At 74.7% G+C, this 56571-nt stretch carries 51 protein-coding genes and 1 pseudogene (2 of these 52 cut by a window edge); 32 read left to right on the top strand and 20 right to left on the bottom strand.

The window, feature by feature from the left end; translation table 11 throughout:
• Positions 1-311 carry the 3' portion of a TetR/AcrR family transcriptional regulator gene (locus tag FHX32_RS17880; RefSeq protein WP_167184171.1) on the top strand. Its footprint begins 277 nt before the window's first position, so 311 of the gene's 588 nt are visible here — the last part of the coding sequence; its start codon lies off the left edge, out of view; it ends in the stop codon at positions 309-311.
• A gap of 16 nt (positions 312-327) precedes the next feature.
• Here the strand turns inward: FHX32_RS17880 and FHX32_RS17875 are convergent, their stop codons facing one another.
• Complete coding sequence (locus tag FHX32_RS17875) at positions 328-984, bottom strand: response regulator transcription factor (RefSeq protein ID WP_208419033.1); 657 nt, start codon at positions 982-984, stop codon at positions 328-330.
• Entirely contained in the window at positions 981-2264 is a 1284-nt protein-coding gene (locus FHX32_RS17870; RefSeq protein WP_167184164.1) for a sensor histidine kinase, read from the bottom strand. Before FHX32_RS17870 ends, FHX32_RS17875 begins: the two co-directional genes overlap by 4 nt.
• 133 nt (positions 2265-2397) lie before the next feature.
• On the opposite strand from FHX32_RS17870, the gene FHX32_RS17865 reads away from it, so the two are divergent.
• The 5 genes from FHX32_RS17865 (at position 2398) to FHX32_RS17845 (ending at position 6144) form a co-directional block, all read left to right on the top strand.
• Positions 2398-3087: a DUF998 domain-containing protein gene (locus tag FHX32_RS17865; protein WP_167184161.1), complete on the top strand. Its 690-nt coding sequence runs from the start codon at positions 2398-2400 to the stop codon at positions 3085-3087.
• 25 nt (positions 3088-3112) lie between these two features.
• Entirely contained in the window at positions 3113-3994 is an 882-nt protein-coding gene (gene sigJ / locus FHX32_RS17860) for an RNA polymerase sigma factor SigJ (protein ID WP_167184158.1), read from the top strand.
• A gap of 192 nt (positions 3995-4186) precedes the next feature.
• Positions 4187-4600: an RlpA-like double-psi beta-barrel domain-containing protein gene (locus tag FHX32_RS17855; RefSeq protein WP_167184155.1), complete on the top strand. Its 414-nt coding sequence runs from the start codon at positions 4187-4189 to the stop codon at positions 4598-4600.
• Positions 4601-4616: 16 nt separating this feature from the next.
• Positions 4617-5213: a cell wall protein gene (locus tag FHX32_RS17850; protein WP_167184152.1), complete on the top strand. Its 597-nt coding sequence runs from the start codon at positions 4617-4619 to the stop codon at positions 5211-5213.
• 64 nt (positions 5214-5277) lie between these two features.
• Positions 5278-6144 carry a MauE/DoxX family redox-associated membrane protein gene (locus FHX32_RS17845; RefSeq protein ID WP_208418844.1) on the top strand — a complete coding sequence of 289 codons (867 nt, stop codon included), beginning with the start codon at positions 5278-5280 and terminating at the stop codon, positions 6142-6144.
• 93 nt (positions 6145-6237) lie between these two features.
• Here the strand turns inward: FHX32_RS17845 and FHX32_RS17840 are convergent, their stop codons facing one another.
• Positions 6238-6810, bottom strand: coding sequence for a DoxX family membrane protein (locus FHX32_RS17840; protein WP_167184148.1), 573 nt, complete (start codon positions 6808-6810; stop codon positions 6238-6240).
• Between the two features lie 191 nt (positions 6811-7001).
• On the opposite strand from FHX32_RS17840, the gene FHX32_RS17835 reads away from it, so the two are divergent.
• On the top strand, positions 7002-8012 hold the full coding sequence (locus tag FHX32_RS17835; protein ID WP_486481162.1) for an ornithine cyclodeaminase family protein: 1011 nt from the start codon (positions 7002-7004) through the stop codon (positions 8010-8012).
• Positions 8013-8121: 109 nt separating this feature from the next.
• Here the strand turns inward: FHX32_RS17835 and FHX32_RS17830 are convergent, their stop codons facing one another.
• The gene (locus FHX32_RS17830; RefSeq protein WP_486481161.1) at positions 8122-9381 is read right to left on the bottom strand and encodes a glycoside hydrolase family 183 protein; all 1260 of its coding nucleotides are present in this window, start codon (positions 9379-9381) and stop codon (positions 8122-8124) included.
• Here FHX32_RS17830 and FHX32_RS35180 point away from each other — a divergent pair.
• Entirely contained in the window at positions 9362-9721 is a 360-nt protein-coding gene (locus FHX32_RS35180) for a hypothetical protein (protein ID WP_486481160.1), read from the top strand. The two genes, FHX32_RS17830 and FHX32_RS35180, sit on opposite strands and share 20 nt — an antisense overlap.
• Positions 9722-9802: 81 nt before the next feature.
• On the opposite strand, the gene FHX32_RS17820 is transcribed toward FHX32_RS35180, so the two are convergent.
• The 3 genes and pseudogenes from FHX32_RS17820 to FHX32_RS35170 all read right to left on the bottom strand — a co-directional run.
• Positions 9803-11284 carry an alpha-lytic protease prodomain-containing protein gene (locus FHX32_RS17820; RefSeq protein ID WP_167184142.1) on the bottom strand — a complete coding sequence of 494 codons (1482 nt, stop codon included), beginning with the start codon at positions 11282-11284 and terminating at the stop codon, positions 9803-9805.
• A gap of 307 nt (positions 11285-11591) precedes the next feature.
• Positions 11592-12644, bottom strand: coding sequence for an ABC transporter ATP-binding protein (locus FHX32_RS35175; protein ID WP_486481159.1), 1053 nt, complete (start codon positions 12642-12644; stop codon positions 11592-11594).
• Between the two features lie 145 nt (positions 12645-12789).
• Positions 12790-13236: pseudogene (locus tag FHX32_RS35170) on the bottom strand (ABC transporter transmembrane domain-containing protein); the annotation flags it as partial.
• 208 nt (positions 13237-13444) lie between these two features.
• On the opposite strand from FHX32_RS35170, the gene FHX32_RS17810 reads away from it, so the two are divergent.
• Complete coding sequence (locus tag FHX32_RS17810; RefSeq protein ID WP_167184139.1) at positions 13445-14017, top strand: TetR/AcrR family transcriptional regulator; 573 nt, start codon at positions 13445-13447, stop codon at positions 14015-14017.
• Positions 14018-14060: 43 nt separating this feature from the next.
• On the opposite strand, the gene FHX32_RS17805 is transcribed toward FHX32_RS17810, so the two are convergent.
• The 3 genes from FHX32_RS17805 to FHX32_RS17795 form a co-directional block, all read right to left on the bottom strand.
• Positions 14061-15530 (bottom strand): P-loop NTPase family protein, encoded by a 1470-nt coding sequence (locus FHX32_RS17805; RefSeq protein WP_208418842.1) that lies wholly within the window; start codon positions 15528-15530, stop codon positions 14061-14063.
• Positions 15527-17374: a dynamin family protein gene (locus tag FHX32_RS17800; RefSeq protein WP_167184136.1), complete on the bottom strand. Its 1848-nt coding sequence runs from the start codon at positions 17372-17374 to the stop codon at positions 15527-15529. The genes FHX32_RS17805 and FHX32_RS17800 overlap by 4 nt, the downstream gene beginning before the upstream one ends.
• Before the next feature lie 103 nt (positions 17375-17477).
• A complete protein-coding gene (locus tag FHX32_RS17795) occupies positions 17478-18386 on the bottom strand; it encodes an IniB N-terminal domain-containing protein (RefSeq protein WP_167184133.1) in 909 nt (302 codons plus the stop codon).
• A gap of 300 nt (positions 18387-18686) precedes the next feature.
• Between FHX32_RS17795 and FHX32_RS17790 the strand changes: the two genes are divergently transcribed.
• The 6 genes from FHX32_RS17790 (at position 18687) to FHX32_RS17765 (ending at position 26340) form a co-directional block, all read left to right on the top strand.
• On the top strand, positions 18687-19985 hold the full coding sequence (locus tag FHX32_RS17790; protein ID WP_167184130.1) for an Hsp70 family protein: 1299 nt from the start codon (positions 18687-18689) through the stop codon (positions 19983-19985).
• 2 nt (positions 19986-19987) lie between these two features.
• Positions 19988-22528, top strand: coding sequence for a LuxR C-terminal-related transcriptional regulator (locus tag FHX32_RS17785; RefSeq protein WP_208418841.1), 2541 nt, complete (start codon positions 19988-19990; stop codon positions 22526-22528).
• 32 nt (positions 22529-22560) lie between these two features.
• A complete protein-coding gene (locus FHX32_RS17780) occupies positions 22561-24753 on the top strand; it encodes a nitrate- and nitrite sensing domain-containing protein (RefSeq protein ID WP_167184127.1) in 2193 nt (730 codons plus the stop codon).
• Entirely contained in the window at positions 24750-25199 is a 450-nt protein-coding gene (locus FHX32_RS17775) for a roadblock/LC7 domain-containing protein (protein ID WP_486481158.1), read from the top strand. The genes FHX32_RS17780 and FHX32_RS17775 overlap by 4 nt, the downstream gene beginning before the upstream one ends.
• Positions 25177-25554, top strand: a complete 378-nt coding sequence (locus tag FHX32_RS17770) for a DUF742 domain-containing protein (RefSeq protein ID WP_167184124.1) — start codon at positions 25177-25179, stop codon at positions 25552-25554. Before FHX32_RS17775 ends, FHX32_RS17770 begins: the two co-directional genes overlap by 23 nt.
• A 72-nt stretch (positions 25555-25626) precedes the next feature.
• Positions 25627-26340 (top strand): cellulose binding domain-containing protein, encoded by a 714-nt coding sequence (locus FHX32_RS17765; RefSeq protein WP_167184122.1) that lies wholly within the window; start codon positions 25627-25629, stop codon positions 26338-26340.
• Between the two features lie 133 nt (positions 26341-26473).
• Here the strand turns inward: FHX32_RS17765 and FHX32_RS17760 are convergent, their stop codons facing one another.
• From FHX32_RS17760 to FHX32_RS17750, 3 genes are read right to left on the bottom strand one after another with little or no spacing between them, the layout of a single operon-like run.
• Positions 26474-26707, bottom strand: coding sequence for a hypothetical protein (locus FHX32_RS17760; RefSeq protein WP_167184119.1), 234 nt, complete (start codon positions 26705-26707; stop codon positions 26474-26476).
• A gap of 19 nt (positions 26708-26726) precedes the next feature.
• The gene (locus tag FHX32_RS17755; protein ID WP_167184116.1) at positions 26727-27569 is read right to left on the bottom strand and encodes an ABC-2 transporter permease; all 843 of its coding nucleotides are present in this window, start codon (positions 27567-27569) and stop codon (positions 26727-26729) included.
• Positions 27566-28534 carry an ABC transporter ATP-binding protein gene (locus FHX32_RS17750; RefSeq protein ID WP_486481157.1) on the bottom strand — a complete coding sequence of 323 codons (969 nt, stop codon included), beginning with the start codon at positions 28532-28534 and terminating at the stop codon, positions 27566-27568. The genes FHX32_RS17755 and FHX32_RS17750 overlap by 4 nt, the downstream gene beginning before the upstream one ends.
• A gap of 551 nt (positions 28535-29085) precedes the next feature.
• Here FHX32_RS17750 and FHX32_RS17745 point away from each other — a divergent pair.
• The 9 genes from FHX32_RS17745 to FHX32_RS17705 all read left to right on the top strand — a co-directional run bounded on the left by FHX32_RS17745 (position 29086) and on the right by FHX32_RS17705 (position 40964).
• Positions 29086-31191 (top strand): TOMM precursor leader peptide-binding protein, encoded by a 2106-nt coding sequence (locus tag FHX32_RS17745; protein WP_167184110.1) that lies wholly within the window; start codon positions 29086-29088, stop codon positions 31189-31191.
• A gap of 53 nt (positions 31192-31244) precedes the next feature.
• Entirely contained in the window at positions 31245-31427 is a 183-nt protein-coding gene (locus tag FHX32_RS17740; RefSeq protein ID WP_088993325.1) for a hypothetical protein, read from the top strand.
• 185 nt (positions 31428-31612) lie between these two features.
• Positions 31613-31831 (top strand): thiazolylpeptide-type bacteriocin, encoded by a 219-nt coding sequence (locus FHX32_RS17735; RefSeq protein ID WP_255562352.1) that lies wholly within the window; start codon positions 31613-31615, stop codon positions 31829-31831.
• A 75-nt stretch (positions 31832-31906) separates the two neighbouring features.
• Positions 31907-32092: a thiazolylpeptide-type bacteriocin gene (locus FHX32_RS17730; protein WP_088993326.1), complete on the top strand. Its 186-nt coding sequence runs from the start codon at positions 31907-31909 to the stop codon at positions 32090-32092.
• Between the two features lie 87 nt (positions 32093-32179).
• Positions 32180-34135 carry a TOMM precursor leader peptide-binding protein gene (locus FHX32_RS17725; protein ID WP_167184107.1) on the top strand — a complete coding sequence of 652 codons (1956 nt, stop codon included), beginning with the start codon at positions 32180-32182 and terminating at the stop codon, positions 34133-34135.
• A 10-nt stretch (positions 34136-34145) separates the two neighbouring features.
• On the top strand, positions 34146-35882 hold the full coding sequence (locus FHX32_RS17720) for a nitroreductase family protein (protein ID WP_167184104.1): 1737 nt from the start codon (positions 34146-34148) through the stop codon (positions 35880-35882).
• A gap of 29 nt (positions 35883-35911) precedes the next feature.
• Complete coding sequence (locus FHX32_RS17715; RefSeq protein ID WP_167184102.1) at positions 35912-38689, top strand: lantibiotic dehydratase; 2778 nt, start codon at positions 35912-35914, stop codon at positions 38687-38689.
• A complete protein-coding gene (locus FHX32_RS17710; RefSeq protein ID WP_167184099.1) occupies positions 38686-39735 on the top strand; it encodes a thiopeptide-type bacteriocin biosynthesis protein in 1050 nt (349 codons plus the stop codon). Before FHX32_RS17715 ends, FHX32_RS17710 begins: the two co-directional genes overlap by 4 nt.
• The gene (locus FHX32_RS17705; protein WP_167184096.1) at positions 39732-40964 is read left to right on the top strand and encodes a M50 family metallopeptidase; all 1233 of its coding nucleotides are present in this window, start codon (positions 39732-39734) and stop codon (positions 40962-40964) included. Before FHX32_RS17710 ends, FHX32_RS17705 begins: the two co-directional genes overlap by 4 nt.
• Before the next feature lie 34 nt (positions 40965-40998).
• Here the strand turns inward: FHX32_RS17705 and FHX32_RS17700 are convergent, their stop codons facing one another.
• The 6 genes from FHX32_RS17700 to FHX32_RS17675 form a co-directional block, all read right to left on the bottom strand.
• Positions 40999-42042 (bottom strand): T3SS (YopN, CesT) and YbjN peptide-binding chaperone 1, encoded by a 1044-nt coding sequence (locus tag FHX32_RS17700; RefSeq protein ID WP_167184093.1) that lies wholly within the window; start codon positions 42040-42042, stop codon positions 40999-41001.
• Positions 42029-42388 carry a hypothetical protein gene (locus FHX32_RS17695; protein ID WP_167184090.1) on the bottom strand — a complete coding sequence of 120 codons (360 nt, stop codon included), beginning with the start codon at positions 42386-42388 and terminating at the stop codon, positions 42029-42031. The genes FHX32_RS17700 and FHX32_RS17695 overlap by 14 nt, the downstream gene beginning before the upstream one ends.
• Positions 42389-42566: 178 nt before the next feature.
• Positions 42567-43559: an ABC transporter permease subunit gene (locus FHX32_RS17690; RefSeq protein WP_167184087.1), complete on the bottom strand. Its 993-nt coding sequence runs from the start codon at positions 43557-43559 to the stop codon at positions 42567-42569.
• Positions 43556-44446: an ABC transporter ATP-binding protein gene (locus FHX32_RS17685; protein WP_167184084.1), complete on the bottom strand. Its 891-nt coding sequence runs from the start codon at positions 44444-44446 to the stop codon at positions 43556-43558. The genes FHX32_RS17690 and FHX32_RS17685 overlap by 4 nt, the downstream gene beginning before the upstream one ends.
• Before the next feature lie 11 nt (positions 44447-44457).
• Entirely contained in the window at positions 44458-44868 is a 411-nt protein-coding gene (locus FHX32_RS17680) for a GntR family transcriptional regulator (protein WP_167184081.1), read from the bottom strand.
• Positions 44869-45047: 179 nt separating this feature from the next.
• Positions 45048-47090: a glycosyl hydrolase family 28-related protein gene (locus FHX32_RS17675; RefSeq protein WP_167184078.1), complete on the bottom strand. Its 2043-nt coding sequence runs from the start codon at positions 47088-47090 to the stop codon at positions 45048-45050.
• 361 nt (positions 47091-47451) lie between these two features.
• Between FHX32_RS17675 and FHX32_RS17670 the strand changes: the two genes are divergently transcribed.
• The 7 genes from FHX32_RS17670 (at position 47452) to FHX32_RS17640 (ending at position 54445) form a co-directional block, all read left to right on the top strand.
• On the top strand, positions 47452-48186 hold the full coding sequence (locus FHX32_RS17670; protein ID WP_167184075.1) for a YqjF family protein: 735 nt from the start codon (positions 47452-47454) through the stop codon (positions 48184-48186).
• Positions 48187-48346: 160 nt separating this feature from the next.
• On the top strand, positions 48347-49240 hold the full coding sequence (locus tag FHX32_RS17665; protein ID WP_167184072.1) for a poly(ethylene terephthalate) hydrolase family protein: 894 nt from the start codon (positions 48347-48349) through the stop codon (positions 49238-49240).
• A gap of 266 nt (positions 49241-49506) precedes the next feature.
• Complete coding sequence (locus FHX32_RS17660; RefSeq protein WP_167184069.1) at positions 49507-50292, top strand: ATP-binding cassette domain-containing protein; 786 nt, start codon at positions 49507-49509, stop codon at positions 50290-50292.
• A gap of 46 nt (positions 50293-50338) precedes the next feature.
• Positions 50339-51061 (top strand): ABC transporter ATP-binding protein, encoded by a 723-nt coding sequence (locus tag FHX32_RS17655; RefSeq protein WP_167184066.1) that lies wholly within the window; start codon positions 50339-50341, stop codon positions 51059-51061.
• Between the two features lie 25 nt (positions 51062-51086).
• Positions 51087-51965, top strand: a complete 879-nt coding sequence (locus FHX32_RS17650) for a branched-chain amino acid ABC transporter permease (protein ID WP_167184061.1) — start codon at positions 51087-51089, stop codon at positions 51963-51965.
• Entirely contained in the window at positions 51962-53077 is a 1116-nt protein-coding gene (locus FHX32_RS17645; protein ID WP_167184058.1) for a branched-chain amino acid ABC transporter permease, read from the top strand. The genes FHX32_RS17650 and FHX32_RS17645 overlap by 4 nt, the downstream gene beginning before the upstream one ends.
• An 84-nt stretch (positions 53078-53161) precedes the next feature.
• Positions 53162-54445, top strand: a complete 1284-nt coding sequence (locus FHX32_RS17640; RefSeq protein ID WP_167184055.1) for an ABC transporter substrate-binding protein — start codon at positions 53162-53164, stop codon at positions 54443-54445.
• A gap of 66 nt (positions 54446-54511) precedes the next feature.
• Here the strand turns inward: FHX32_RS17640 and FHX32_RS17635 are convergent, their stop codons facing one another.
• A complete protein-coding gene (locus tag FHX32_RS17635) occupies positions 54512-55732 on the bottom strand; it encodes an acetyl-CoA C-acetyltransferase (protein ID WP_167184052.1) in 1221 nt (406 codons plus the stop codon).
• Positions 55733-55864: 132 nt separating this feature from the next.
• Between FHX32_RS17635 and FHX32_RS17630 the strand changes: the two genes are divergently transcribed.
• Positions 55865-56571, top strand: the 5' portion of a protein-coding gene (locus tag FHX32_RS17630; RefSeq protein WP_167184049.1) for an SDR family oxidoreductase. 64 nt of this gene lie beyond the right edge of the window; only the first 707 of its 771 coding nucleotides appear in the window; it begins with the start codon at positions 55865-55867; its stop codon lies beyond the right edge, outside the window.

Here is a 56571-nt window from a genome sequence, read left to right as displayed (position 1 = left end):
TCACCGCGCTGCTGCCGCTGACCGAGGAGTCGCGCGCCGACGGGCGGGTCGCGCTGGCCTTCCTGGCGTACACAGCGGTACGCCCGGAGGCCAACGCCGGCACGCGCGAGGAGACCGGGCAACTGGTGGACTTCGTCGCCGGCCTCCTGCCGGCGTCCCGCCGGGACGCGGCCGCCGGGGTGCTGGCCCTGATGGAAGGGCTGGGCCTCTACCTGCTCGGCGGCCAGTACAGCGCGGAGCAGGCGCTGGCGGCCCTCGACACCCACCTGGACAGCCTCTACGGCCCGGCGGACGGACCAGCGGGCCGCTGACCCCGGCCCGGCCGGCTCAGCCCGCCGGCTCGGCGCGCAGGTAGGTGAGCACCGCCAGCACCCGGCGGTTGGTGTCGTCGCTGGGCAGCAGGCCGAGCTTGGTCAGGATGTTGCCGACGTGCTTGCCGACCGCCGCCTCGGTGACGTGCAGCCGGGCGGCGATCGCCGCGTTGGAGCGGCCCTCGGCCAGCAGCGTCAGCACCTCCCGCTCCCGGGGCGAGAGCGCGGCGAGCGGATCCCGCGGGCGGTGCAGCAGCCGGCGTACCACGTCGGGGTCGACCACCGTGCCGCCGGCGACCACCGTGCGCAGGTTGTCGACGAACTCGGCCACCTCGACGACCCGGTCCTTGAGCAGGTAGCCGATCCGGCGGCCGTCGCCGCTGTCCAGCAGCGCGGCGGCGTACCCGGCCTGCACGTGCTGGCTCAGCACCACCACCGCGAGCCCGGGCCGGTCGGCCCGCAGCGCGACGGCCGCGCGCAGACCGTCGTCCCGGCCGTCCGGCGGCATCCGGATGTCGGTCACCACCAGGTCCGGCTGGTGCGTACGCGCCGCCTCCAGCAGCGCCGGCGCCGAACCGACGGCGGCGACGACCTCGAAGTTGAACCGGGTCAGCAGGGCGACCAGCCCTTCCCGGAGCAGCACCTCGTCCTCGGCGAGCACGACCCGGGTCAGCGGCACGGCAGCTCCACCCGCACCAGGGTAGGGCCGCCGGGCGGGCTGGCCAGCAGCAACCGGCCGCCGGCCGCGGCCACCCGGTCGGACAGGCCGGTCAGCCCGGTGCCGCGGGCCGGGTCGGCACCACCCCGGCCGTCGTCGTGGACCTCCACCACGAGCTGGTCGCCGGTGCGGGTGAGCCGCACCTCGGCCCGGCCGGCCCGGGCGTGCCGGGCCACGTTGCCGAGCGCCTCGGACACCACGTAGTAGGCGGTCGTCTCGACCGGCTCGGGCAGCGGCTGCCCGAGCTCGGCGTGCACGGTGACCGGGACGGTGGCCTCGCCCGCCAGCTCCCGTACCGCGCCGGCCAGACCGAGATCGGTGAGGCTCTGCGGGCGGATGCCGTGCACGATCTGCCGCAACATGACCATCAGGTCCTTGGCCTGGTCGTGCGCGATGGCCAGCGGCCGGGCCGCGGGGGAGTCCGCCGGCACGTCGAGCCGGGCCAGGCCGAGCTGAAGGGTGAGGCTGGTGAGCCGGGGCTGCGCGCCGTCGTGCACGTCCCGTTCGATGCGGCGCCGCTCCGCCTCGTACGCGTCGACCAGCCGGGTCCGCGACCGGGCGACCTCCCGCAGGGCCGCCCCGTCGTCGGGGCGCCCGAGCAGCCACCGGGCCACCGCCGCCTGGCCGGCGGCGAGTGCCCCCGCGCCGTACCAGAGCGCCGGGACCGCGAGGACGCCCAGGATCGCGTACGGGACGGCCTGGCCGGGGGTGTCCACGGTGGCCCAGACCACGATCACCTCGTCGGCGTCCCCGGCCAGCCAGGGACTGGCCACCAGCGTCAGGTCGAGGAGAACGACCAGCGCGAACACCCAGTACGCGATCGGCACCACGGTGCCCAGCCAGCAGGCGTACGCGACCTCGCGCCAGGCCGCGGCGGTGGTGAACCGGGCGGTCAGGCCCGACCAGCGCGCCGGCGGCGGCCGCTCGTCGACCATCCCGAGCCGCCACCGCTCGACGGCGGCCACCGGGATGCTCACGACCGGCGCGAGAGCCAGCGTGACCAGGCTGCCGACGGTCAGGAACAGCACGAGCGGAAGCTCGACCGGGCGGCCCTGTCGCACCGCGTTGACGGCCGCCAGCAGCGGCGCCCCGACGACGAGCAGCCCGACGGCGAGCGTGCCGGCGATCGGCACGGTGGTGAGCAGGTAGGCCAGCGCCCGCCAGGGCCACCAGGAGAGCAGGTAGCGGGGTCGGCGCAGCGCCTCGGCCAGGTACGGCGGGTCAGCCGGTGTCATGCCGCCGACGCTAATCGGGGGGCGGAGCCGGCCCCAGCCGGCTGGGCGTACCTTCGGGGTGTATCCAGCCCTACCTCCGGTCGACCGGGCAGGCCCAGTGCGCCGTCGGTCGACCTCCGGTGAGCTGGACCGCATGTCGATCAACCGCCTGGGCGCTCTCTTCTGGCTGCTCGCCGCACCCCTGTTCCTCGCCGCCACCGTGGTCACCGCGCTGGCCTGGCAGAACCCGTCCTTCAGCTGGGCGGCGCACAACATCAGCGACCTGGGGAACGTGACCTGCGGCCGGTGGGACACCACCCGGCCACGCGAGGTCTGCTCGCCGTGGCACCCGGTGATGAACAGCGCCATGATCACCACCGGCGTCCTGCTCGCGCTCGGTGTGCTGCTCACCTGGTCGGTGCTGGGCCGGGGCGCCGCCGTCCGGGCCGCGCAGCTGCTGACCCTCGCCGGCGCGGGCGGGTACGTGCTGGCCGGCGCCTACCCGGCGGACGTGGACGAGAACCGGCACTTTCTCGCCGCCCTGCTGATCTTCGTGCCGGGCAACCTCGGGATGCTGCTGGCCGCCCTGGCCCGGCGCGCCACGGTGCTGGGCGCGGTGCGCTGGTGGAGCCTCGGGTCGGGTCTGACCGGCACGACCGGCACGGTACTGTTCCTGGCCCGGGTCGACCTCGGCTTCGGCGTCGGCGGCATGGAGCGGGTGGCCGTGTTCCCGCTGCTGGCCTGGACTGCCGGGGTCGCGCTCCGGGTGCTGGCGGCGCATCCACCCCGGACGAATTCCGCTCCGTCGGTCACATCGGCCGGGCGCGGCGGGTCCACCTGGTAGGACCCCGGCGAGGAAGGCGTGACAGGTGGACGAGCGCGAGTGGCTGACGGAGCGGTTCGAGGAGCACCGGAGCCGGCTGCGGGCGGTGGCGTACCGGATGCTCGGTTCGGTGAGCGAGGCCGACGACGCCGTCCAGGAGGCCTGGTTGCGGGTCAGCCGCGCCGACGCAGGCGGCGTGGAGAACCCGGCGGGGTGGCTGACCACGGTGGTGGCCCGGGTGTGCCTGAACATGCTGCGCTCGCGCGGGTCGCGGCGGGAGGAGCCGCTCGACGTACGGGTGCCGGACCCGGTGGTCGGCCCGGACTCCGGCCTGGACCCGGAGCAGCAGGCGGTGCTCGCCGACTCGGTCGGGTTGGCGCTGCTGGTGGTGCTGGAGACGCTGACCCCGGCCGAGCGGCTCGCGTTCGTGCTGCACGACATGTTCGCGGTGCCCTTCGAGGAGATCGCGCCGCTGGTCGACCGGTCACCGGCCGCGGCCCGGCAACTGGCCAGCCGCGCCCGCCGCCGGGTACGCGGGCAGGCGCCGGCGCCCGACGCCGACCTCGCCCGCCAGCGGAAGGTGGTCGACGCCTTCTTCGCCGCCGCCCACGACGGTGACTTCGACGCGCTGGTCGCGGTGCTGCACCCCGAGGTCGTGCTGCGCTCCGACGGCGGGTCCGCCCGCCCGCGGCACACCGTGGTCGTCACCGGCGCCCGGGCGGTGGCCGGGCAGGCGGTCACCTTCGGGCGGCTCTCCCCGTTCGCCCGCCCGGCGCTGGTCAACGGGGCGGCCGGGGCCGTGGTGGTGGCCGACGGCCGGCCGCTGTCGGTGATGGGCTTCACCGTCACCGACGGCCGGATCGTCGCCATCGACGTGCTCGCCGACCCGGACCGGCTCGCCGCGCTCGACCTGACCGTGGCCGACTGACCGGCAGCCGCCGGAGCGGCGGCGATGCCGGGGCGGCGGTCGGGATCCGTTCCGGTCGCGCCGGCACCGCCGGTCTCCGCGCCTGTAGGAAAGCTTCCAATCTTCCGTTGACTTCGGTGATTTGTGACACAACAATCAGTGTCTATATAGACACTGATCGTTTTCGATCACGTTCCTGGAGGGGAGGTACCCATGGCAGCTCTGCGAGGTGAGGTGTCCTGGTTCTGCTGCGGCAGCGCCTGGGGTCCCTGCGGCTCGGCCGGCGGTGGCGCCTGCGGCACCTGCAGATCCGGCAACTACCAGCACGCCTGGCCGAACACCTCGGACGCGTGCCTGGCCATCACCCGCCCGCACGCCTGCGGGATCACCGGGATGAGCCGCCGCGGCTGCGGCTTCCGGCACTACACAACGAACCTGTGCAACGGCGCCCGGATCGGCACCACCATCGCCGACTGCGGACCGCAGACCGACCTGTTCTGCGGCGAGCGCACCTGCTGCGGCTCGGCCTGCGGCAGCAACCGGGTCATCGACCTGACGCCCGCCGCGTACAGCGCGATCGCCAGTCTCTCCACCGGGCTGCGGCCCTGCTCGGTCGACACCGTCTGAACGGGAGGGCACCACCATGGACCAGACCCTGGACCGCCGGCGGCTGCTCGCCACCGCCGCGCTCGGCGGCGTGGTCGGCGCCACCGCGCTCGGCTCGCTCGCCCCCGAGGCCGCCTTCGCCGCCGAGGCCACCGCCGTCGAGCCCGGCGCACCGGACCCGAACTTCGCCGAGGGCCGGATCACCAGGATCTCCGGCAGCATGCTCCTGGTCACCGGCTCGGACACCGTGCTGCACTCGATCCGGATCACCGACGGCACGAGCATCTGGAAGCTGCACCCGACCACCTTCGACCGGGTGTCCGTCGGGGACGGCCTCTACGCCCGCGGCGTCCGCCTGCCCGACGGCACGCTCGCCGCCGACTCGGTGTGGGTCAACATCGTCAACCTGCACGGGCACATCGCGGCGGTCGGCCGCAACGTGCTGCACCTGGACCACAAGGGCCAGCGGATCGTCGCGCACGTGGTGCCGGACCGGTCCGCGGCGGTCTACAAGGGCACCCCGGCGGTCAGCGACCTGTCGCTGCTGCGGGTCGGCCGGCACGTCCAGGTGCTCGGCGCCTGGCACCCGGACACCAACGAGATCGACATCGCCACCGTCTACGCCGCCGCCTGACCCGCGCGGCGCCCCGGGCGGCACCCGGCCGCCCGGGGCGCCGCCCGCCCTGAGGGGAGAACCCATGATCGACATGATCGCGGCGCTGCAACCGCTGGTCGTCGGTGCGGTGCTGATCTGGTCCGCCCGGGTCAAGCTGGTCAGCCGGCACGCCGCCGCCGCGGCCCACCGGTCGGCGCTCGTCCGGCTGGTCGGTCAGCGTCGGGCGCTGCCGGCGTACCGGCTGCTCGGTGGCGTCGAGCTGACCCTCGGCGGGCTGCTCCTGCTGCCGCCGGTGCTGCGGCTGGAGGCGGTCGGCGCGACCGTGCTGGCCGCGGGCTTCCTCGCGTACCTCGGCTACGCCCGCCGGGCCGCGCCGGCCTCGTCCTGCGGGTGCCTGAGCGCCCGGCCGACGCCGGTCTCCGGTCGCAGCCTGGCCCGGGCCGGGCTGCTGGTGGCCGCCGGCGGCCTGGCCGCGCCGGCCACCACCGGCTGGTGGGACGCGCTCGCCGCCCGGCCGGTGGCCGGCGGCGCGGTGCTGCTCGCCGAACTGGCGGCGGTGGTGGCGCTCTCGCCCGAACTCGACCGGGCCTGGCTGCTGCCGCTACGCCGGCTGCGCGCCCGGCTGACCCACCCGCTGCGCGGCGGCTCCGGCGTGCCGCTGCTCGCCACCGTGCAGCAGCTCCAGCTCAGCGACGCCTACCGCCGGGTGGCGGTGCTGCTCCGCTCCGACGTACGCGAGCACTGGGACGACGGCCGGTGGCGCTTCGTCGCGCACTCCGCGCGTTACCAGGGCCGTCCGGTCACCGCGGTGTTCGCCGTGCCGCTGGCCGACCCGGAGCCCGAGGCGGTCCGGGTCGCCCTGGTCGACGACGCCACCGGGCACACCCTGCTCAGCCTGGCCGGCACCGCACCACCCACCGGTGGGCGGCTCGCCGTGGTGCCGGTGTGACAGCGACCGGACCGCCCCCGGGTCTCCGGTGAGCGGGGGCCGGCCCGCCGCGAGGGCGGCACCCGGTGTGGGTGCCGCCCTCGCGGGCCGGGGTCACTTCAGGAAGGGCAGCCGCCGCACGATCCGCAGCCGGCTCCAGTACCTGCCGAGACCGAGGGTGTTGCCGGCGGCGGTGAGGGCCAGGACCCCGAGGACGCCGGCGTAGATGAGGTGGTCGTCCATGAAGGGGTTGTTCGCCGGGGGTAGGACGGCCGTCCACATCAGGACCAGGAGCAGCGCGCCGGCCGCGGCGGCGATCCGGATGCCGATGCCGAGCATCAGGGCGGTGCCGATGGCGGCGAGACCGATCATGAAGAGCCAGTCGGCCCAGGCGGCGCCGGCGAACGACCGGTAGAAGTCGGCGAACGGTCCGGCGACCGCGTTGCCGAGGAAGCCCTTGGTGGGGCTGCCGCCGTTGATCCAGGCCTTGGCGCTCTCGGTCGAGTGGCCGAGCCCGAACAGCTTGTCGAGGAAGGCCCAGAGGAAGGTCCAGCCGAGGGCGAGGCGCAGGCCGGCGAGCGCGTACCGGGTCGCCCTCTCCCGCGGGGTCTCGGCCGGGACGGTGACCGCCCGGTGGGCGGTGCTGGCGGTGCGGTTGACGGTCGGGCGCTCTGCGATGGCGGTCATGGCGCCTGCTCCTCTCACTTCTTGGCTACGACTTCATTCCACCGGTTCCGGCCGGGCGCGAGCAGTGCCGGCGGACCACAGTCGACGGGACCTTCGTCCCCCGACCGGGGGGACCTTCCGCCGGCCGGCCGCCCGTCGCGACCGGGGGTTAGCCTCGGGCTGTCCCGCCCGCCGCCACCCCGGAGCCGCCCGTGACCGAGTTCGCCGAGCCGACCATCGCCACCTTCGCCGGGATGCGCCTCATCGGCGCTGCCGACGTCGCGCGGACACCGATCCGGGCCGCTGTCGACGCCCTGGAGACCGCCCTCGTCGAGGGCCTGGATCCGGAGCGGCAGCCGCCCCGCGCACGGCTGGCCACCGCGACCGGCGAACTGTTGGTCATGCCGGCCACCCGGGACGGCTACACCGGCTGCAAGCTGCTCACCAGCACCCCGGACAACCCCGACCGGGGCCGGCCGCTGATCCAGGGGGCGTTCCTGCTCTTCGCCGGCCCGGAGCAACGCCCGGCGGCGCTCGTCGACGGGGCCGGGCTGACGAACCTGCGTACCCCGGCGATGTCCGCGCTCGCGGTGCGGCACCTGCTGCCGCCCACCGCCGCCGGACCGTTGCGGCTCACCGTGTTCGGGGCCGGCCCGCAGGCGCTCGGCCACGCCGAGGCGCTCCTCGCGCTGCACGACGTGGGCGAGGTGACCGTGGTGGCCCGGCCCGGTCCGCGGCGGGACCGGCTCGCCGCCCAGCTCGCCGGCGCGGGCGTCACCGTCGACGCCCGCGATCCGGGCTCGGCCACCGACGCGGTGCGCGGAGCGGACGTGATCTGCTGCTGCACCAGCGCGGCCACCCCGCTCTTCGACGGAGCGCTGGTCCGGTCCGACGCGGTGGTCGTCGCGGTCGGCTCGCACTCGCCGCGCGCCCGCGAGGTCGACGACACGCTCGTCGCCCGCTCGCACGTCGTCGTGGAGTCGCGGGCCAGCACCCTGCGCGAGGCCGGTGACGTGGTCATCCCGCTGGCCGCCGGGGTGATCCGGGAGGACGAGCTGATCCCGCTGCACCACCTGGTGACCGGGCGCGACCGGCTACCGGACGGCGGGCCCCGGCTGTTCAAGGGAACCGGCATGCCGTGGCAGGACCTGGTCGTCGGCGTCGAGGTCCACCGCACCCAACCGGCCCGGGACGCGGCGGCCGCGCCGGCCGAGCCCGACTGACGGCGATCCGCCGGCCGAGCCCGACTGACGGCGATCCGCTGGCCGAGCCCGACCGGCCGGCGGTGTCGCGCCGGGCCCAGGAGGCGGGCCCGGCGCGACAGGCGGCCCGTCAGCCGAGGACGAACCGGAAGAACCGGGGGCGGTAGATCCCCGGGTCGCGGTAGTGGTCCCCGTCCGGCGAGATCCGGGTGTCCATGCTGTTGACGTTGTACGACGCGAGGAACGTGTCACCGGAACTCAGCGACGCGTGCACGTGCGCGTTGTACGAGATGACGTTCGGGTTCCGGTAGCTGCCGTACGGGCCGGGCTCGGGCATCCGGTAGACCGGGGTCTTCTGGGTGAACGGGCCGAACGGCGAGCAGGACGTCCAGGCGTTGATCTGGCCGCTGAACGCCTCGGTGCTGTCCTGGCTGAGCAGCAGGAACTGGTTGCGCCACGGGGTGACGCTGTACTCGTTGGCGATGCCGGTGAGCAGGTTGCGGGAACTCTGCTCCCGGAAGGTCCAGCCCCACGGGGTGTGGTACTGCCAGGTGCCGTCGGCCAGGTCGTCGCCGTAGACGCGGGCGATGCGCATCTGCTTGTTGATCGGCGAGTCGTCGACCCCGTAGACGTAGGTGAAACCGTCCATGCTGCGGCTGGCCGGCAGCAGCGCCGAACCCCACGCCACCCCGCTGGCCGACGGCAGCTCCCGTACGCTGACCGGCTCGCGCAGATTGGACAGGGCGAAGTCCGCCACCACGTTGCGGTTGAACCGCCAGTCCCAAGCGCCGGAGCCGAACCGCTCGTACTCCTGGTAGACCACCTGGAGCTGGCCGTTCGAGAGGTGGCCGTCACCGACCCAGTACCACTTCCCCGGCCCGGAGGGCGGCATCAGCGGCTGCGGCGACCCGGCGGTGCCGCCGTGGTAGGTGGTCAGGCTGCCGCCGTTCTGCACCACGAACGTGTTGTTCACCAGGGGCGCGGTGATCGGGCGGGTGCCGTCGGCGTTCAGCGGTCCCATCCAGGTGTCGGAGAAAAGCCAGACGAGCCGGCCGTCCGGCAGCTTGACCGAGTACGTGGAGTCGCCGCCGGTCCAGCCGTCCGGCGTGCTGGCCGCGTACCGGTTGAAGGTGCCCTGCGGCTCGACGTTGATCTCCACGCTCTGCACCGAGAGCGGACGCAGCGTGCACGAGCGGGGCTTGAGCGGCAGCGTCGTCTCGACGTAGGTGCTGAACGTCTTCGGGCTGTCCGCCGCGTCGGCGGAGTGGATGTCCAGCTCGGTCCAGGTGGAGACCAGGGTCGCCACCATCGGGTGCTTGAAGTCCGGCACGGTGATGAGGCCACCCGCGTCCGGGTACCGCACCGTCTCGATGTTCGGGAACTGCGCCACCGTCCCGCCGCTGCCGACCGGCGACCAGATGACCACCGCGGAGCTGCGGTTCGCGTCCTCGGTGGTGTCGATCAGCAGCGTCGAGCAGTACCCGCAGCTCGAGTCGCCGGAGTTCTTCACCGCCCAGCACCGGGCCGGCGACCGGCACCGGGTCACCGACCGGCCGGTGCAGCGGATGGTGATCCTGGACCGGCGGATCGCCGTGGTGCCCGCGGCGGCCGGTGCCCAGGCCGGGGCGCTGGTGATCCGCAACCCGGGCGTCGCGGCCACCCTCGCCGACCTCTTCGAGCACACCTGGGCGGACGCGGTCGACCTCGAACCCGCCACGCGGCAGCCGTGACGGCGGGGGCGGAGTCGGCTCCGCACCCCGCCGTCAGCGGGTGACCGGTGCGACCGCCGGCGGTGGTCGCACCGGTCGGGATCACGGGTTGGTGATGCCCATGGAGTAGCTGCCCGAGCCGCTGTAGGCGTGTACCTCGAAGCGGTAGTAGCCCGCGGTGCCGGTGTAGCTCAGCGACTCGTCCGGGCCGGGCGAGTACGACCCGGCCACGTCCACCCAGCTGGAGCCGTTCCACTTCTGCAGGTAGAGGTCGAAGTCGACCCCGGTCGGCCCGTCCAGGCAGCCGCGGTGGGTGCCGGAGACCGACGAGTAGTAGTAGCTGCCGTTCGGCTGGTACCGGCTCTGGCCGGAGGAGATCGAACCGGTGTAGGTCGCCTCGTAGCCGCTGCAGCCGGTGGGCGGCGGCGGCTCACCACCACCGCTGGTGCGCAGCGTCAGCCCGTACGCGGAGAGGATCTCGTTGACCGGCTGGAAGTAGGTCGTCCCGCCGGAGGTGCAGTTGCCGGAGCCACCGGAGGTGACGCCCTGCGCCTGCTGGCCGGAGAGCCACGAGCCACCCGAGTCGCCGGGCTCCGCGCAGGCGTTGGTGCGGGTGAGGCCGCTGACCGAACCCTCGGCGTAGTTGACCGTCTGGTTCTTGGCCTGGATCGAGCCGCACCGCCAGCCGGTGGTGGAGCCGGAGCGGCAGATCGCCGCGCCGACCGCCGCCTCGGTGGAGCCGGCCACGGTGACGTTGCCGCCGGAGTAGTTGTTCACCCACGGCTGCGGCGTCCAGTTGGAGTTGGTCTGCACCCAGGCGTAGTCGTTGCCGGGGAAGGACGACCCGCGGAAGGTGCCCTGCGAGACCTGGTTGTAGCCCTGGGTGGCGGTGCCGACCGTGCCGCAGTGGCCGGCGGTGACGAACCCGCCGGTGACCGAGAAGCCGACCGAGCAGCGCCCGCCCATGTAGTAGGCGTCGCCGCCGCGCACGTCGTAGTAGGTGCGCGGCGCCTCGGTGGTGGCCACCACCCGGACCGCGGCGGCGTCGACCCGGCTCGCCCGCACGAACGCGGCGGCCGCGCGGGTGTCCCGGGCGAGCACCACCACGGTGTTGGTGGTGACGTCGACGTACCAGCCGGGGATCGCGGCGGCGGGCGCCTTCGCGGCGTGCCGGTCCAGCGTCGACTTGATCCGGTCGAGGTCCGCGCCGCTGCGGTCGACCAGCTTCGGCTGCGCGCCGGCGGCCCGGACCCGGTCCGCGGCGGCCCGGCTGGTGACCGCCACGACCAGCGAGTCGGCGGTCAGCCAGCCGCCGGCGTACGCGCCGCCGAGCGACCGGCGCAGCGAGGCGTCCGTACGGCTGCCTTTCTCGTCCCGGGCGATGCGGGTGCGGGCCTGCTCGGCGGTCAGGCCGAGGTCCCGCTGCAGCGCGGCGAACATCTCCGACGACGCCGCGGCGGGCGGCGCCACCGCGCTCGTGGCGGGGACGTCCGACGGTGCGGCGGCGGCCGGCGGCGCCGCGATCGTGAGGGCGCCGACGGGCAGCAGGATCGCTGCTGCCGCGGCGGCGAGGCTTCGTCTCATCCGTGGCCTCCTTGAGGGCGGCCGCGGCGCGGGTTCATGGGGGTTGCGCCGCGGACGGGAGCGGGTCCCGGTGCCGACCGCGGCCCGCCCACCGGCCTGGCGGGCGGCGCGGACGGCGCCGGACGACCCGCCGGCCCGGCCGTGCCGCAGCCGCTGGTCACCCTCGGCCCCGGCGCCGGCCCGATCGAACGGGTCAGCGTCAACCTACGCGGATACAATCGAGAAAGCTCTATATCATCTGACTCATATCACCAGCTGACGCCGCCGATTTCGCGTCGGGCGCCCGGCCGGAGCCGGGTGCCCGGGACTACCGCACCGCCATCGGCTCGGCGCGCTGCTCGGCCGCGATGCGCAGCGCCTCGACCAGCCGGCGGTAGAGGTCGTCCTCGGCCAACAGTTCGGCGTGGGTGCCCTGGGCCCGGATCCGGCCGTCCGCCAGCACGACGATCCGGTCGGCGTCGAGCACGGTGGAGAGCCGGTGGGCGATGGTGACCACCGCGCCCGCCGCGGCGCGCTGCCGGACGCACTCGTGCAGGGCCGCCTCGGTCAGCCCGTCGACCTGCGCTGTCGCCTCGTCGAGCAGCAGCACGTCGGGGGTGCGCAGCATGGCCCGGGCCAGCGCGATGCGTTGCCGCTGGCCGCCGGACACCTCGGTCGACGACAGCGAGGTGTCCAGACCGTCGGGGAGCGAGTCGACCTTCTCGTCCAGCCGTACCGCGCGCAGCACCTCGCGGATCTCGTCCTCGGTGGCGTCCGGGTGGGTGAATCGGAGGTTGTCCCGGATGGTGCCGGGCACGACCGGCGTCTCCTGCTCGACGTACGCCAGCCGGGCGCGGACCTCGTCGTGGCTGTAGCTGGCGTACGGGCGGCCGTCCAGCAGCAGCTGGCCGTGTTCGGGTTCGAGGAACCGCAGGATCAGCGAGAAGAGGGTGGTCTTGCCGGCGCCGGACGGCCCGACGATCGCGGTGTGCCCGTGGCGCGGGATCACCAGGTCGACGCCGTGTACCGCGGGCGGCGCGTCCGGACCGTACCGGGCGGTGACGTCCCGGAACTCCAGCACCGGCTGCTCCGGGTCGCGCGGCGCGGGCCGGCTGGCGGTGGTGGGCGAGGTCTCCGGCTCGGTGTCGATCGCCTCGATCTCGCGGATCCGTCCGGCCGCCGCCACACCGGCCTGCAGGGCGGTGGTGTTCTGGGTCAGCTCGGTGATCGGCCCCATCAGCTGGAACGCGTACAGCAGGAAGGCGATCAGGCTGGAGATCTCCAGCAGGTCGCGCTGCGCCCGCCAGGCGCCGATGCCGAGGATGGCGATGACCGCCAGTTGGATGCCGGTCCAGGCGATCGTCCAGACCGAGGCGGTCACCCGCGCCGACCGTACGCTGTGCGCCGCGGCCTGGCGCGCGTCGGCGACCACGCGCTCGCCCAGCCGGGCCTCGGCGCGGCTCGCCTTTGACCGTGCGGATCGCACGCAGCGCGCCCTCCAGCGCCCCGCCGAGCTGCCCCATCGACTCCTGCGCCGCGGCCTCCGCCGCCGCGATCCGGGGCATCAGCACGCCCATCACCGCCGCGACCACCAGTACGGCCACGATGGTGCAGCCCAGCAGGAACAGGTCCAGTACGCCCATCAGCACCAGCGTGCCCGCCAGGGCGATGCCGGCGTTGACCAGGCCGACGATGCTGCCGGACGCCTCGCGCAGCAGGTGCGTGTCGGAGGTGACCCGGGTGACCAGCTCGCCGGTGGGCCGGCGTTGCAGGTCGCCGACGCGGGCCCGGAGGTAGCGCCGGACGATCGCGGCCCGGGCGTCCAGCACGATGTGCTCGGCCAGCGTGCCCAGCAGTCGCCACTGGCAGAGCGTGATCGCCGCGCCGACCACGACGAGCGCCAGCAGGACGCCGATCGGCCGGGCCATCGACTGGCCGGCGCCGAGGGTGTCGAGGACCCACTTGGTGACCATCGGCGTGGCGAGCCCGGCCGCGTTCGCGGCGAGCCCCAGCGCCAGGCCGAGGAGCATCGTCCGCCGGTGCGGGGTGAGGAACGACGCGAGCGTGCGGAGGCGGGGGAGGACGGCTTCGGAGCTGGAAGGAGCCATGACCTGAATGGAACAATGCTGTTCCACTACCGTCAAGCTGTATTCCGAACTGGGGTGTTGTTATCCTCTCGGCGTGACCGACGTGCAGGTGTCCGGCAGCCGGGCGCGGACCCGCCAGGCGATCGTCGACGCGGCGATCGAAGTGCTGGGGCGCAATCCGGCCGCGTCGCTCGGCGACATCGCCACCGCCGCCGAGGTGGGGCGCACCACCCTGCACCGGTACTTCGCCGAGCGTTCCGACCTGCTGGCCGCGGTGGGCGCCGAGGCCGTCGCCCGGCTGGGCCGGGCCACGGCGCAGGCCCGGATCGGCGAGGGCACCGGCGCCGCGGCGCTGCGTCGGCTCTGCCAGGAGTACTTCGACCTGGGCAACCTGCTCTCGCTCATGTTCACCGAGCCCGCACTCTGCGCCGACCCGGCCGCCGGCCAGTCCGACGGGTGCGACCCCGAGTTCGCCGCGATGGTCGAGCGTGGCCACGCCGACGGCACCATCGACCCGGAGCTGCCGGCGGACTGGTTGCAGAGTCTGGTCTGGTCCCAGCTCTACGCCGGCTGGGCCTACCTCGCCGAGACCGGCGCCTCCCGACACGAGGTGCTCCGCCTGATCCTGCGTACCGTCGACGGCGCCGTCGCGGTCCGCCCGGCCTGACCCGGCGGCGGCCGGTCACCGCCCGGCCGGACCGAGCGGCCGGTCACCGCCCGCCCTCGGCCAGTTCGGCGAGCATTCCCTCGCAGCTGCGCACCACGACCTCCGCGCCCCGCCGCTGGGCCAGCCGCAGCGCCGGGTCCTCCGCGCGCTCCCGCCAACGCCACTGCGCGTCGGCGGCGACCTCCCACAGCCGCTGCACGCTCGCGTCGTGCTCGACGCCGAGCCGGGCGGCCAACCCGACCCCGTCACCACCGACCAGCCGCCGCGCCTCCTCCGCCAGCTCGGCGTCGAAGCCGATCCGGGTGTCGCGCAGCGCGGCGAGCAGGCGCAGCTCCTGGAACTCGTGCGCCCCGGCGAGGATCTGCTCGACCGCGCCGAGCAGTTCCGCGCCGCCCGGACCGGGCTCGGCCCGCAGCAACGCCTCCACGGCGGCCAGCGCCGAGCGCGCCTTGAGCGTGTCCCGCCGGTCGACGAAGAACCGGTGCACCGACTCGCGCAGCTCGGTCAGGCCGCTGCGCCGGATCAGCTCGGCGCAGAGCGCCACCCGGCTGTCGCAGCCCGTCCGCACCAGGGTGGTGGCCAGCCGGACCCCGAACAGGCCCAACCGCTCCAGCAGCGTGGCCCGCACCTCCGCGTCCAACGCCACCGGCAGCTCGCCGCGGCCGAAGCGGTCGGCGGAGAGCAGGTACACCTCCAGCTCCGGGCGGGGTACCCGGGCCAGCTGGGCCAGCGCGGCGTACTCCGACTCGCTGAGCACCCGGCCGGCCAGGCCGAGCAGCCCGCTGCACGCCACCACGTTCAGGCAGACCGCGTCGACCCGCGGGTCGCGGTGCTGCCGGCGGGCGACCTGCCGGGCGGTGAGCAGGGCGTCGATCCGTCCGCCCCCGATCTCGTCCGCCCGGGACAGCACCAGCACCACCGGCACCGGGGCGGCCTGCCCGACCGCGCTCTCCCGGACCGACTCCAGCACCCGCAGGTCGCTGCCCCGGCCGTCCCGCGTCAGGTACAGCAGGGCGTCCGCGTCGCGTAGTGCCCGGTCCAGCACCGGCGACCGGCCGTGCTCGTCCGGGCCGGCGACCGGCGGCGTGTCGATCAGCGTGATCTGCCGCAGCGCTCGGGTCGGCCACCGCACCACGATGTCGCGCAGCTCGCCGGCCCGCCAGCCGACCAGGTCCACTCGCATCCCGGTCGCCGACTTGGCCACCGCCAGCTGCTGCGGCGGGTGGCTGGTCGAGTAGGCGGTCGCCGCCGGCTGCGCCCCGTCCTCGTACCAGGTGAAGACGCCGCTGCCGTCGGTCCCCTCGACCGGCGCCACCTCCTCGCCCATCAGCGCGTTCAACACCGTCGACCGGCCGGAGCGCCACGGACCGGCGATCGCGATGCGCAGCGGCTGCTCCAGCCGGGCCAGTTGGTGGCGCAGGTGAGCGGTGGCCCGGGCGTCGTCCCGATAGTGCTCCAGGGCCCGGTGCAGCAACCCCCACACCGCCTCGTCCAGCCGCAGTCCGACCGTCATGCCCGGGGCTCCAGCGTCGCCGGCGCGGGCCGGGCGCCGGTCAGCTGCTGCGCCTGCTCGTAGAGCGCGGCCAGCCGGGTCATCTTCAGCCGGATCTCGCGCTGGCGCTGGTCGCGCGCCGCCGCGTCGGTGTCCGCGGCCTGCTTGGCGGTACGCAGCGACGCGACGATGGCCTCCTGCAACTCCTCGGTCAGCGCGGTGAAGTGGTCCCGCAGCATCCGCTGCACCTGCCGGGCGGCGTCCCGGCACTCCTTCGTCATCCGGACGAAGAAGTCGTCGACGTGCCGGTGGATCGCCGTCTTGACGGTCGCCTGGCGCCGGCGCAGCAACTGCCGGCTTTCGTCCCGGATGCTCTTGCCGCCGAACAGCGCGCCCGCGCCGATCGACACCGGGTTGATCATGGGCATCCCGGCCAGCGTCATCGCCAGGCCGAACATCAGCAGGCCGCCGTACGAGCCCTTCATGCCGGTGAACACCTTCTGGGCCGCGGTGAACCGGTCGATGCTCGGCCGCTCCATGCCCGGCAGCCGGTCGCCGAGGTCCTCGGGCACCGACATCGACCACGGCGGCAGCACGTCGTAGCCGTACCGGGCGAAGTTGCCGGCCACCCGCCGGGCGGCGTAGTCGCAGCGCTGCACCAGCCACTCGTGGTTGGCCTCGGCCGCCTCGACCAGGCTCTGCCGCAGCCACTCCTCGAAGGTGTCCCAGGCGACCAGCGGGTCGGCCGTGTCGAACGCGTCGTCGACCATCCGCAGGATCTCCCGGGTCCGGTCGCGCAGGTCGTACTCGATGTCGGAGAGCAGGTCGGCCATCTCGTCGGCGAGGGTGTTCTGCCATCGGGTGGAACACCGGCGCAGCTCGTCGGCCTCCCGCTGGGCGGCGTGCAGCCGGGACATCGGGCCAGTCTCCCGCTCGGCCTGCTGGCTGGCCAGTTCGGCGCGCAGTGGCGCGGCGAGCTGCTCCACCACCGTGCGGGCGACCAGGCTCACCGACGCCCGGGCCAGCGCGTCGGCCTTGCCGGCCAGATCCCGCCGCAGCCGCGCGATCAGCACCGGGAAGCCCGACTCGGCGTTGAGGCCGCGGTCGTCGGCGGCGGCCGCGCGCAGCCGCAGCGCCGCCGACACGCAGACCAGCGCCGCCGGCACGCCGGCCTCGGCGAGGTGCTTGCGGTTGCGCTCGGCCACCACCCGCCAGTCCGGCGCCAGGTCGGTCTTGGTCTGCACCACCAGCACGTTGGGGTGCGACCGGGTGAGGTGCAGCAGCACGTTCAGCTCGGCCACCGAGAGTTCCCGGGTCGAGTCGGAGACCAGCAGCACGGCGTCCGCACGGTTCAGCGCGGTGGCCGGCGCGGCGCCGCCGAGCGCGGCCACCTCGTCGGCACCCGGGGTGTCCACCAGCACCAGGCCCGCGCCGAGCAGGGCACGGGGGAGTCCGATCTCGACGTACGCCGGCCCGCCGCCGGCCCGCCGCAGGGTGCCGGCGACCCCGGCGGGGATCTGGTCCAGCGGCACCTCGGTCCGCTCCACCGTCCCGGTGCCCCCACCGGGCCGGCCCGGAGTGGACGGCGGCCCCTGGACCACCGCGGCGGCGGCGACCGCGGCGTGCCGCACCACGGTCGGCAGCACGGTGGTCCGGCCGTCGCCCACCGGGCAGACCGGGGCGTTGACGATCGCGTTCACCAGCTGGCTCTTACCCTGGTTCGGCTCGCCGAGGACCAGCACCCGCAGCGTCGGATCCAGCAGGTGGGCGCGCTTCTCCCGGACCGTCTGGAGCAGGTCACCGCGCCCGTGCTCCCGGCAGGTACGGGCGATCTCGTCGAGCACGTCCAGCCAGATCCCCGCCATCACCGCACCAAGTGTGCGGATTTCAGGGCAATTATCAAGAGGGGTCCGGGAAAAGGCCGGACCGCCCGGGGCGGTCCGGCCTTTCAACTGCACCGGGTCGCGGTCAGAGCAGGCCGTCGGTGACGCCCAGCAGGCCGCCGCCGGCCGACGCCGAAGCGTCGCCGTGGACCCCGGCGTCGCCGGTCACTCCGCCGGTCACGCCACCGGTCACGCCGCCCACCGTGCCGGTGACCCCACCCAGCAGGCCGTCGACCTGGCCGGTCACGCCGTCCACCGTGGACGGCACGTCGATCGGCGGGACCACGCCGCCCTGGCCGGTGCCGATGCCGAGGCCGTCGAGGGTGTCGTCGACGCCGAGGCCGTCGACGAGGCCGCCGACCTGGCTCTGGGTGGTGCCGAGGGTGCCGCCGAGCAGGCCGTCGTCGCCGAGGACGCCGGTGCCGAGCAGGCCGGTGTCGCTGCCGTCGAGGGCGGTGGTGGGGTTGCCGAGGGTGGTGGTGAGGTCGCCGACGGCGGGGTCGGTGATGGTGTCGGCGGCGCCGATGACGTCGGCGTCGAGGGTGTGGGCGAGGTCGTGGGCGCCGGTGAGGTCGGTGCTGAGGCCGCCGGGGCCGATGCCGAGGCCGATGCCGGGTAGGACGGTGGCGCCGACGCCGACGGCGGTGGGGTCGACGGCGATGGCGCCGAGGACGCCGGCTTTGACGTCGAGGCCGTTGTCGCTGGTGGTGAGGGTGAGTTGGTGGGTGACGTTCTGGAGTTGGCCGACGACGTCGGTGGTGTCGGCGAGCAGGGGGTCGACGCCGAGTTGCCCGGCGGTGGGGCCGACGGGGGCGAGGCCGTGCACGGGGGCGTAGTCGACCACCAGGGGGACGACGTCCTGCACGTCGGCGGCGGTGATGTCGTTCAGGCCGGCGGCCCGCAACGCGCCCTCCGGGTCGAGGTCGAACGCCGACCGCGCGTCCGGGTCGGTGAGCAGGTTGAGGACGAAGTCGTGCAGGGTCTGGTGCGGCATGGTGCCAGTTCTCCTCGGTTGGCGTCGGTGACCGTCGATCGTCGACAGCGACCGTACGGTCGGGGGCCGGCACCGGGCATCGGGGAACGTCCCGAAACCCACCCCGCCGGATTAGGGTGTCCGCCCCCTCATCCGTTAGGGGGACTGGGGGACTCGGGCCGGCCAGAGTTAGGGTCCCGATCCGGGAGCGATCTCTGGTACGAACGTAGGAGCACGGGGGGTTCCGCCGGGGGTGGTCGCCGCCCGGTGCCGACACCGTCGCCGCCGGCCGGGCCGACTCGCGGTGAGGAAAGAAAGCGGATGCCGTACGTCCTGGGGATAGACATCGGAAGCACCACCACCGTGGCCAGTGTGGCCCGGCGCCGGGGGGCGACCTGGAGCCGGCCCGAGGCGGTCACGCTGGATGACGGGTCGGTGACCGTACCGTCGGTGCTGCGGTTGTCGGCGGACGGCATGTTCCTGGTCGGCGAGCCCGCCGACCCCGAGCCCGGCCGGACCGCCCGCGGCTTCGTCCGCCGGCTCGGCGACGACGTGCCCCTGCTGCTCGCCGGCGAGCCGTGCTCGCCGCAGACGCTGACCGCCGCGCTGGCGACCTGGGTGGTGCAGCGCGTCCACGACCGGGAGGGCGAGCCGGCCGAGGCGGTCGTGCTCAGCCACCCCGCCGGCTGGGGTCGGCACCGGCGCGACCTGCTGCGCGCCGCCCTGCGGGAGTTCGGGCTGACCGGGGTGACCCTGCTGCCCCGCACGGTCACCGTGGCCGAGAGCCACGCCGCCCGCGGCTTCCCGGGCGGTACGGCGGCCGTGTACGCGCTCGGCGGCGCCACCTTCGAGGCGGCCCTGGTCCGGCGCACCCCGCGCGGCACGTACGAGACGTTCGGCCTCCCGCAGGGGCTCGACCGGCTGGGCGGCGCCGACTTCGACGAGGCGCTGGCCGACCACGTGCGTACCGCGCTGGCCCGGGAACTCGGCGCCGCCGGCCGGCGGACGGCGCACACCGTGCTGCGGGGCCTGCTGCCGGAGTGTGAACGGGTCAAGCGCGAGCTGACCGTGGACGCCGAGACCGACGTGCTGCTGACCCTGCCGACCGGCCCGGCCCGGGTGCCGATCAGCCGGACCGCGTTCGAGGAGCTGATCCGGCCGGCCGTGCAGGCCACCGTCGACCTGCTGGTCCGGACCGTCCACTCCGCCGGGTTGCGGCCGGCGCAGCTCGACGGCGTGCTGCTCGCCGGCGGGTCCACCCGGATCCCGCTGGTCGCCGAACTGCTCGCCGCGGCCTGCCCGGTGCCGGTCGAGGTGGAGCCGCACCCCCAGCTGACCGCCGCCACCGGCGCGGCGCTGGCCGCCTGCCAGGTGGTCGCGCCACGCCCGCCGCGGCGGGCACCGGAGCCCGCCGGCGCCGCCGGGCCGGGCGGCACCGGAGCCCAGGCCCCGGTCAGCGGGGCCGGCCGGGCCGGCGTGCCGGCCCAGCGACCACCGGACCTGGACCGGCCGTTGCCCGGCCAGCCCCCACCCCGGCCGCCGGTCCGGATCACCCCACTGGAACTGCCGAAGGCGTCCCGCCGCCTGGCGCTCGCGCGCGGACGGGAACGCGAAGGATGACCATGATCATGAGTAGTGTCGCCGGGTCCCGGCTGGTGCTGGACCCGGGGCCGCGGGCCCTGCTCGACACCGTCGGGCGGGACCCGGCCGCGCCGCTCACGCTCGGCGTGACCGGGCCGGGCGGGCACGGCCGCAGCGCGTACCTGCGGGAGCTGGCCCGGATCTACCGGCAGGCCGGGACGACCGTGCTGGACGGCGCTCCGGCGGCCACCGAGACGGTCGACCCGGAGGCGGTGCTGCTGGTCGACGACGCGCACCTGCTCGACGACGCCCGGCTGCGCGCGCTGCACGCCCTGGTGGTCGCCCGCCGGCACCGGCTGGCCGTCGGCTACCGGCCGTGGCCCCGGCCGGCGGCGCTGGTCGAGCTGGCCGACGCGCTGCGCCGGGACGGGCAACTGGTCCTGCTCACCCCGTTCGCCCGCGAGCAGACCGCGGCCTACCTCGCCGCCGCCGACCTCGGCCGCCGCACCGACCTGGTCGACTTCGTGCACGGCCAGACCGGCGGTGTGCCACGAGACGTCGAGCGGTTGGTCCGTGGGCTGCGCGGGCAGGGCGGCGCGGTGCCCGCCGAGCCGTCCCGGCAGGTGGTACTGGAGTTCGCCCCGGACCTGGAGGAGCTGACACCGGACGTACGCCGGCTGCTGCTCGCCGTCGCCGCCGGCGTGCCGCTGCCGGTCGACCTGCTCGGCCCGCTGCTCGGGCGGACGCCGGAGGAGGTGGACGGCCTGGTCGCGGCGACCCGGGCGGCCGGCCTGCTCGGTGCGGACGGCCGGCTCGCGCCGATCGTGCGTCGGGCGGTGGCCGCGCTGAGCCCGGCCACCGACCGCACAGCGGTGTGGCGCCGGCTCACCGAGGTGCAGCTCGCCCGCGGCGGGCCGGTGCTCCCGCTGGTCCGCTCGCTGCGCGCGGCCGGCGTGGCCGCCGACTGTCCGGCCCCCACGCTGGCGGCCGCGGCCGAGGAGGCGCTGGCCGGTGAGCCGGCGCTGGCCGCTGAGCTGTTCGCCGCCGCCGCTGCCGCCGGCCAGCCGGTGGCCGTCCGGCAGGCGGTCGCCGCCGCCCTCGCCGGCGACCTGGACGTCGCCCTGCGGCTGGCCGACCGGCTGCTCGCCACCGCCGCGCCGGCCGACCGCGCCGCGGCGGCGGCGGTCGCCGCGACGGCGCTGGCGCACCGCGGCCAGCTCGGCCGCAGCGTGGAGCTGTACCGCTGGTCCGGGGGTGCCTCGGCGGCGGCGTTCGCGGCCGTCGGCGCGCTCGCCGCCGGCCAGCCGGCCGACCGCCCGGGCGTCGCCGGGGCGACTCCCGACGGTCCGCCCACCCTGGACGCCAGCGCGGCCCGGTTGATGGCCGACGGGATCTCCGCCAGCGTCGACGGCCCACCGACCGCCGCGCTCTCCACCCTGGTCCAGGCGGCCGCGCTGCTCGAACCGGCCGGCCGGGCGGTGCTGCTGCCGGACAGCCCGGCCGCGCTCGCCGCGCTGACCGCCCTGCACTGCGGCGAGCTGGAGATCGGCGAACGGGTGCTCGACCGCGCCGTCGCCAGTGGCACCGGCGGGCCGTTGCTGGCCCGGCGGCACCGGCTGCTGCAGGCCTGGATCGCGATGGTCCGGGGCCGTACGGCGCTCGCCGCCGACCGGCTCGCGTCGGTGGCCGGCGGCGGGCCGCTGGAGTCGCGGGACCTGCTCTTCGCCACCGCGCTCGAACTCGGCATCGCCCGCCGGAACAGCGACCTCGGTGCCCTCCAGCGGGGTTGGGGGCACGCGCTGGAGGCCCTGGTCCGCCACCCGGTCGACCTGTTCACCCTGCTGCCCCTCGGCGAGCTGGCGATCGCCGGCGCGCGCCTGGGCGACCTGGGGCGCCTGGAGCCGTACCTGCGCGAGGCCCGGCTGCTGCTGACCCGGCTCGGCGATCCCCCACTGTGGAACGCTCCGCTGCACTGGAGCGGCCTGCACGCGGCGATCCTCACCGAGGAGCCGGCGGCGGCCGACAACCACGTGGCCGCCTTGCTCGCCGCCGCCGATCACAGCCGGTACGCCGCCGTGGTCGCCGCCGCGGCGGCGAGCTGGGTGGAGGTGCTGCGCGGCGTCGTCGACCCGGTCCGGGTGGAGGCGGCCGCCCGCGGGCTGCACGACGCCGGGCTGTGCTGGGACGGCGCACGGCTCGCCGGGCAGGCCGCGATCCGCACCTCGGACCGGCGGGCGATGACCGCGCTGCTGGACTGCGCCCGGACGCTGCAGGGGCGGCCGGCCGGCGCCAAGGGCGCACCGCGGGCCGAGGACGCCGAAGCCATTGCCAGCCCAGCGCCGCACCGGCTCAGCGACCGGGAGCGCGAGGTGGCCGAGCTGGTGGTGGCCGGGCTGACCTACCGCGAGATCGGGGACCGGCTGTTCATCTCCGCCAAGACGGTCGAGCACCACGTGGCCCGGATGCGCTCCCGGCTCAACTGCGCCAACCGGGCCGAACTGCTCGCGCTGCTGCGGACGCTGCTGGCCGACCGCTCGGGTGACGCGTCCGGCCGGCCGTGGCCGGAGAGGCCGGCGCCGTGAGCCGCGCCGACACCGGGGGCCGCGCTGACGTCGTGCGTGCCGACGGCGTGGGCCGGGGCGGCGCGTCGGCCCGGCCCGGCGACCCCCGGATCCGCCGGCAGCTCGCCGCGCTCGCCGTCGTGCTCCTCGCCCTCTGGTCGTACGCCGCCTTCCTGACCGGCCGGGACGCCGCCGACCTGCTCCGGGTGCGGGCGCTCGCGGAGACCGTCGGGCAGCCCACCGACCGGTTGATCCTCGACCTGCAGGTCGAGCGCCGGCTCAGCGCGGCGGCGATCGCCGGGGACGACCGGGCGCGCGCCGCGCTGGCCGGCGCGCGGGCGGACACCGACCGCTCGGTCGGCGCCCTGCGGGCGGCCACCGATGGTGTCGACCTCCGGCTGGCCACCGCCGGAGCGGTTCGGGACCGGGTCGACGACCTGGTCGGCCGGCTGGCCGGGCTGGCCGGGCTGCGTGCCGAGGCGGACGTCGGCCGGGCCGCCGCGGTGGTTGGCTACCACGGGCTGATCGACGCCGCCTTCGCCAGCTACGGCCCGGAGTGGGGGGCACGGGAGAGCATCCTGGCCGCCGAGACCCGCGCGGTGATCGGGCTGGCCCGGGCCCGTGAGCTGCTCGCCCGGGAGGACACCCTGGTCAGCGCCGCGCTCACCAACGGCTGGCTCACCACGGACGACCGGCTCCGGCTGACCGAACTGGTCAGCACCCACCGCTACGTCCGCGCCGAGGCGACCGCCGGGCTCCCGGCCGCCGACCGGGACAGGCACCGTGCCCTGGTGGAAGGGCCGGGCTTCACCGCGCTGCTCTCGTTGGAGGATCGGCTGCTGCGTGCCGGCGAGGACGGACCGGTGCCGACCGGCGAGCAGTGGCGCGCGGCGGTCGACCCGGCCCTGGCCGGACTGCACCAGCTGGTGACGTCCGCCGCCCGGGGCAGCGTCGAGCGGGCCACCCCCGGTGCGGCGCTGCTCGTCACCCGGACCGGCGTGGTGCTGGGCCTCGGCCTGGTCGCGGTGCTCGTCCTGCTGGTCGGCTGGGTCGGCACCGTCCGCCGGCTGACCGCCTCCGCCGGCTACCCCGGGCCGATCCAACCGGGGGTGCCCGGCGGGGAGCCGGACCGCCGCAACGGCGACCTGACCGGGCCCGACCCGTCGACCGCCGGGTTTGCCGGCCACCTGGTCGGTCCCGCCGCGACGTCACCATCCACTTCGGATGCCGCCGGCCGGCGCCCGCCCGAGCTGGCGGTTCGCCGCGGCGCGGCGGCGGTCGCCGATGCGCCCGGGCCGGCGGCGGGCGCGGGGGAGCCGGCCCTGCGCGAGCTGTTCGTCCGGCTGACCCGGCGCAACCAGGTCCTGCTGCGTGACCAGCTCACCCTGCTGGACGCGCTGGAGCGCCGCGAGCGTTCGGCCGCCGAGGCCGCCGAGCTGTTCCGGCTCGACCACCTGGCCACCCGGATCCGGCGCAACGTGGAGAAGGTGGTCACGCTCGCCGGCGGCACGCCCGCCCGGCGCTGGCGTCGGCCGGTGCCGCTGCTGGACGTGGCGCGCGGCGCGGTCGCCGAGGTGGTGGACTACCAGCGCGTCCTCGTCGCGGCGAACTGGCCGTGGACGCTCGCCGGGCCGGCGGTCACCGACCTGGTCCACCTGCTGGCCGAACTGATCGAGAACGCCCTGGTCTGCTCGCCGGCGAGCAGCACGGTGCGGGTCACCGCCGAGGCCGCGGCACCGGGCTGCGCCATCCTGGTCACCGACGACGGGCCGGGGCTGGACCCCGCCGCGCTGGCCGAGTTGAACCGCCTGCTCGCCGCCCCGCCGGACGGCCCCCCGGCCGGCCGCGCGGGGTTGTACGCTGCCGCCCTGCTCGCCATCCGCCACGGTGTCCGGGTGTCCTTACGGCCCGGCCCGCGGGGCGGCACGACGGCGGTCGTGTGGCTGCCGGCCGGCCTGGTCGCACCGACCGGCCCGGACGGCGTCCCGACCACGGCGGCCGCCGTCCCGACAACGGCGGCCGGCGTCCCGGTCGGTGTCGGTGGCGCGCCGGGCGGCGCCGGTGGGGTGTCGAGCGGCGGTCCGGCCGGTGGGCCCGAGCGGCCGCCGGCCCGCTCCGGCGGGCCGGGCGACAGCGGCGGCCTGCCGGTACGAGACCGCAGACCCGGGTCGGTGCGGCCCGGGCCGGGCACCATCGGCTCCGACACGGTCGAGATGCCGGTTCCCCGAGCACCGAGAGGACGATGATGACGCAGTCGCTGGTCAGCGCCGACAGCCTGACCGCCGCCCTGAACGACCTGGTCGACCGGGTGCCCGGGGCCGAGTTCGCGGTGGTGCTGTCCCCGGACGGGCTGCTGCTCGGCGCCTCCCGGGACGTCGACGACGAGCTGGCCGCCCAGCTGTCCAGCATGATCGCCGGGCTGGAGGCGCTGGGCATGGCGGCCACCCGGGTCTGCGTCGGTGGCGCGCTGCGTCAGGTCGTGGTGCAGATGTCCCGGGCGTTCCTGTTCGTGGCCACCATCCGCAACGGGGCGATCCTCACCGTCCGGATCGGCGGGGACGCCGAGGTCGGCGACATGGCGTACGAGGTGGCGCTCTTCGTGGGGCAGGCCGAACGACACCTGCCGGTGTACCTGGAACCGGCCTCGATGGCGACGAACGGGGGCTCGGGTGCGGGCGACCGGCGAGGCTGACGAGGCGTGGTACGACGACGACGCCGGCCCGATCGTCCGGCCGTACGCGATGACGCGCGGCCGCAGCGCGCCCGACCAGGGCCGGTTCGACCTGATCACCCTGGTGGTGACCCGGCCCGCCGGGCCCGCTGCCCAGCTCTTCCCGGAGCAGGCGCGGATCGTCGAGCTGTGCCGGCGTCCACTGTCGGTGGCCGAGGTCGGCGCGGAGCTGGATCTGCCGGTGGGCACGGTCCGGGTGCTGCTCGCGGACCTGGCGGACGCCGGGCTGATCGAGACCCACGAGCCGCCGATGCTGTCCGCGCTGCCGACCGAGGCGCTGCTCAAGGAGCTGCTCGCCGGGCTTCGCGCACTGTGACCGGGCCGGGCGGCCCGCCGCCCGCCGGGCGCGGCGGCAGGCCGGGCGGACGATCTGTAGGGGAGAAACGCAATGCCGGCAGCACCGCCGCAGCCACGGCGGACCGTGGCGATCATCGTGCTCGACCGGATCATGGCCGCCGCCGCGTCGGTGCGGCACGCTGCCACCGGCCGGGCTGACGGGGCGACCGTGGCCCGGCTGGCGCTGGTCGCCGCGGTGGCGGTGCTGGTCGTGACGGCGGTCGCCGTCGTCGTGGTGGTGCGGACCCCGGAGCGGCTGGCGCCGGTGGCCCTGGACCCGCCGCCGGCCGTCGCGGTGCCGACCGGCCTTCCGGCGGGCGGTGCCGGGGTGCAGGCCGAGCCGCCCAGCTCCCGCCCGACGTCGGCGCGCCCGAGCGGGGCGGCCTCCGCGTCCGCCCCGGCGACGAGCGCGTCCGCCGCGACGCCGCCGGCCGCCGGCGCGGCGCTCGGCGCCGAGTTCGCCATCGAGGAGCGCGCCCTGCTCAGTTACGGCGCGGCGGTGACCATCCGCAACCCCGGGCCGGGCCGGGTGACCGGCTGGACCCTGGTGGTCACGCTGCCCCGGGAGTCCCTGGAGGTCACCTCGGTCAGCGGTGCCCGGGCCAGCCAGGACGGCGCGACGTGGAGCTTCGTGCCGGACGGCGCCGGTGGGGCGGTGCCCGCCGACGGCTCGGTGCGGGTGACCTTCCGGGTGACCGGTTCCCCGGTCAGCGCCGGCCCGACCGCCTGCACCATCGACGGCACGCCCTGCGCCGGCCTGGACTGAGCCGCCGGACGCCGCCCCGTGCGCCCCGTGCGCGTTCCGGGTGCCGCGCGGTGTCGTGCCGGGCGTACGAATCGGCGCTCCCGGCGCCCGGCGGCGCTGCGCCCGGTCACCGGGAGCGCCGGCGCGGCGGCCCTCAGCGCTCCGGGTGGCGGCGGACGAAGTCCTGGTACGTCTCGTTGGCCAGCTCGATCTCGCGCACCTCCGCGGCCAGCTCGGCTCGGCGGATCTCCGCCACCGCCCGGGCGCGGGCCAGCCGCAGTTCGTGCCGCCGGTCGCGCCGGCGGGACCAGCCGCGGGCGGCGGCCCAGGCGATCCAGCCGCCGGTGGCCGCCAGCCCGGTCAACCCGAAGGCGAGCAGGAAGTCCATGGTGCCTCCTTCCAGCCGGTCAGCCGACGTCCCGGCGAACCGCCAGCCAGCTGCCGAGCCCGAACGTCAGCAGGACGTATCCGGCCAGTACGGTGGCCGGCAGCACCGCGCTGGAGGCGTCGAGCACGCCGGGTGTACCGCCGTCGAACTGGGACCGGGCCCCCAGCGCGCCGGCCAGCGCGCCGGAGCTCGGCGCCAGCAACAGCTTCTGGAGCACCGTCAGCGGGTCGAGGACGAGGGCGAGCCCGCTGACCGCGTTCTCCAGCACCAGCGTCCACACCAGACCGACCGCGATGGCGGTGGCGGTGCTGCGGAAGGCGATTGCGAGGAACCAGCCGACCCCGGCGTGCGCTGTGCAGATCAGCCAGGCGGCGGCCACCGCCCCGGCGACGTCCCCGGCCGGTGGCCAGTCGAGTCCTCGCCCCTCGACCGCGGCCAGTACCCCGGTGACCAGCGCCAGCGCCGTGAAGGTGGCGACCACGACCAGCAGGGCCAGCCCGCACAGGACGACGGCGTGCCCGGCCATCACCTGGGCCCGCCGCGGTCGCTGCGTGAAGATCAGGTTCAGCGTGCCCCAGCGGTACTCGTTGCCGACCACCAGCGCGCCGAGAATCACCACGATCGCCCCGCCGAAGAGCGGGAACAACCCGATCCCGGTGGTGACCAGTTCGCCGGGCAGGACGGCGGCGAGCAGCGACTCGGCGGCCTCCGCCTGTTTCGGGTCGCCGGCCAACGCCAGGTGCACCAGGTAGGGGATGCCGACGCCGAAGACGAGCGCCAGGATGGTCCAGGTCGCGGTGACCGTCCACACCGCCGGCCGCTTCCGGTCGGCGAACCAGGCCGCGCGGATCGAACCGATCATCGGGTGCCTCCCGTCACGGTCGTCGACTCGTGGCGCTCGCCCCGCTCCGGGCCCGCCGACCCGGCGTGCTCCGGGGGCGCCGGCTCGGCGCGGTCGCGGCCCGCCGACCGGTCACCGTGCGCGGCGGTCAGCTCCAGGAACGCCTCCTCCAGCGAGTGGCGCAGCGGGCGCAGTTCCCGTACGTCGACGCCGGCCTCGACCAGGCGTCGGTTGAGCTCCGCGGCCAGCGCCGGGTCGGTGGTGACCCGGAGCCGCCCGTCGACCATCTCGACCGCCCGGACCCGGTCGTGCTCGCGCAGCCGGGCGACCGCCTCGTCCACCGGGTCGGCGTCGATCAGCAGCACGGCCCGGCCCAGCGCCTCGCGCAGGTCGTCCGGGCTGCCGTCGGCGACCAGCCGGCCGTGGTCGATGACGGCGATCCGGTGGCAGATCTGCTCCACCTCGCCGAGGACGTGGCTGGACAGCAGCACGGTGCGGCCCTGTTGCCCGAGCGAGCGGAGCAGTTCCCGGATCTCGGAGACGCCGGCCGGGTCGAGGCCGTTGGTCGGCTCGTCCAGGATCAGCAGGTCCGGATCCTTGAGCAGCGCGGCGGCCACCCCGAGCCGCTGCTTCATGCCCAGCGAGTAGGTCCGGAACGTCGACCCCGCCCGCCCGGCCAGACCGACCTCGGCGAGCACCCGCTCGGCGGCGCTGTCGGGCACCCCGGCGTAGCGGGCGGCCAGCCGCAGGTTGTCCAGCCCGGACAGGTGCGGGTAGAACGCCGGCGACTCGATGAGGGCGCCGACCCGGGCCAGTTGCCCCGGCGCGCCGGGAGGCAGGCCCAGCACCCGGATCCGCCCGCTGGTGGGCCGGACCAGCCCGACCAGCATGCGCATGGTGGTCGTCTTGCCCGCGCCGTTCGGCCCCAGGAAGCCGAGCACCTCGCCGGCGGGCACCCGCAGGTCGAGGCCGTCGACCGCGGTCACCCCGCCGGGATAACGCTTGGTGACCCCGGCCAATTCAATGGCAAATCGGTCATTCTTCAACGCGGCGCCGCAATCGTACGCCCTCGCGCGAGGGTTCCGACGGCCCAATTTGGCGCAATGTTCATCCGGCAGTCCTTAAAATTCCTGACCGCGACACAGGGTTATTTGCGTGCGGTCAACTAACTGCTCGTTAAGGCAACGGCCCAGGTCGCGACGGGGTCGGAGCCTGGGCCGTGTCATCGTGCCGCCGTCGGTCGTGGCCCCTGTCGTGGAACGATGTAAAGCCCTCTGACCTGCGGTTAGGCTGATGACGCCCACAGCGTAGCGGAGGTCGATCGCCGTCGGAAGGCCCCTCGGTGTGTGTCGACCATCGATTTTGTCTTAGCCGCAGCTCAGCCCGTATGAATTCATCACCGCCACTGGTTCAGGCGAAACATTCTGTTGACGAATGAATTGATCTTGGGCAGCATGAAGGCACTTTGGAGTTGACCGTAGTCGTTGGCATGGGGGCCCAGATGAGCCAGTCGCCGGACGGTGGAGTGACCCTTGAAATGCGTCCCAAGCTCCGGCACGACGTGGTGTTCCTGGACGCCCCGGCGGGCGCCTACCTGCGCGGCCCGGACACCGCCTTCCTGATCAAGGGACGGTCCGCCTTCCGATGGCTCAGCTCGCTGAGCCCCTACCTCACCGGCGAGCACACGCTCGCGCAGCTCACCGCCACCCTGGAACCCGGCCAGCGGCAGACCGTGCTGACCCTGGTCCGGGCGCTGGTGGCCCGCGGCTTCGCCAAGGACGCCGGCGACCGTACCGAGCTGCCGGAGCCGGTGGCCCGCCGCTTCGCCGCCCAGATCGAGTTCGTCGACCACTTCGCCAACGACGCGGCCGGCCGGTTCCGGCGCTTCCACGCCGCCCGGGTGGCGCTCGGCGGCGGGGGAGCGCCGCTGCTGGCCGCGGCGTCCGGCCTGCTCCGCAACGGCTGCCTCCGGCTGGACCTGCATCCTGACGACGACCCGGCGCGCTACCTCGAGGCCCTGCGGCCCGACCTGGACGAGTTGCGCGCCGACGGGCTGCCCGTCGAGGTCACCGCCGGCACGGGGCCGCTGGCCGCCACCGGAGCCGACGTGGTGCTCTACTGCGCCGGCCCGGACGGGCTGGCCGGTCTGGCCGAGCTGGCCCGCGCCGGCCACCGGGACGGCCCGCTGCTGGTGCCGGTGGTCTGGGACGCCGACCGGGCGGTGGTCGGGCCGACCGTGGCGGCCGGGCAGACGCCCTGCTGGTGCTGCGCCCAGCTGCGGCTCACGGCCACCGCCGAACCGGCGGCGGCCGCCGACTTCTGGCGCCGGATCGCGGTCGGCGCCGGCGAGCCGGCCTTCCTGCCCGAGGTGACCGGGCGGATGCTGGGCAACGCCGCCGCCTTCGAACTCTTCCGCGCGCTGACCGGCGCGGTGCCGCCGGACACGGCCGCGGGTGTGCTGCTGCTCGACCCGACCACCCTGGAGTCGAGCCGCGAGCGGGTGCTGCCGCACCCCGCCTGCCCGGTCTGCCGGGACGTCGAGGTGACCGCACCGGCGGCGCCGCCCGCCTCCGACGACGAGACCTACCAGCGGGCCGAGGCGCTGGTGTCCCCGTACGCCGGTGTGTTCACCCGGTTCGTGGACGACCCGCTGGAGCAGGCCCCGCTGAAGACGGCCCGGCTGCGGCTGCCGGGCCGGCGCGGGCCGCGCGAGGTGACCGCGTTCGACGTGCACACCGTGATGAACGCCCGGCTGGCCGCCTACCGGGTGGCGGTCCGGGAGCACGCCGCCCGCTACCCGGATCCGGCCGCCCTGCGGACGGCGTCGGCCGTCGAGCTGCGCGAGCAGGGCGAGCAGCCGGTGCCGTGGCCGGAGCTGGATCCCGCCACCGGCGCGCCCCCGGAGGACCCGGCACGGCGGACGCGCTGGCTCCGCGCGGTCGTGCTCGGGCGACCGGAGACCGTCTGGGTGCCGGCCGCGCTGGCGCTGCCCACCTCCGCGCTGAACGCCGAGGGCTGGGCCGAGCCGACCGTGGCCGGCGCGGCCGCCGCCACCGTCGACGGCGTGATCGACCAGGGGCTGGCCGACGCGCTCGCGTACCGCGCGCTGACGGCCGCCCTGCGCGGCCGGGGCGACCTGCGGTCGCTGGCCGAGGAGGAGCTGGTCGACGACGACGACACCGCCTTCGTGGTCAAGGCGGCGCACCGGTTCGGCCGGCGGCTGTCGGTCTTCGTCCTCGGTGCCGCCGCCCCCGCGCACGCGGTGCTCGCCGTCACCGAGTCCCCCGACGGCGGCGACCGCGGCTGGGCGCTGGCCGCCGGCTTCGACCCGGTGTCCGCCCGGCTGGCGGCCGTGCGGGACGCGGTCGGCCGGGTCCAGGTGCGGCACTTCGAGGGTACGGACGCCGACCTCGGCGACCCGCTGCTGCGCGACTTCGACCCGGCGGCGGTCACCGGCCACGCCACCACCACCGGCGCCGCCGTGCCGGCCGCCGCCACCGACCGGGCCGCCGTGCTGGCCGCGCTGGCCGAGCGCGGGACCGACGCCCTGCTGGTCGAGACCACCCCCCGCGACGTCCGGGCCAGCGGCGCCTTCCGTAGCGGGGTGGTCCTGCTGCGCCACCACGGCCGAGTGGCCGACTGAACCACCACACCAGTGGTCCCGGCGAGGCACGCACCCTGGAAGGAGGTGGACACATGCCGATCACCCTGAACGACGAGCTCCGTGAGCTGGAGACCGAGACCTTCGAGATCGAGGAGGTCGAGGACGGCGGCGAGGCGCTCGCCGCGAGCAGCTCCAGCTGCTCCTGCTCCAGCTGCTGCAGTTGCAGCACGTCGAGCTGCTGCAGCACCAGCACCAGCACCTCCAGCTGCGGCTGACCGGGCGTCCGGGGTTGACCCCCGACGCCGACGACCTCCAGTCCTGGTGGGACACCGCAAGACGACGCACCATCCGCCGCCGGCCGACACCGGCGAGTAGCCCCTGCGTGCCTCCGCTGGATCCACCGTGGTGGTGCGGCAGACCCACCGACGACTGGCACCGACCGCGGCGCAAGGAGAGTCCCGTGCCGACACAACCCCTGACATCCGGCGCACTGCCCGAGTCGGTCCGCAGTGAACTGCGCGATCTGCAGACCGAGACGTTCGAGGTCGAGGACATCGCGGATCTGTCCGCCGACCTCATGGACATCTGCAGCAGCAGCACGAGCACGTCGAGCTGCTCCAGTTGCAGCACGTCCAGTTGTTGCAGCTGCACCTCGTCGAGTTGCAGCAGCACCAGCTGAGCCGCGGCGCCGCCGGCCGCTCCGGACGGCCGGCCGGCGTCGGGGCCCGGAACACCGAGGGGAGGTGTAGTGGAAATGCCGGAACTGACTGAGGAACTGCGCGCGCTGGAGACGGAGACGTTCGAGATCGAGGACGTCGACGCCGTCGACGCGATGGTCATGGACTGGTCCAGCTCCAGCTGTTCCTGCTCCAGCTGCTGCAGTTGCAGCACGTCGAGCTGCTGTAGCAGCAGCACCAGCACCGGATGCGGCGGCGGCTGACCGTCGCCACCGTCCCCGCCGGCGAGCCACGCCGGCGGGGCACCCGGTCCGCCCCCGCAACCGCAGCGAGCCAGACAGGTGAACCGCATGATCGTCGACGTCCGGACCACCTCGACCGGGTGGGACTCCAGCCTCAAACACCTCGGCGAGGCGTTGCACCAGCGACGCCAGGACCCGGCGCCCCGGCCCGCCGGCCCGCCGCTCGACGGGATCACCGTCCGCATCGCGGCCCTCGGCCTGACCGACCTGCAGCGCGACGACGCCGCCGGACCGACCGGTGACGTGGTGCCGATCTGGCTGCACGGCGCCACCGCCCTGGTCGGCCCCCGCTGGTCGCCGCCGGTGGGGGAGCAGCGGCCGGGTCCGTGCCCGGTCTGCGTGCAGCGCCGCTGGCAGGCCATCCGGCTCCGGGATGAGCGGCACGCCCTGGAACACGGCGCCGCCGTCGGCACCGTGGCGGCGCTGCCGCACCTGACCCCGTTCGCCGTCGACGCGGTCTGGCAACTGCTGCTCGACGCGTGTCAGGCGCAGCCCGGCCAGCCCGGCGTCGGCCGGTTGCGGCAGCTGCGGATGGACACCCTGGAGACCTCGCTGGTCGAGGTGCTGGCCGACTCGGAGTGCCCGGCCTGCGCGACCCCGGCGCCGGACACCGCCGAGGCCGCGGTGATCCGGCTGACCAGCCGGCCCAAGCCGGACGTGTCCGCGTACCGGCTGCGGTCGGCCCGGGAGCTGGACCTGCCCGTCGGGGCGCTGGCCAACCCGGTCGCGGGGGCGCTGGGCGGCAACGCGCTGCGCGCCTACAACGCCACCGCCACCGCGCCGGTCACCGGCTACTTCCGGGTCCGCAGCCGCTACGACCTGCACGAGATGTGGTGGAGCGGGCACGCCGACAGCTACGGTGCGAGCGAGACGTACGCGCTGCTGGAGGGGCTGGAGCGCTACGCCGGGCAGTTCCCCCGCGCCCGGCGGACCACGGTCTTCGACAGCTACGCCAACCTCGCGCCGGACGCGCTGGACCCGGCCGGGCTCGGCTACCACCCGGCGTTCTACCACGGCCACGGCCTCTACTACGCCCCGTACTCGCCGACCGAGCCGATGCACTGGGTGTGGGGCTGGTCGCTGCGTGACCGCGTCCCGCGGCTGGTGCCCGAGCAGCTCGTCTACTACCTGGACCGGCGCACCGACCAGCGCAAGTTCGTCCAGGAGTGCTCCAACGGCTGCGCCAGCGGCAGCTGCCCCGAGGAGGCCCTGCTGCACGGCATGCTCGAACTGGTCGAGCGGGACGCCTTCCTGCTCGCCTGGTACGGCTCGGCCCGGCTCGCCGAGATCGACCCGGCGACCTGCCGCGACGAGCGGGTGCACTTCATGCTCGACCGGGTGGACCTGCTCGGGTACGACATCCGGCTCTTCGACACCCGGGCCGACCTGCCGGTCCCGGTGGTCACCGCGGTCGCGGTGAAGCGCGGCGACGGGCTCGGCCAGCTCTGCTTCGCCGCCGGCGCCAGCCTCGACCCCGAGGACGCGGTCCGCGCGGCGGTCTGTGAGACCGCGTCCTACGTGCCCGGCTTCGACGAGCGGGTCGCCGCCAGCGAGCCGGAGCTGCGCGAGATGACTCGGGACTACACCAAGGTCACCGAGCTGAGCCACCACGCCCTGCTGTACGGGCTGCCGGAGATGACGCGGCACGCCCGGTTCCTCTTCGACGACCCGCCGCTGCGCTCGATGACCGAGCTGTACGGCGACTGGCTCGCGACCCGGCCGACCCACGACGACCTGCGGGCCGACACGGAGTACCTGTGCGGGCTGATCGCCGGACTGGGCGGCGACGTGGTAGCGGTCGACCAGACCTGCCCCGAGCAGGAGATCGCCGGGGTGCACACGATGGCGGTGGTGGCACCCGCCCTGGTGCCGATCGACTTCGGCTGGCAGCGGCAGCGGGTGCTGTGGAGCGACCGGCTGGCCCGGCACCTGGCCCGCGGCCCGCAGGGGCCCGACCGGCTCGGCCCGACCGGCCGCAACCCGAACCCACACCCCTTCCCCTAGGAGCACCGACATGCAGCAGCAGGCGATCGAGGTGGTCCGGGACTACGCCGGGGCGGTGTTCCGCCGGGCCCGGGTGCCGATGGAACCGCTCGACTACGAGGTGGACTGGGTCGACCAGCCCTCCCGGCACACCACCTACCCCGGCGCGCCCCGGGTACCGCTGCCGGTCGACCTGCCGGAGCTGCCCACCCTGCGCGAGCTGTTCACCGGGGAGCACCCGGCGCCGCGGGCCGGCTGGTCGCTGCCCCGGCTGGCGACGCTGCTGCGGCTGTCGTACGGGGTGCTCGACCGGCGGCTGACGGTCAACTGGAACCAGGACGTCGCGAAGCGGACCCACTTCGAGCACGCCGTGTGGGGCCGGGGCACCGCCTCCGGCGGAGGCATGTATCCGGTGGAGCTCTACCTGGTCAGCGGGGCGTCCGGGCCGCTGCTGCCCGGCGTGTACCACTACCACACCGGCCAGCACGTGCTGGAGCGGCTGCTGCTCGGCGACGTCACCGGCACCGTACGCGGCGCCCTCGTCCCGACCGGTGCGGCCGGTGTCGGATCCGGTGCCGGCGACAGCTTCCTGCTGGCCGCCATCCGGTTCTGGAAGAACTCCTTCAAGTACAACAGCTTCTGCTACCACGTGGTCACCCAGGACCTGGGCGCGCTGCTCGGCTCGTGGGAACTGCTCGCCGGTGCGCTGGGCGTGCCGCTGCGCCGGCTGCTCTGCTTCGACCCGGCGCCGCTGGACCGGCTGCTCGGCCTCGACCGCGACCAGGAGGGCGTCTTCGCCGTCGTCCCGATCGAGTGGTCCGCCGACCACCCGGCCGCCGCCCGGCCGACCGCCGACCACCCGGCCGCCGCCCGGCCGACCGCCGAACACCCGGCCGACGGCCGCGCGACCGGCGGGCCACGGCCGGGCGGCGCCGAGCCGGCAGCCGAGCTGCGGGTGCGGTACCCGGCCTTCGAGCGGTCCCGGCGGATCCGCCGGTTCCCGGCCGTCACCGCGGTGCACCGGGCGGCGGCGGCCCCGGCCGTCCCCGCCCCAGGTACGCTCGCCGGCGCCGCCCCGCGGGAGCTGCCCGGCGACCCGGTCGCCCTGCCCGCGCCGGTGCTGGCGCAGCTGGACAGTCCCCTCTCGACGGTGCTGACCAGCCGGTCGAGCAGCTTCGGCCGGTTCCGCCGGCCGCCCGAGCTGACCGCAGCCGAACTCGGCACCACCCTCGCCTTCGCCGCCGCCGGCCGACACCACCCGGCCGACGCCGGGCCGTCCGGCCCCCCGCCGGCCGACGACACCGGGGCCGGCGGGCCGGCGCTGACCCGGCTCTGGGTCTTCGCCAACCATGTCGACGGGCTCGCCACCGGGAGCTACGCGTACTGCCCGCGTCGGCACGCGCTGCTGCCGGCCGGGACGGCACCCGTGGGCGGCATGTCCGCCTTCCTGCAACAGCAGTACTTCCTCACCAACTACACGATGGGGCAGGTCGGCGCGGTGCTGGCCATCTCCGGCCGGCTGGACGCCGTGCTCGACGCCGTCGGCCCGCGCGGCTACCGGATCCTCAACGCCGAGATCGGCGCCGTGGCGCAGCGGGCGTACTGCGCGGCGACCGCGCAGCGCATCGGCTGCGGCGCCGTCCTGGGCTTCGACAACGTCGCCATGGACGAGGCGCTCGGCCTCACCGGCACCGACGAACGGACGGTGTTGTTCCTGCTGCTCGGGCGGCATCCGGACGCCGTCGCCGACCTGGCGTACCGGCTGTGACGCCCACCCCGCCGACGAAGGAGATCACCGTGACGGTCGCCCTGCCCGCGCCATCGGCCACCGAGGTGTCCTGGCGGATGCCCGAGGTCTTCATGCTGCGTACCGCCGGTCTGCCGCTGGAGGTCGCCGACCGGCTGGCCTTCGACCGCACCGCCGCCTGGGCCCGCTCGGTCCTCGACCTGGAGGACCAGCTCCGGGCCGCCGGCCGGGGCCTGGCCGATGACCTCCAGGCCGCAGTCGCCCGCAACCTCGACGACGAGCGGCTGCGGCGGCGACTGATCCGGCTCCGCCGCGACGTCTACAACCTGCGCCGACCCGACCCCGACCACCCGGCCGCCTGGCCGGAGGAGCCGCTGGGCCCGCCGACCCACCGGGCGTTGGCCGACTGGCTGGCGCGACACGCCGCGTACCGACGCGAGCTGGCCGGCGGCCCGGCGGTGCTGACCGAGGAACTGGCCGAACGCCGGGCGCTGCTGCGCGACCTGGCCGACGACCCCGACCTGCGCGGCGGGATCCTGCTCGCCTCCCCGTCGCTGGACCAGTACCTGCCCGGCTACCTGGCCGCGCCGGGCCGGCTCGGCAAGCGGGCCCGGCGGGTGGAGCGGTCGTTGCTGGAGTACGCGCTGCGCACCGCCTGCAAGACCAGCCCGTTCAGCCGGCTGACCACCGTCAACGTCGGCACCTTCGGCCCCGGCACCGGGCCGCTGCTCACCGCCGAACCGGCCCATGGCGCGGCCACCGACGCGAAACAGGGGGTCGCCCGGCTCAACCTCGCCGCGCTGGGTCGGATCTCCGCCATCGTGCTGGCCGACGAGACGCTCCGCGCCGACCTGCCGGTCACCCTCACCACCGGATGGCGGATCGAGCGGGGCCGGCTGCGCTACCTGCGCCGGCGCCGGACCGGATCGGAGGACGGCGACGCGGCGGTCACCCTGGAGTCCATCCACGAGTCGCTCTTCGTGCTGCCCACCGGCCGGGTGCTGCACGACATCCTGGCCGCGCTCGCCGGCGGCCGGGTCCGGCGGATGGCCGATCTGGTCACCGAACTCGCCACCGCTGACCGCCCGGCGGCCGAGGTGGAGCAGTACCTGCACCACCTGCTCCGGGTCGGCCTGCTGGTGGTGCCGAACCTGCACCTGGACATCCACGCCACCGATCCGGTCGACGGCTACCGGCTGGCGCTGCGGCGGATCGGCCGGGACTGGGCGGACCGGCTCGCCGACCGGGTCGGCACTGTCAACCGGCTGGCCACCGGCTACCCGGGGCACGACGTCGCCGGGCGCCGCCAGGTGCTCGCCGACATCCGCCGGGAACTGGCCGCGGCCCACGCCGACCTGGGCCGTCCCGACGTGCCGGCGCCGCGCACCCTGCTCTACGAGGACGCCACCCTGCGTACCCGGGGGCCGGTCACCGCCGCCCGCGGCAGCTGGGAGCGGGAGGTGCTGCCCGGGCTGCGGGCGCTGGCCCGGATCATGCCGGTCTTCGACATCAACCTGCCCCGCCGGCTGGCCACCAAGGGCTTCTTCCGGGCCCGGTACGGCGTCGGCGGCCGCTGCGAGGACCTGCTCACCTTCGCCCACGAGTTCCAGCAGGACTTCTTCGAGCACTACACCGGGCGGATGATGCGCCGGCGCGCCTTCGACGCGGACAACGCCTACGTCCGGCAGGAGAACTGGTTCCGGCAGGACGAGATCACCGCGCTGGACGACGCTCGGGTCGAGGTCGCCCGGCGGATCAACGAGGCGTACGACCGGCTGCCGGCCGGCGCCGAGGAACTGCGCCTCGACGACGCGTTCATGGCCGACGTCGCCGCGATGGTGCCGGAGACGCTCGGCACCCTCGATCCCCGGTCCTTCTTCCTCCAACTCGCCGACCAGGGCGACCGGCACCGGGTGGTGGTGAACCGGGTCTACTCCGGAATGACCCTGCTCTTCTCCCGGTTCGCCCACCTGTTCGCCGACGTGGACCTGGCCGGCGCGCTCCGCGCGGAACTGGCCCGGCTGCAACCGCCCGGCGCGGTGCTGGCCGAGCTGAAGGGCGGGTTCGACGCCACCAACCTCAACCTGCACCCGGCGGTCACCCCCTACGAGCTGGTCTGCCCCGGTGAGATCAGCTTCCGGCCGGACGCCGAGCAGATCCACATGGACGACCTCAGCGTCGAACACGATCCGGCGACCGACCGGCTGCTGCTGCGCTCCCGCCGGCTCGACGCCGAGGTGATCCCGGTCTACCTCGGGTTCCTGCTGCCGATGGCGCTGCCGGAGGTGCAGCAGGTGCTGCTCACCTTCGCCTACCTGGGCATGGCGCAGCCGGACCTGTGGGCCGGCACCACCGTGTCGCTGCCGGGGCGGGGCATCGCCGGCTACCCGCGGATCGTGTACGGCGACCTGGTGCTGCAACGGCGGATGTGGAAGCTGCACCCGGACCACCTGCCACCGCCGCGTACCCCGGAGCAGGACGACGCGGACTGGTTCCTGCGCTGGCAGCGGTGGCGGCGCGACAACGGCCTGCCGCGCCGGGTCTTCGCCACCCCGGAGGGCACCCGACTCGCTCCGGCTGCGGGGGACGAGGCCACGCAGCCCGGGGCGGCCGGCCGGCCGGACCACAAGCCGCTCTACGTCGACTTCGACAGCCACTTCTGCCTGCATCTGCTGGAGGCGACCGGGCGGGCGGCGGGCAGCCGGCTGGTGCTCACCGAGATGCTGCCGGACCGCGACGAGCAGGTGTTGCGCGGGCCCACCGGCACCCACGTCACCGAACTCACCGTCGAACTCAACGGCGTCCGAGCCGGAAAGGCGGACCGATGACCCGGTATCCCTCCCCGGTCCAGCACGGCTGGATCAGCGTCCACGTCTTCTACGCCAGCAACGCCAACCCGATGCTGGTCGAGGGCGTCCGGCCGCTGGTGGACGAACTGCGCGCCGAAGGGCTGATCAGCCGGTACTTCTTCATCAAGTACTGGATGGAGGGCCCGCACGTCCGGCTGCGGGTGCTGCCCGCGCCGGGCGTCGACCCGGCGGTGGTCCGGGCGCGGGTGGACGCCGCGATCGACGCGTTCCTGCGCCGCCGTCCCGCGCTCTACGAGGTCGACAGCGACGGTCTCGGTGACCTGTACAAGCAGATGTACCTCGCCGAGTACGGCCGACAGCGGTGGGACGAGGAGTACGGGCCGGACGGCGTGATGCCGATGCGGGCGAACAACAGCCGGCACCACATCCCGTACGAGCGCGAGTACGGCCGCTACGGCGGACCGGCTGGCATCGAACTCGCCGAGTGGCACTTCGAGCACTCCAGCGACGTGGTGCTGGACCTGCTCGCCACCACGAACGTGCACGTCCGTCCGGTGCTGCTCGGCCTCTCCGCCCAGCTGACCATGATGATGTGCGCGGTCTTCCTCCCCGACGACCGGCGGATCGCCGAATTCCTCGACGAGTACCGGCGGTTCTGGGAGGTTTCCTACTCCGAGCCGAGCGACGACTACCACGACAGTTTCGACACCAGCTACCGGCGGATGGACGACGCGCTGCGGTCCCGGCTGGCCGACATCCGCGCGGCCGCCCGCCAGGACGGCGACGTCCGCCCCGGCGGGGTGGAGGGCCGCTGGTCGGCGCACTGCCGGGAGCTGCGGGACCGGGTCGTGGCCGCGGCCGAGCGGGGTGAGCTGGTGTTCCAGCGCGGCGGTGACGAGCCCACCGTGGTGCGGGATCTCGACGCCGCGCTGCCCATCCTGCTCAGCTCGTACGTGCACATGACCAACAACCGGCTCGGGGTGAGCATCCTCGACGAGATCTACCTGTCGTACCTGATGCGGACCGCGCTGCTGGACGACCTCGCCCCGGCGGCCCCGCGATGACCACCGTCGACGCGACCTGGGTCCGGCCCCGGCTGCGGGCCGGGATCGTGCTCGGGCCCGGCCAGTGGCGGGACGGGAAGCTCGTCCACCACGTCAAGGACCCGGAGACCGGCTGGTTCTACCGGATCGGGCCGCGCGAGCACTTCCTGCTGTCCCGGATGGACGGCACCCGCACGCTCGACGACCTGGCCGCCGAGTACGCCGCCAGCTACCGGCGCCGGCTCGGGCCGGAGAGCTGGCAGCAGCTTTTCGGCATGCTGCACCAGCGGCAACTGCTCGACGGCGCCACCGATCCGCAGGCGCTCGCCCGGCTGACCGCCACGGCCGCCGAGAACGCGGCCCGGACCCGGCGCGGGCCGCTGTCCGTCCGGTTCCCGCTGTTCGACCCGGAACGGCTCTTCACCCGGCTGCTGCCCGCGTTGTCGCCGCTGTTCACCTGGTGGTTCGTCGTGCCGGCGCTGCTGGCGGTGCTGGCCGTCGCCGGGTACGTGGCGCTGCGCCTGCCCGAGCTGCTCGCCGGGGTGGGCCGGGGCGGCCGGCCGCTCGGCGCGGTGCTGGCCGCCGTGGTGATCACCTGGGCGGTGATCTTCCTGCACGAGTGCGCGCACGGGCTGACCTGCCGGCACTTCGGCGGGCGGGTCACCGAGATCGGCGTGATGTGGCGGTTCCCGATGCTGGCCCCGTACTGCAAGGTCGACGACATCGTGCTGTTCACCCCGCGCCGGCGGGTGGCCACCGCGTTCGCCGGCGTCTTCGTCAGCATGCTGGCCCTGGTGCCGTTCGCCGTGCTGCACGGCTGGGGCCCGGCCGACGGCGGGGTGCACGACCTGGCCGGCGCGATGCTGCTCTTCGGCACCGCCACCGCCGCGATCAACCTGGTGCCGTTCCTGCGGCTGGACGGCTACCACATGCTCGGCCACGCGCTGAACCTGGCGGACCTGCGGGGTGACAGCTACCGGTTCTACGGCCGGCTGCTGCGCCACGGCGCCGGCGCGGTGACCGGCTACCGGCCGCGGGACCGGGCCGCGTACGCCCTCTACGGCCTGGCCTCGGCGGTGTTCGCGGTGACCGTGCTGACCCTGCTGGTGCGCTACTGGTATGACGCGTTGCACGGCTGGGTCGGCGCCGGCTGGGCGGTCACCATCCTGGTCGCCGAGGCGGTGCTGATCGCGGCGCTGCTCGCCCACTTCGCCGCCCGCCGCCGGAGCGCGGCGACCGGGACCGGCTGACCGGGCACCCCGGGTCGGCGGCGGGCCGACCGGGTCACTCGTCGGCGCCGGCCCGCTGGCGCAGCAGGGCGATCGCCTCGTCCACCCGGCCGTGCTCGGTGAGCAGCGTCAGCAGCAGCGGCAGCGACCGCCAGTCGTCGTCGGCGACCGCCTGCCGCAGCAGGCTCATCGCCTCGTCGTGCCGGCCCTGACCGGCGAGCAGCGCGGCCAGCTCGTGCCGGGCCCGGGGTTCGCCCTGGTCGGCGGCGATCCGCCAGTAGCGCTCCGCCTCGTCGTCCCGGCCCCGGGCGGCCAGCAGCGCGGCGAGCCGGGAGGCGGCGTGCCAGTCGCCGTGCTCGGCGCGAAGCCGCAGCTCCTCGGTGCGGCCCCGGTCGGCCAGCAGGTCGACCAGCACGCTGCCTGCGCCGGTCGCGCCGGTCTCCCCGGAGGCGGCGAGGTCGCGCAGGTAGCCGGTCGGGTCGGGGACCGCGACCAGCCCGGACGCCTCGGGGCCGAAGAACCGGCTGCCGCCGAACTCCTGCCGGAGCTGGTCGTCGAGGTCGTCGGCGAGCTCGACCATGGCCCGTACGGCCAGCAGCAGGTGGGTGGGCTGGAACTCCTGCCCGAACACCGGGATGGACGCCCAGACGGTGTCGCCGGTGCAGTAGATCCGGCCGATCACCAGCCCGTTGGTGAGGTCGGACAGTCGCTGGTAGAGGGTCTCGGTGGCGTCGACGCCGGTGAGCAGCGGCGAGAAGACGTCCACCAGCGGCGGGTCCTCCTGGGTGCGTATGAAGATCATGGCGGAGCCGGCCCGGATGCCGACGTCGCCGTCGGAGTCCACCCGCAGCTGATCGGCGGTGGTGCCGAGGATTCCGGCCAGCACCTCCCGGACCCGCTGGGTCAGCTTGCCGTCGTGGTAGCGGTCGGTCAGCTGCGGTACCGGCCCGGAGCCCGGCCGCAGGCCGGCCACCGGACGGGCCGCGAGGGCGGCGGCGAACCGGGTCCGGGTCGGCGGGGGGACGGTGGTGGCGGTGGTGGCCGGCCGGGCGGCCAGGGCGTCGGCGAGCCGGCGCAGGAAGCTGTCACGCGGCGTCATCGTGGCTGCCGTTCGGGCCGTCGCCGCTCGGGTCGGCGGGTCGGTCCGCCACCCGGAGCTGGTCGAACATCTTGGCGATCACCAGGGGAGCGGCCACCCCGAAGGTGAAGCTGGCGAAGGCGGTGGTGGCCAGGCCGCCGGCGCCGGCCGCGGCGGCCAGCCCGGTCCCGGCCACCATCCGCAGCAGGACGGCGAAGAGCACGATCGGCCGGTCCTGCGGATCCCGCCAGGGCCACTGCCACCGGTGCCCCGACTCGGTGGTCGGGCGCATCATCCCGTAGAGGTTCAGCGCCTCCGCCACCGCGCTGCCGACCAGTCCCCACATCGCGGCCATCCATAGAGACACATCCCTACCCTACTGATCGCCGATCCGGCTCCCGCACCAGCCCTCGGCGTGGGTGCCGGGCGTGCCCGGTTGGTAGCGCCGACTCCGACGGTAGGCAGCCGGGGCAACCGCGACCCGGGACCGGTCGGGGGAGGCGCCCGAGACCGCCGGGCGCGGGACGCCCGGCGGTCGTCGTCGGTCAGGCGATCCGCCGGATCCGGCGTACCGCGAGGAGCAGCAGAAGCGCGGCGAGCGCGACGACGATGCCCGTCTCGATGTACTGGAACACCCAGTACCGGTCCGCCGGCTGGTAGAGCTGCCAGTTGTAGGCGCCCGGCTGGAGGCCGAGTTCCGCGCCGCAGCGTCCGCCGCCCGGCCCGGTCGCCCCGGGCGGGCAGGCGATCTGCGCGTTGGCCGCCACCATGTTGCCCTCGGCGTCCCGGACCCCGCTGGCGAGAACCCAGTCGCCGTGGACCAGGTGCGGCATGGGGGTGTCGCCCTCCACCGGGTAGGTGCGGGTCCGCGCCGCCATGTAGTGCGGCCGGGCGAACGCCGCCAGGGCGACCCGCAGGCCGATGAAACCGACCAGGGTGGCCCCCATCGCCGGCAGCATTCGGGGCCAGAGGGTGCCGGCGAAGATCCCCAGCGCGACCGCGAGCACGGTGTAACCGACCGGAACCAGGCCCTGCATGTCGAAGAAGAAGGCGTCGAACCGGCCCTGCCGCTCCGCCTGGGTCAGCGGGGTCAGCCACCACGACATGCCCAGCCCGTAGCCGGCCGCGACGACCGTCGCCCCCGCCCCGACCAGCCCGAACTTCACCACGGCCCAGCGGCGCCGGCTGACCCCCTGGGTCCACACCAGCCGGTGGGTGCCCTGCTCCACCTCACGGGCGACCAGCGGCGCGCCCCAGAACAGGCCGACCAGCAGCGGCAGGACGAGGAACAGCACGCCCACCAGGTTCAAACTGCCGTACTGGTTGCTGAACTGGTCGAACGCCCGGTTGCAGCTCTCCACCACGCCCGGCGCCAGCTCCGAGCGGGCCAGTTGGCGTACGCACTCCGGGCCGCCCAGGTCGGCGAACCGGTTCCGCATGGCGAGGCCGGTGGGGACCAGCACGGCGGCGAGTACCGCCAGGCCGGCGAGGGTGAACAGCGCCTGCCGGCGGTGCTGGCGCCAGGTCAGCCAGATCATGCCGGCACCTCCCACTCGGCGTGGCTGGTCCGCGCCTCGCCCTCGGCGAGGTAGCCGAGGATGACGTCCTCCAGGGACACCTCGCGAACCGTCCAACTCGGATCGGCGACCACCCCGTCGATGCGGACCAGCAGGGTGGACTGCCGGTCGGTGTGGCTGGCCCGGACCACCGCCGCCACGCCGGCGATCGGCTCGCCGCCGTGTCGTGGCCCGACCAGCTGCCGGTGCTCGGCGACCAGGTCCTCGACGGCGCCGACCAGCCGGGCCCGGGCGGCGTGCAGCACGATCAGGTAGTCGCAGACCCGTTCCAGGTCGGCGAGCAGGTGCGAGGAGAGCAGCACGGTGGTGTCGGCGTCGGCGACGCTGCCCATCAACGACTGGAGGAACTCCCGCCGGGCCAGCGGGTCGAGGCTGGCCACCGGCTCGTCGAGCAGCAGCAGCCGGGGTCGCTTGGCCAGCGCGATGGCGAGCGCCACCTGGGCCCGCTGGCCACCGGAGAGCTGCCCGACCGGTTTGCGTGGCGGGATGCCCAACTCGGCGAGGCGGTTGCGGGCCAGCGCCGCGTCCCAACGCCGGTTCAGCTTGGCGCCCAGGGTGAGCAGCTCGGTCGCGGTGAAGTCCCGGTACAGCGGGGTGTCCTGGGCGACGAACCCGATCTCGGACAGTACGGCGGAGTTGCCGTACGGCGTCTCGCCGAGGATCTGCACCGCCCCGGCGTCGGGGCGCAGCAGGCCCACCGCCAGGTGCAGCAGGGTGCTCTTGCCGGCCCCGTTCGGCCCGACCAGGGCGGCGATGCGGCCGGCCGGCAGCCGCAGGGAACAGTCCTGCAGCGCCCACCTGTTGCCGTATCGCTTACCGAGCTGGTCGGTCTCCAGCACGATGTCCATCCGGTCTCCTCTCATCTGCGCACGCTCTCCTGTGGTGGCTCGGCCGGCAGGGTGGCCCGGATCGTCGTCTCCATCAGGGCGGTGATGTCCTCGTGGCTGAGCCCGGCGGCTCGCGCCCGGTGCAGCCAGGCCACCAGGTCGTCGCGGAGCTCGGCCTGGTGCGGCAGTGAGTCGCCGGCGAGGGTGCGCCGGACGAACGTGCCCAACCCGGGGCGGCCCTCCACCAGGCCCTCGATCTCCAGCTCCCGGTACGCCTTCAACACCGTGTTCGGGTTGATCGCCAGGGACTGCGCGACGTCACGGACCTTCGGCAGTTGGTCACCAGGGGCGAGCAGGCCGACCCGCAGCGCCTGCTTCACCTGCTGCACCAACTGCATGTAGGTGTTCACCTTGGACCGGCCGTCCAGCACGAACTCGATCACCCGGAACGATCCCTCCTATTGTCCTACGGCAGTAAGACTATAGAACAGGAAGCCGGTGTCAAGGGTCGTTCGCGCGGCGACCGCCGGCGACAGCGCCTCCTACACCGCCTGAACTGCCGATTCGCGCGGGTGGGGCCCGGCGGCCCGCCGGGGGGCCGGCGCGCCCGGCCCCATCCGGCTCACCACGCTGCCGGGGGTGGCGGGGGTACGACCGGCGGCCGGTCGTCGCAGGTGATGGTGTTCGGCAACTGCCAGGGGGCGAGCCAGCCGCCGTCGTTGCCGCCCAGGTCGGTGAGGCCGAATTCGGAGCCGGCCGGGGTGAAGTGGAACGACCCGCAGTTGTTCACGCCGACGGCGCCCACGTGCCGCGCGTCGACGTTCTGGAACGACGCCGAGCCCGCGGTCCGGGCGCTCACCACCGAGGTGCCGGTGCCGTCCACCCGGATGTCCCGGAAGTGCACGTCGCTGATCGCGTAGCGGTCCTTAACCGCCCACTCGCTGACCAGCATGATGGCGTTGTAGGTGTTGTCCAGGTACGCGTCGCCGACCACCTCGATCCGCGCGCCGATGCTGCGGTCCAGCGCGTAGAGCCAGATCGCGCCGAGGCCGATCTTCCAGTTCAGCTCGTACGTGCCGGCGCGGACGGTGGTGTTGTCCCGGATCCGGACGTACCCGGTGAACGGCTCGGCGCCGAACCGGGAGCCGATCTGGATGGCGCTGCCCTCGCGGACCGGGTCGGCGATCAGGTTTCCGGATACGGTGTTGTCGGCGCCGCCGTACAACGCGATGCCGTTGGCGAGCACCGGTGACTGCACGGTGTTGTTGGCGAACGTGTTGCGGGCGTTCGCCGTCGACTCCGACCACATGGCCAGGCCGTCGTCCCCGGTGTTGCGGACGAAGTTGTGCGCGACCAGCGAGTCGGTGACGCCGGTGTGGAAGTTCAGCGCGTCCGCGATCTGGTCGACAACGATGTTGTTGGTGATCCGCACGTTGCGCATCGGACCGTCGAACCACATGCCCACCTTGGTGTGCCGCAGGTGCAGGCCGTCGATCGTGGAGTCGCTGAGGGCGCCGCCGATCCCGTTCACCTGGTCGGTGTCGATGCGCTCCCGGACGTCGCCCTCGATCGCGAAGCCGGAGAGGTGCACATTCCGGCTGCCGCCGTCCGCGGCCGCCCGGCCGTAGAAGCCGACGCCGGTGTGCACCGAGCCGTCCGGCGCCGGGGTGGGCAGGGCCACCTCGCGGCCCTTGACGACCGTGTACCAGTTGCCGGCGCCCTCGATGGTCACCTCGTCGACGAGGATGTGCCGGTTGACCTGGTAGGTGCCGGGTGGGAGGTAGACGGGGAGCCCGGCGCGCCGGGCGACGGCGATGGCCCGCTCGATGGCCGGGGCGGCGTCCCGGCGGCCAGTCGGGTCGGCGCCGAAGGCCAGCACGTTCGCCGCCGCCAGCCGCACCCGCGGTGGGCCGACCAGTTCGGAGTCGAGCAGGTCGATGACGGTCCACGCGGCGTTGCTCCCGGTGGGGACGGTGAGCCGGATCCGGTCGCCCGCCCGGTAGGTCCGGCCGAGTAGCAGCCGCTGCTCGTCGTAGAAGTGGCTGGGGCGGAACGGCTTGGGGATGCTCGGGAACGGGGTGGTCGAGGCCGGCACGCAGGAGCACTCGGTGATCCACCAGTCCGGGTGCAGCAGGTCGGCCTGCGGGTCGTTGGTGAACGGGTACTGGTTGTACAGCCAGGCGTACTGCGAGGTGAGGGTCATGGTGCGGACCCGCTTGCGGTTCACCGCCACGTCCAGCGGCGCGGTGATGCCGCCGCCCTCGGGCGCGTCCGGGATGCTGTAGCGCACGGTGATCGCGTTGGCCGCGGCGGGCAGCACGAACTCCACGTGCTGGCCGGGGGTCAGCCGCACCGCCCGCCGGCCGGAGGCCTCCGAGGGCAGCGTGTAGGCCGTCCGGTCGGGCCCGATCACCTCGCCGTCGGTGTACGCGTTCTCCGCCTCCTGCTCCACGAAGTCGACCCGGGCGCCCCGGCCGGCGACCAGCGCCGGATCGAGGGCGGCACGGGTCACGACCGGGCGCTGAGCGGCGTGGTCGGCCGGGTCGGCTGCGGCCGGGGCGGGCGCGCCGGCCAGCACGCCGACAGCGAGCGCGAGCGCGGTGGCGGACGCGACCGTCCGCGCGGGGCGGCGCCGCGGCGGATTCGATGAAACTGGTCGGACCATCGGTGATCCGTTCCGGTCGGCGCGGGCGGGACCCGGCGGGGCGGCACTGATCAGCGTGCGGCGGGAGAACGCCATGACAACCGCCCCTTCACCAGGCCGGCGAGAATTGACGGCCATCATGCCAGCGCCGGGCATCGCCCCGCAATAGACCGACTGGGATACGAAAGAATTAGTGTCTGTATTGCAAGAACCGGCTGTCCGGGTGACCGGCACGGGGCTTCCGCCGGATCCGGTCAGAACGTGGAGCGCCCGGCCGGCTGGCCGAGCCGGCCGAAGCGCGCACCGACTCGGGCGGCACCGCGGGCGCCGGTCTCCGGTGCACCGGCGGCGCCGGACCGCCGGCACAGGCCACAATGGCCCGGTGGATCCCGAGGAGGTGACGGCCGAGGCGGTCCGGCCGCTGCGCCGGCCGCTGCTGGTGCAGCGCTGGGAGGACCTGGCGTTCCTGCACTGGCCGGTCGACCCGGCGGTGGTGGCGCCGCTGCTGCCGCCCGGCACCCGGCCGGACGTCGTCGACGGGCGCACGTACGTAGGTCTGATCGGGTTCCGGATGGTCGGGCTCGGCCTGTTCGCCGGCCCGGGCCTGCCCTACCTGGGCACCTTCTGCGAGACCAACGTGCGGCTGTACAGCGTGGACGTCGCCGGCCGGCGGGCCGTGGTGTTCCGGTCCCTGGACGCGTCCCGGCTGCTGCCCGTGCTGGTCGCCCGGGCCAGCCTGCGGCTGCCGTACCTGTGGTCGCGGATGCGCCTGCGCCGCGACGGCGACCTGCTGACGTACACCAGCAGCCGCCGCTGGCCCGGGCCGCGCGGGGCGGCCACCGCGTTCAGCGTCCGGGTGGGTGCCGCGATCGCCGAGCCGACGCCGTTGGAGCACTTCCTCACCGCCCGCTGGGGGCTGCACACCCGGGCGTACGGGCGGACGCTGCACCTGCCCAACGTGCACCCCCGGTGGCCGTTGCACCGCGCGGAGCTGGTGCGTCTCGACGACGGGCTGTTCCGCGCCGCCGGCCTGCCCGACCCCGGGTCGGCGCCGGTCAGCGTGCTCTACTCGCCGGGCGTCCCGGTGCGGTTCGGCAGTCCCGCCGTCGTCCGCTGACCGCGTCGTCCGGGGTCTGCCGTCCACTCGCCGGCGACGGTCTGGCGCCGGGGGAGCCGCAGGTCAAGCGCCGGGACTGGTGATTTCACCGATGCGGACGGCCACCGGCACGCCGAAGACTGACACGCGTCGATATCCCCGACCCCAGGGAGTGCCCGACGTGTCCGTACCGACCACCACCCGTCCCCGTCCCTTCGCCCGCGCCGCCAGGCTGGCCGTGGCCACCGTCCTGGCCGCTGCCGGCGTCCTCACGGCGGCCCCGGCGCAGGCCGCCGAGAACCCGTACGAGCGCGGCCCCGCACCGACCGTCGCGCTGTTGGAAGCCAGCCGCGGCCCCTTCGCCACCGCCTCCCAGAGCGTCTCCTCGCTCAGCGTCACCGGCTTCGGCGGAGGAGTGATCTACTACCCGACCAGCACCAGCGAGGGCACCTTCGGCGCCATCGCCATCTCGCCCGGCTACACCGCCGCCTGGTCCAGCATCAGCTGGCTCGGCCCCCGGATCGCCTCGCACGGCTTCGTGGTGATCGGCATCGAGACCAACAGCCGGCTCGACCAGCCGGCCAGTCGTGGCCGGCAACTGCTCGCCGCGCTCGACTACCTGGTGCAGCGCAGTTCGGTGCGGAGCCGGATCGACGGCACTCGGCTCGCCGTCGCCGGTCACTCGATGGGCGGCGGCGGCAGCCTGGAGGCCGCCGACTCCCGGCCCTCCCTGCAGGCCGCCGTGCCGATCGCACCGTGGAACCTGGACAAGACCTGGTCCGACGTCCGGGTGCCGACGCTGATCATCGGCGGGGAGAACGACAGCATCGCGCCGGTCTCCTCGCACTCGATCCCGTTCTACAACAGCATCCCGGCGTCGTCGGAGAAGGCGTACCTGGAGTTGAACGGCGCGAGCCACTTCTTCCCGCAGACGGTCAACACGCCCACCGGGCGGCAGATGGTGGCCTGGTTGAAGCGGTTCGTCGACAACGACACCCGCTACGAGCCGTTCCTCTGCCCGGGCCCGAGCGGGTTCGAGATCGAGGAGTACCGCAACACCTGCCCGAGCGCCTGAGCCGCCTCGGGACAGCCGCCCCACGCGCAGCAACCCGGCCCGTCGCCGCGGAACCGCGGCGGCGGGCCGGTGCCGCATTTGGAGTGCAGAATGCTCCGCCGCCCGACGAGCCCCGGCAGATCCCAGCCGTGGCAATGGTGGCCCAGGAGGATCCGGGTCCATTGCGGTTCGAACACTGGCGGCGGATGTCGAGGGTATTGACGCCGGTTCCGAGAATCGTACACTCCCAGTGTAAATAGCGCCGTGTCGGAGCGAGGGATGGGTCAATGGAGCACGGGCTCGCGCTGCACCACATCGGGGTGCGCTTCGGCGGCCTCACCGCCCTCGACGACGTCTCGCTGCGGGTGCCTCCCGGCCGGGTGGTCGGCGTGATCGGCCCCAACGGGGCCGGCAAGACCACCCTGTTCAACGTGGTCTGCGGCTTCGTCCCGCCGGACACCGGCACGATCACCCTCGACGGGCGGCCGCTGCGACCCCGGCCACACCGGCTGACCCGGCTCGGCATCGCCCGCACGTTGCAGGGCACCGGGCTCTTCGCCGGGCTCACCGTGCTGGAGAACGTGATGGCCGGCGCCACCCACACCGCCCGCGCCGGCTTCCTCCCCGCGCTGCTCGGCCTGCCGCGCAGCGACCGGGACGAGCGCCGGCTGCGCCGGCACGCCCTGGACGTGCTCGACAGCCTGGGCATCGCCGAGCACGCCGACGTAGCGCCGGGCATCCTGCCGTTCGCCGTACGCCAGCGGGTCGCGCTGGCCCGGGCGCTGGCCGCGCGGCCCCGGTTGCTGCTGCTCGACGAGCCGGCCGGTGGGCTCGGCGGCGACGACATCGCCGAGCTGGCGGAGCTGGTCCGGCAGCTGCCCCGGCGGGACACCGACCCCTGCGCGGTGCTGCTGGTGGAGCACCACATGGACCTGGTGATGTCGGTCTGCGACGAGATCGTGGTGCTCGACTTCGGCCGGGTCATCGCCGCGGGCACCCCGGACGAGATCCGCGACGACCCGGCCGTCACCGACGCCTACCTCGGCGCCACCGTCGACGAGGCGGCGGCGTGAGCGAGCGGAGCGAGCGAATCAGCAGGCTCAGCGCGGTGGTGTCGGGATGAGCGGCGACGACCTGCTCGTGGTGCGCGGGCTGGTGGCCGGCTACGGCGCCGCGCCGGTGCTGCACGGGGTCGACCTCGCCGTGCCGGCCGGCACCATCGCCGCGGTGGTGGGGGCGAACGGGGCGGGCAAGACCACCCTGCTGCGCGCTCTGTCCGGCATGCTGCGCCCGCTCGCCGGTCGGGTCACGCTGGCCGGCGACGACCTGCGCGGCGTACCGGTGGAGCAACTGGTCCGGCGCGGCCTGGCGCACGTGCCGGAGGGACGGGGCGTGGTCGGCGAGCTCACGGTGGACGAGAACCTGCGGCTCGGCGGGTTGTGGCGGCGCGACCGGGCCGACGCGACGCGCGCCCTGGACGAGGTGTACCAGCTGTTCGAGCCGCTGGCCCGGCGCCGGCGGCACCTCGGCCACCAGCTCTCCGGCGGCGAACGGCAGATGCTCGCCCTCGGCCGGGCGCTCGTCGGGCGACCCCGGCTGCTGCTGCTCGACGAGCCGTCGCTCGGTCTGGCACCGCGAGTGGTCGCCCAGACCATGGCCCTGCTGCGCCAGTTGCGCGATCGCACCGGGCTGACCGTGCTGCTGGTCGAGCAGAACGTGCGCAGCGCGCTGTCGGTCGCCGACCAGGGCGTGGTGATGGCGCTCGGCCGGGTGGTCAGCACCGCGCCGGCCGCCCGGCTGCGCGACGACGACGACCTGCGCCACGCCTACCTCGGTTTCTGACCACCTCGTCCCCGCGGGAGGACTGTTGGACCGCTTCGTCTTCCTCACCCTCGACGGCCTGTCCCGGGGTGCGGTCTACGCCGCGTTCGCGCTGGCCCTGGTGCTCATCTGGCGGGCCGCCCGGATCGTCAACTTCGCCCAGGGCGCGATGGCCGTGGCCACCGCGTACGTCGCCTACAGCGTGTCGGCCGCGACCGGCTCGTACTGGCTGGGTTTCCTGGCCGCGCTGGCCGCCGGGCTGGTGCTCGGTGCCGCGGTCGACCGGGTGGTGATGCGCTTCGTCGACCACCGGTCGCCGCTCAACCCGGTGATCGTCGCGCTCGGCCTGGTGCTGCTGATCCAGGCGGTCCTCGGCATGGTCTACGGCAACGAGTTCCTGCCCGCCGAGGCGCCGTTCTCCCGGTCCGCGCTGACCCTGGCGGGGGTCGCCGTGCTCTCCCCGTACGACCTGTTCGCGTTCGCCGCGGTCGGGGTGGTGGTGGTCGGGTTGGCCTGGATCTTCACCCGCACCGCCGTCGGGCTGCGGATGCGCGCCGCGGCGTTCGCTCCCGAGGTGTCCCGGCTGCTCGGGGTCGACGTCGGCGGCATGCTCACCCTCGGCTGGGCGCTGGCCTCCGGGGTGGGTGCGTTGGCCGGCATGCTGGTCATCCCCACCGAGCTGGGCCTGCACCCGCACGCGATGGACCTGGTCTTCGTCTCGGCGTTCACCGCCGCCGTGGTGGGTGGGCTGGACAGTCCACCGGGGGCGGTGGTCGGCGGGCTCGCGGTGGGCCTGCTGCTCTCCTACGTCAGCGGGTACGCCGGCAGCGACCTCACCCCGCTCGCCGTGCTCGTGCTGCTGCTGGCGGTGCTGCTGGTCCGTCCCGGCGGGCTGTTCGCCCCGGTCGCCGCGAGGCGGGTGTGAGCGCCACCCGGGCGGCCGCGCCGCCGCGCACCCCGGCACCGGACGCCGAGGCCCGCCCGGCCGATGCGCGCCGCGTCCCGACCCTGCTGCGCCACCTCGGCGTCGCGCTGGTCGCCGCGCTGCTGTTGGTGGCCGCCAGCTACGGCCTGGACCCGTTCCGCAACTTCCAGCTCGCCACGGTGGCGGCCTACCTCTGCGCCACCGCCGGGCTGACCGTGCTGACCGGACTCAACGGGCAGCTCTCGCTGGGGCACGGCGCGTTGATGGCCACCGGCGCGTACACGGTGGCCTGCTGCCAGACCGCGTTCCTCGACGCCGGGCTCACCGGCGGCTGGTGGCTGGCCGTCTCGCTGGTCGCGGCGGTGCTGGCCGCGCTGGCGGTCGGCGCCGTGGTCGGGGTGGCCGCGGCCCGGCTGCGCGGGCCGTACCTGGCCGGGGTGACGCTGGCCGTCGCGGTGGTGGTGCCAGCGCTGACCGTCACCTTCGACGGCGTCTTCAACGGCGAGCAGGGGCTGTCGGTGCCGGTGGAGCCGCCGCCGGCCGCGCTCGGTGCGTACTTCCCCTACGAGCGCTGGCAGCTCTGGGTGGCCGCGGCGGCCACCCTGCTCGCCCTGGTGCTGCTGGCCAACCTGGTCCGCAGCCGGTACGGCCGCACCTTCCGGGCGGTGCGCGACGACGAGGTCGCCGCCCGCCTCGCCGGCATCCACGTGGCCCGCACCCAGGTGCTCGCCTTCGTGGTCAGCGCAGCCGGCGCCGGGCTCGGTGGAGCGTTGCTCGCCGTGCTCGCGCAGAGTGTCTCGCCCGGGGCGTTCTCGCTGACGCTGTCGCTCTTCCTGCTGATGGCGGTCGTCATCGGCGGCCTGGGCAGCCTCGCCGGCGCGCTCTGGGGCGCCGTGCTGCTGGTGCTCCTGCCCGACCTCACACACACCCTGACCGAGCAGTTCACCCTCTCGCCAGCCGTGGCGCAGCGGATGGAGGGCAACCTTCCGCTGGCCATCTTCGGGGTCACCCTGATCGTCGTCATGATCGCCGCGCCTGGCGGCGTGCAGGGCCTGGTGGCCCGCCTCGGCCGGGCGCTGTCCGCCCGGCTGCCGGGCCGCCGGCGGTCCTGAACCGGCCCGGGTCCCCGTCCGCACCCCGCTCCACCCCGCCACCCGCCAACCAGAAACCGGACCGAGGAAAGGTCGGTGTCCCACATGCCACCCTCGACACGACGCGGTCTCGCGATCGCCGCCGCCATCACCCTGCTCGTCGCCTCCGCCGCGTGCGGCGGCGACGACGGGGGGTCGGGACGCGGGCCGGTGCCCGGCGTCACCGACACCGAGATCGTGGTCGGCACGCACATGCCGCTGACCGGCCCGGCCTCGGCCGGCTACTCCAAGATCGCGCCGGCCACCAAGGCGTACTTCGACTACGTGAACGCCAACGGCGGCGTGCACGGCCGGAAGATCACCTACAAGATCATGGACGACGGGTACAACCCGGCGAACACCCAGCAGGTGGTCCGCCAGCTGGTGCTGCAGGACAAGGTCTTCGCCGTGCTCAACGGGCTCGGCACGCCGACGCACACCGGGGTGCTCGACTTCCTCAAGAGCAACCGGGTGCCGGACCTCTTCGTCGCCTCCGGCAGTCGCAGCTGGGACCAGCCGGACAAGTATCCGGGCACCTTCGGGTTCAACCCCGACTACACGGTGGAGGGCAAGATCCTGGCCAACCACGTGAGGACCGCGCTGCCCGGCAAGAAGGTCTGCTTCCTCGGCCAGGACGACGACTTCGGGCGGGACAGCCTGGCCGGGGTGGAGCAGGTGCTCGGCGCCGGCGCGGTGGCGGCCAAGCAGACGTACGTCACCAGCAACACCAACGTGGCGCCGCAGATCGGCGCGTTCAAGGCCGCCGGCTGCGAGGTGGTCGTGCTGGCCACCGTGCCCGGATTCACCGCCCTGGCCGTCGGCACCGCTGCCCGGCTGGGCTTCAAGCCGCAGTGGCTGGTCTCCAACGTCGGCGCCGACCACCCCACCCTGGCCAAGCAGCTCGGCGACGCCGCGCCGCTGCTGGAGGGCATGATCGGCGTCAACTACCTGCCCATGCAGAACGACACGGCGAACCCGTGGATCCAGCTCTTCACCAAGGTCAACAAGGAGCACAACGGGGACGCGCCATTCGACGGCAACACCGTCTACGGGATGGCGGTCGGCTACCTCTTCGTGCAGGTGCTCCAGGCCGCCGGCAAGGACCTCACCCGGGAGTCGGTGCTGGCGGCGGTCAGCAGGGGCGGCTACCAGGGCCCGGGGCTGGCTCCGCTGCGCTTCTCCGACACCGACCACTCCGGCTACGGCGGCGAGCGGCTGACCCGGGTCAGCGGCGGCGTGCAGGCGTACTTCGGGCCGGCGTACGAGACGGACGAGGGCGACGGCCCGGTGCGTGAGTACACCGTCGCCCCGGTAACCCCGCCGGCCAACGGGATCCCCACCGCCTCCTGAGCCCGGCGCCGGGCCCGGTCAGCGTCGACCGGGCCCGGCACCGTGGCCGGGCCCGGTCGGCCCTGGTCAGCTGAGCCGTTCGACGATCATCGCCATGCCCTGCCCGCCGCCCACGCACATCGTTGCCAGCCCGACCTGCCGGTCGTGCCAGCGCAGCGAATTGAGCAGCGTGGTGGTGATCCGGGCGCCGGTCATGCCGAACGGGTGGCCGACCGCGATCGCGCCGCCGTTGACGTTGAGCCGGTCCCAGTCGACGCCGAGCTCGCGGGCGCTCGGCAGCACCTGGGCCGCGAACGCCTCGTTGATCTCGACCAGGTCGACGTCCGCGATGGACATCCCGGCGCGGCGCAGCGCCCGCCGGGACGCCGCCACCGGCCCGAGCCCCATGATCTCGGGGGAGAGGGCGCTCAGGCCGGTGGCGACGATCCGGGCCAGCGGGGTGATGCCCAGCTCCCGGGCCCGTACGTCGGACATCACCACGAGCGCGGCGGCGCCGTCGTTGAGCGGGCAGGAGTTGCCGGCGGTCACCGTGCCGTCCGGCCGGAACACCGGCGGCAGCGCGGCCACCGCCGCCAGGGTCACCCCGGGGCGCGGTCCGTCGTCGGCGGCGACCACCGTGCCGCCGGGCACGGCGACCGGGGTGATCTCCCGCGCCCAGAAGCCGTCGGCGATCGCCTTCTCGGCCAGCAGCTGCGACCGCACGGCGAACTCGTCCTGGCTCTCCCGGGAGATGCCGCGCAGCTGGGCCACGTTCTCCGCGGTCTGTCCCATGGCGACGTAGACGTCCGGCAGTTCGCCGTCCTCGCGCGGGTCGTGCCAGGCCGACGCTGCGCCGGCGGTTCGCGTGGCGGTACGCGCCGTCGCGTCGCCGAACCGCGGGTTGGTGCTGTCCGGGTGCCCGTCGCTGCGGCCCCGGTGGTAGCGGGAGACGCACTCCACCCCGGCCGAGACGAACACGTCGCCCTCGCCGGCGCGGATGGCGTGCAGCGCCATCCGGGTGGTCTGCAGCGACGAGGAGCAGTACCGGTTGACGGTGGTGCCGGGCAGGTGGTCCAGGCCGAGCAGGACGGCCACCACGCGGGCGAGGTTGTAGCCCTGCTCGCCGGCGGGCTGGCCGCAGCCGAGCATCAGGTCGTCGATCTCGGCCGGGTCCAGCTCGGGCACCTGGTCCAGGGCGGCCCGCACGATGGTGGCGGCCAGGTCGTCCGCGCGCAGTTCGCGCAGGGAGCCCTTGTTGGCCCGTCCGATCGGTGATCGGGCGGCGGCGACGATGACGGCTTCCGGCATGGCGGGTCCTTTCCGGGAAGAATATATCTGCACCGACGGTGCGGTTACTGCTGCGGCCGTGTCAACGAATTGTGAGATGGTCATCGGCATCCGTCGTTGACGACCCGGACCTGGCCTCCTACTATCTGCATCGTGAATGCAGATTCAGGGCGGTTGGCCGGTCGGGTCGCGTTGGTCACCGGAGCGAGTCGAGGAATCGGCCTGGCCATCGCCCGCCGGCTGGTCGCCGAGGGTGCCCGGGTCGGCCTTACCGCCCGTCATCCGGAGGCACTGGCCGAGGCGGTAGCCGAGCTGGCCGGCCCGACCCGCGCGGTGGCCGTGGCCGGCCGGGCCGACGACGCCGAACACCGCCGGGCCGCGGTGCACCGGGTCACCGAGGCGTTCGGGCCGGTGGACGTCCTGGTCAACAACGTCGGCATCAACCCGGTCCACGGGCCACTGGCCGAACTGGACCTGGCCGCGGCCCGCAAGATCCTCGACGTCAACCTGGTCGGCACGCTCGGCTGGGTGCAGGAGGTCCGCGCGGCGGGGATGGCCGAGCGCGGGGGTTGCGTGGTCAACGTCTCCTCGATCGCCGGGCTGACCCCCTCGCCGGGCATCGCCTTCTACGGCGTGAGCAAGGCCGCCGTCAACCATCTCACCGCCTGCCTCGCCGTCGAGCTGGCCCCGGCGATCCGGGTCAACGCGGTCGCCCCGGCCGTGGTGAAGACCCGGTTCGCGGCCGCGCTGCACGAGGGCCGGGAGGCGGAGGTCGCCCAGGCGTACCCGCTGGGGCGGCTCGGCGTACCCGAGGACGTGGCCGGCGCGGTCTCCTTCCTCGCCTCCGCCGACGCGGCCTG

It is taken from the genome of Micromonospora sp. CNZ280, from assembly GCF_011759515.1.
Note: the sequence above shows the minus strand (reverse complement) of the source record. Positions and strands in the feature narration are given on the sequence as shown.

Coding starts and splice junctions, on each gene's coding strand:
- FHX32_RS17705 (WP_167184096.1), top strand. CDS start 39,732: ATGACCACCGTCGACGCGACCTGGGTCCGGCCCCGGCTGCGGGCCGGG.
- FHX32_RS17700 (WP_167184093.1), bottom strand. CDS start 42,042: ATGACGCCGCGTGACAGCTTCCTGCGCCGGCTCGCCGACGCCCTGGCC.
- FHX32_RS17800 (WP_167184136.1), bottom strand. CDS start 17,374: ATGGCGGGGATCTGGCTGGACGTGCTCGACGAGATCGCCCGTACCTGC.
- FHX32_RS17785 (WP_208418841.1), top strand. CDS start 19,988: ATGATCATGAGTAGTGTCGCCGGGTCCCGGCTGGTGCTGGACCCGGGG.
- FHX32_RS17795 (WP_167184133.1), bottom strand. CDS start 18,386: ATGCCGCACCAGACCCTGCACGACTTCGTCCTCAACCTGCTCACCGAC.
- FHX32_RS17840 (WP_167184148.1), bottom strand. CDS start 6,810: ATGACCGCCATCGCAGAGCGCCCGACCGTCAACCGCACCGCCAGCACC.
- FHX32_RS17760 (WP_167184119.1), bottom strand. CDS start 26,707: ATGGACTTCCTGCTCGCCTTCGGGTTGACCGGGCTGGCGGCCACCGGC.
- FHX32_RS17660 (WP_167184069.1), top strand. CDS start 49,507: ATGGAGCACGGGCTCGCGCTGCACCACATCGGGGTGCGCTTCGGCGGC.
- FHX32_RS17865 (WP_167184161.1), top strand. CDS start 2,398: ATGTCGATCAACCGCCTGGGCGCTCTCTTCTGGCTGCTCGCCGCACCC.
- FHX32_RS17640 (WP_167184055.1), top strand. CDS start 53,162: ATGCCACCCTCGACACGACGCGGTCTCGCGATCGCCGCCGCCATCACC.
- FHX32_RS17675 (WP_167184078.1), bottom strand. CDS start 47,090: ATGGTCCGACCAGTTTCATCGAATCCGCCGCGGCGCCGCCCCGCGCGG.
- FHX32_RS17725 (WP_167184107.1), top strand. CDS start 32,180: ATGATCGTCGACGTCCGGACCACCTCGACCGGGTGGGACTCCAGCCTC.
- FHX32_RS17755 (WP_167184116.1), bottom strand. CDS start 27,569: ATGATCGGTTCGATCCGCGCGGCCTGGTTCGCCGACCGGAAGCGGCCG.
- FHX32_RS17820 (WP_167184142.1), bottom strand. CDS start 11,284: ATGAGACGAAGCCTCGCCGCCGCGGCAGCAGCGATCCTGCTGCCCGTC.
- FHX32_RS17655 (WP_167184066.1), top strand. CDS start 50,339: ATGAGCGGCGACGACCTGCTCGTGGTGCGCGGGCTGGTGGCCGGCTAC.
- FHX32_RS17685 (WP_167184084.1), bottom strand. CDS start 44,446: ATGGACATCGTGCTGGAGACCGACCAGCTCGGTAAGCGATACGGCAAC.
- FHX32_RS35180 (WP_486481160.1), top strand. CDS start 9,362: ATGTTCGGGAACTGCGCCACCGTCCCGCCGCTGCCGACCGGCGACCAG.
- FHX32_RS17690 (WP_167184087.1), bottom strand. CDS start 43,559: ATGATCTGGCTGACCTGGCGCCAGCACCGCCGGCAGGCGCTGTTCACC.
- FHX32_RS17775 (WP_486481158.1), top strand. CDS start 24,750: ATGATGACGCAGTCGCTGGTCAGCGCCGACAGCCTGACCGCCGCCCTG.
- FHX32_RS17710 (WP_167184099.1), top strand. CDS start 38,686: ATGACCCGGTATCCCTCCCCGGTCCAGCACGGCTGGATCAGCGTCCAC.
- FHX32_RS17765 (WP_167184122.1), top strand. CDS start 25,627: ATGCCGGCAGCACCGCCGCAGCCACGGCGGACCGTGGCGATCATCGTG.
- FHX32_RS17720 (WP_167184104.1), top strand. CDS start 34,146: ATGCAGCAGCAGGCGATCGAGGTGGTCCGGGACTACGCCGGGGCGGTG.
- FHX32_RS17730 (WP_088993326.1), top strand. CDS start 31,907: ATGCCGGAACTGACTGAGGAACTGCGCGCGCTGGAGACGGAGACGTTC.
- FHX32_RS17740 (WP_088993325.1), top strand. CDS start 31,245: ATGCCGATCACCCTGAACGACGAGCTCCGTGAGCTGGAGACCGAGACC.
- FHX32_RS17870 (WP_167184164.1), bottom strand. CDS start 2,264: ATGACACCGGCTGACCCGCCGTACCTGGCCGAGGCGCTGCGCCGACCC.
- FHX32_RS17790 (WP_167184130.1), top strand. CDS start 18,687: ATGCCGTACGTCCTGGGGATAGACATCGGAAGCACCACCACCGTGGCC.
- FHX32_RS17855 (WP_167184155.1), top strand. CDS start 4,187: ATGGCAGCTCTGCGAGGTGAGGTGTCCTGGTTCTGCTGCGGCAGCGCC.
- FHX32_RS17805 (WP_208418842.1), bottom strand. CDS start 15,530: ATGACGGTCGGACTGCGGCTGGACGAGGCGGTGTGGGGGTTGCTGCAC.
- FHX32_RS17745 (WP_167184110.1), top strand. CDS start 29,086: ATGCGTCCCAAGCTCCGGCACGACGTGGTGTTCCTGGACGCCCCGGCG.
- FHX32_RS17635 (WP_167184052.1), bottom strand. CDS start 55,732: ATGCCGGAAGCCGTCATCGTCGCCGCCGCCCGATCACCGATCGGACGG.
- FHX32_RS17845 (WP_208418844.1), top strand. CDS start 5,278: ATGATCGACATGATCGCGGCGCTGCAACCGCTGGTCGTCGGTGCGGTG.
- FHX32_RS17850 (WP_167184152.1), top strand. CDS start 4,617: ATGGACCAGACCCTGGACCGCCGGCGGCTGCTCGCCACCGCCGCGCTC.